The organism is Ekhidna sp. (genome assembly GCF_965212185.1).
Taxonomy (GTDB): Bacteria; Bacteroidota; Bacteroidia; order Cytophagales; family Cyclobacteriaceae; genus Ekhidna.
This window is the reverse complement of sequence record NZ_OZ243102.1, coordinates 2,676,003-2,733,673: the sequence shown is the minus strand read 5'-3', so window position 1 is coordinate 2,733,673 and position 57,671 is coordinate 2,676,003. Positions and strand designations below refer to the sequence as shown.

Sequence of the window (57,671 nt, the reverse complement as noted above, 5' to 3'; positions counted from 1 at the left end):
TTTGAATTTACGCATATGAAGCTGACAGGTAGTCATTCGCTTACCAGGACCATGTGCTTCTCCATTTATATACATGGAGCAGCTCCCGCAAATTCCTTCCCTACAGTCATGATCAAAAGCGATAGGTTCCTCACCATTTTCAATCAATTGTTCATTCAGAATATCCATCATTTCGAGGAAAGAGCTATCCTCAGAGATATTGGATACCTGATAGGTTTCCATTTTCCCTTTGTCTTTATTGCTCTTTTGTCTCCAGACTTTTAATGTAAGATTCAATTCTTTTGCTGCTGACATATCTTATATTATTTGTAAGAACGAGTCTTCAACTCGATGTTCTCATATTTCAAATCTTCTTTATGCAATTTGGCTTTTGATGGCTCGCCGGTATATTCCCATGCTGATACATAGGTATAGTTTTTGTCATCTCGAACCGCTTCACCTTCTTCCGTTTGATATTCTTCTCTAAAATGACCACCACAAGATTCGTTTCTTTCCAGCGCATCTCTTGCAAACAGCTCACCTAGTTCTAGGAAATCCGCCACTCTACCAGCTTTTTCAAGCTCTTGATTGATACCATCAGCAGAGCCAGGCACCCTCACTTCTTTCCAGAATTGGTCTCTTAGCTCCTGTATTTGCTTGATTGCATCCTTTAATCCTTCTTCATTTCTAGCCATACCCACTTGATTCCACATGATTTTACCTAATCGCTTGTGGAAATAATCAACCGAGTGTTTACCGCCATTGTTAACAAAAAAGTCAACTCTTTCTTTTACTGCTTTTTCCGCCTCATCAAACTCTTTTGTATCGGTTGGAATGGCTCCAGTGCGAATATCATCAGCCAGATAATCTCCTATAGTATATGGGATTACGAAATATCCATCTGCTAATCCCTGCATTAATGCGGATGCTCCAAGTCTGTTCGCACCATGATCAGAAAAATTAGCTTCTCCAAGAGCATAGCATCCAGGAATGGATGTCATTAGATTATAATCAACCCAAACTCCGCCCATTGTGTAATGAACGGCCGGATAAATTTTCATTGGTGTTTTGTAAGGATTATCGCCTGTGATGTTTTCATACATCTCAAACAAGTTACCGTACTTGGTCTCAACGATTTTCTCTCCTAACTCTCTGACTTTTTTGTCATCAGCATCATGAAAGCCTTTCACATTTGCTTCTTCTTTTCCATACCGCATAATAGCCGCATCAAAATCCAGATAAACAGCTTCCCCAGACTCATTGGTGCCAACGCCAAACCCGGCATCACATCGTTCTTTAGCTGCTCTAGATGCCACATCTCTAGGTACCAGGTTTCCAAACGATGGATACCTTCTTTCAAGATAGTAATCGCGATCTTCTTCTTTAAGATCTATTGGTTTTAATTTTCCAGCTCGAATTGCTTCAGCATCTTCCTTTTTTGCGGGCACCCAGATTCGCCCATCGTTTCTAAGTGACTCTGACATTAAAGTCAATTTAGATTGTTGCTCGCCATGCTGAGGAATACATGTTGGATGTATTTGGGTGAAGCAAGGATTAGCAAAATAAGCACCCTTTTTGTGAATTTTCCATCCCGCAGAAACATTAGAGCCCATAGCATTCGTAGAAAGGAAGAAAATGTTTCCATATCCACCAGAAGCAATCACCACTGCGTGAGCAGAATGTCTTTCAATTTCTCCGGTTACCAGATTTCTTGCAATGATTCCTCGTGCTTTGCCATCCACAATCACCAACTCCATCATTTCATGTCGATTGTACATCTTGATTTTTCCTTTGCCAATCTGTCGGGACATTGCAGAATAAGCACCTAAAAGCAGTTGCTGACCGGTTTGTCCTTTTGCATAAAAGGTCCGTGAAACCTGGACACCACCAAAAGAACGATTATCTAGTAGCCCTCCATAATCTCTTGCAAATGGTACCCCCTGAGCTACACATTGATCGATAATATTTGTTGACACTTCTGCCAGGCGATATACGTTAGCTTCTCTGGAGCGGTAATCCCCACCTTTTACCGTATCATAAAACAGTCGGTAAGTGGAGTCACCATCGCCTTGATAATTCTTTGCAGCGTTAATACCTCCCTGGGCAGCAATTGAGTGCGCTCTCCTTGGAGAATCCTGATAACAAAAAGCTTTAACATTATAGCCCAATTCAGCCAGTGTTGCTGCTGCTGAGCCTCCTGCCAGACCGGTTCCAACGACGATAACGTCAATCAGACGCTTATTAGCCGGGTTTACCAGTTTGATGTTGTTTTTGTGATTGGTCCACTTTTCTGCTATTGGACCTTCAGGTATTTTGGAATCTAAAGTTGACATACCTATTTATTTCTTTTTATAAAGAATTGATATAATGATAAACTGCGATAAATATGAATCCTGCTGGTATCAATATCGCATAAGCTTTCCCGATTTTTTGAATGGCCGGTGTGTATTTGCTGTGTCTTGCTCCTATTGACTGAAATGCAGATTGAAACCCATGCATTAAATGAAGTCCAAGGAAAACAAAAGAGAGAGAGTAAATGATAACTCTCGCTGGATTTTCAAACATGTGAATAACTTCCTCATAATACCTATTAGGATCTTCTGGTTTCACTTCTATATACTTATAATTCATTTCTGGAATCCAGAAATCATAAAAATGAAAACCAAGAAAAAAGAGGATAAATAGTCCACTCCAGATCATATTACGGGACATCCACGATGAATTTGCCGCTCCATTGTTTTTAGCATAACTAACTTCTCTTGAATTTCTGTTTTTAATCTCCAAAACAAATCCCATGATGAAATGGAAAGCCACTCCAAACATTAAGACTGGTTGTAGAACAAACTGCACCAGAGGGTTTGTACCCATGAAGTGCGAGAGTTCGTTAAAAGTTTCTTCACTGAAAACAGAAGTAAAATTGATTGAGAAATGCTGCAATAAAAATATGATCAGGAACAGTGCTGAAAGCGCCATGGCAAATTTTCTGCCGATACTGCCCGAAAAAAGTTGCTTGCTCATTTATTTTAGGATTATTGGATTTGTGCCAAAGGTAAATTCAGAATGCTAGCCGACCAATTCCAAATTTCTTTTTTGACTGATTCTAAATAATATTCATTCATTAAATAGGTTTTAATCTATTCTTAATTGTTTGAATTACAACCAAAGAAGCATGATTCTTGTTCGTTAATTATTACAAAGGCTGTGCAAAACAATATTAGATTTACAAACTATTTTTCAATTAGCTGATATGAGGTACTCAAGATACATATTCTTTTTCACCTTAATTGTAACTGCTTTGACATCCAAGGCAACACATATTCGTGCAGGAGAAGTTATTGTGAAGCATGTATCTGGATTAACATATGAAGTTACTTTTATTGGATATAGAGATGTTGAAGGTGTTCCTTTTGGCCAAGGTATTTTAGATTTTGGTGTTGGCCAGGAAGGGCTTTACGGAGACGATCCGGGTGAAGACATTCCTTGGGGTCAGATTGAGGATTTGGGTAATGGAGTTGAAAAATGGCAGTTTACATTACCATTTACATATCCCGGACCTGGGAATTATTTGGTAAGCTATAAAGAAGACTTTCGAAATGCGGATATCCAAAATATCTCTGGTTCAATCAGCACCACTTTTTATGTGGAAACACTGGTAATTATTGATCCACTTTTAATCAATAGTACACCTTTCTTCACCGTTCCACCAATTGATCAGGGAGTTGTAGGAGGAATTTTTGAACATAATCCAGGAGCTTTTGATCCGGATGGTGATAGTTTATCGTACTTTTTTACAGTTCCAAAGCAAGATCGTGACCTTGAGGTTAATGGCTATGTTTCTTTAATCGACCCTTCTTTCTACGAAAATTATGGAGAAGGTAATAGCACAAAAGATGACGTTCCCACATTAACTATAAATCCAGCCACTGGTACACTTATTTGGGATGCACCGGGAGGAGCTACCATACCTGATCAGGAAAACAGGGAGTTTAATGTTGCATTTGTTGTGGAAGAGTGGCGAAGAGTCAATGGGGAATTGATAAGGCTAGGGTTTGTAACCAGAGACATGCAGATCATAATCTGGGATTATGAAAATGAACCGCCTGAACTTGAAATTCCAGATGATACGTGTGTGGTTGCAGGGGAGACGATCACCAGCATAATAACCGGTACAGATCCTGACGGAGATCCGGTAAAAATTGAGGCATTTGGAGGCCCATTTGAAATATCACCTGCAGCCACTGTTTCTCCGGATCCGGGTGAATTCCAGGGGCCGCCTTCTAATCTCTCATTTGAGTGGACCACAAATTGTAATCAAGTTAGAATTGCGCCCTATGAGGTTCAGTTTAAAGCCACAGATCAACCAACAATTCCTGGTATTTTAAACCCTCCGGGACTGGTTAATTTTGAAACATGGAGAGTCACCGTCCTTGGTCCACCACCAACAGGTTTATCAGCACAAACAGCTACTGGAAGAAGAATTCAACTTACTTGGGATAATTATTCCTGTTCAAATGCTGATTCGATGCAGGTTTGGAGAAGAGTGGGTGAATTTGATATAGATCCAACTTGTAATCCAGGGATTCCTGAAAATTCTGGTTATGAATTAATCGAAACATTAGGTATTGATCAGACAGATTATACGGATAATAATGGCGGTGTAGGTCTATCTCCTGGATCTAAATATTGCTATAGGCTGGTAGCTTTATTCCCACTACCGTCGGGTGGTACAAGTATCGCCTCAGAAGAAGCATGCGATAGCTTGATCATCAATACTCCAGTGATTACAAAAGTTGATATTAGAGCAACTAGCGAAACGGATGGAGAGATTGATGTCGAATGGACTGAGCCGTTGCAGCGAAATCCAATTGATGGGCCATACCAATACGAAGTATTGCGAAAAGTAGGCGCAGGATTCGAAGGCAGTTTCACTTCTATAAATGGACCAACTTCAAATCTATCATTTACTGATACAGGTTTAAATACAGAAGATAATGCGTACTCATACAAAATTGTCCTTTATGATAATACCAATCAACCCGTAGACACCTCCCAGTTAGCCTCATCTGTCCGACTAGAGCCTACACCATTGGTAGGAGCTATCCGGCTGAATTGGGAAGCGAATGTCCCCTGGTCTAATAATTCTCAAAAATTCCCGTATCACTACATATGGAGAGACAATGTGAATGCTGGTGATTTATCGCAAATACAGTTGATTGACTCTGTAGATGTCACCGTCTCTGGATTATCTTATACTGATGATGGAAACTTCAATGGTATAACTCCTCTCAACGAAGAAGTAGAATATTGCTATTACATAACAACAAGTGGATCATATGACAATGACCTTTTACCCGAACCTTTGTTGAATAATTCACAAATAGTTTGCGCTCAACCAAACGATTCCATTCCTCCGTGCCCTCCAATCAATGTTGTATTCAATTCCTCACTCACATGTGAGCAACAACTTGCAGCAATTCCGTGCGGCATTAGCAATCAGTTTGTTAATGAGTTTTCATGGAACGAAGATGGCAATGCAAGCTGTGACGATGATATTCAATTCTTTAGAATATATTATTCAGAAAGTGGCCTTGAAGAGTCGTTTGAGTTATTGGCTCAGACTTCTGATACACGTTATGAACATAGCGGGCTTACATCTTTAGCCGGCTGCTATCAAATCACGGCTGTGGATAGATCTGGCAATGAGAGTAACATTTCCGAAGTAATATGTAATGATAATTGTCCAAGGTACATTTTACCCAATGTAATCACGCCAAATGGTGATGATCGAAACGATACATTCAGGCCTTTAAAAGAAGCAGAAAGTTGTACCCGATTTGTTGAGTCAGTCTTATTTAAAGTGTTTAATAGGGCAGGTGCAGAAATATTCGAATACGATTCTACTGATCCTGAAAAATCTATATTGATCAATTGGGATGGAACAAACAAACGTGGGCATGAGTTACCTGCAGGCATTTATTATTATTCAGCTGAAGTACGATCAAAAAGACTGAACCCTGAAGATGAAGTTCAGGTTATAAACGGGTGGGTACAGATCATTCGATAAAGAAACCAATTATTCTATTTGACGGGGTATGCAACTTATGTAACTCCTCTGTTCAATTTATTATTAAAAGAGACAAAGAAGAAAAATTCCTATTTGCCTCGTTACAGTCTGGATATTCTAAAGAGAACTTACCGCCCACTTTGAGTAATGAAAGCGATCTTCAAAGTATTGTTCTTAAAAAAGGAGATGTAATTAAAACGAAAAGCAGTGCTGCATTGCACATATCCAAAGAGCTATCTGGTTTATGGCCTGCTTTATATGCATTCATAATTATTCCAAAATTTATAAGAGATTGGGTGTACGATATTATAGCTAAAAACCGATATAGGTGGTTTGGAAAGAAAGATCAGTGCATGATTCCGTCTCCTGAGATACGAAACAGATTCCTTGATTGATCGGATTAGCTACTTTTGCATAGAATAAACTTTAATCTATGAGCAAAGCATACGTTTTTCCCGGACAGGGAGCCCAGTTTTCTGGAATGGGCAAAGAACTTTATGATAATCATTCTTCAGCAAAAACATTAATTGATAAGTCCAATGATATACTTGGCTTTGATATAAAAAGCATCATGTTTTCAGGTAGCGATGAGCAACTGAAACAGACCAAGGTTACTCAACCTGCTATTTTTATTCATAGTGTGGTAGCTGCCTTAACGTCTGAAGATTTCAATCCTGATATGGTTGCAGGTCATTCTCTAGGCGAGTTTTCCGCTTTAGTTGCTAATGGAGTTTTAAGTTTTGATGATGGGCTATCGTTAGTCTCAAAACGAGCCATGGCGATGCAGAAAGCATGCGAAATGCAAGAATCTACCATGGCAGCAGTACTTGGATTGGAAGATGAAGTAGTAGAAAAAGTATGTGAAGAAACAGATGGTGTAGTTGTAGCAGCAAACTATAATTGCCCGGGTCAATTGGTTATTAGTGGGGAAGTAGCAGCGGTCAATGAAGCTTGCGAAAAATTAAAGGATGCAGGAGCTAAGCGAGCCTTGGTTTTGCCTGTTGGAGGCGCATTTCACTCACCTTTGATGGAGCCAGCCCGAGAAGAACTTGCAGCAGCTATTGAGAGCACGCACTTTAATTCGCCGAACTGTCCGGTTTATCAAAATGTTGATGCAAAGGGCTATTCAGATGTGGATTCAATTAAAAAGAACCTTGTTTTGCAACTAACCTCTCCGGTAAGATGGACTCAATCAGTTCAGAACATGATAGCCGATGGAGCTTCTATGTTTGTGGAATGCGGACCTGGAAAGGTTTTACAAGGTCTTGTGAAAAAAGTAGATAGAGAAATGGAAGTTTCTGGTATTTCATGAAAATAAATCGATTCATAATCATGCTGTTTATGGGAGCAGTGCTTTTTGGAGCAGAGGGCTGTAGAAAAGGTCCATCATCTACCCATAAAACAAATAAGAAAAAGGTAAAGCGTGGCAAGCCAATTCCCTGTCCGATAAAAGACTGCTAATTGATGAAGATTGTAATTGCAATTGATGGCTACTCAGGAACTGGAAAGAGCTCCACTGCTAAACAAGTAGCTTCACGATTAGGTTATACTTACATTGACAGTGGAGCCATGTACCGTGCAATCACCTACTTCTTTTTAAAGAATGATATCGATTTTCAAAATCAGTCAGTGATGATCAAAAGTTTGCCTGATTGTACGATCACCTTTGATAATGGTTCAATATTCCTCAATGGTCAGAATGTGGATCATGAGATAAGAACGATGGAAGTAAATCAAAGTGTGAGTCAGGTAAGCGCCTTGTCAGAGGTAAGAACCAAGTTGGTAGAGCAGCAACGCAAAATGGGAGAGCAAAAAGGAGTGGTGATGGATGGCAGAGATATTGGAACAGTTGTATTTCCAAAGGCTGAACTTAAAGTTTTTATGACAGCAAACATGGACATAAGAGCTGAGCGGAGGAGAAAAGAGTTGGACAAAAAAGGAATTGATGAACCTCTCCATGTAATAAAAGAGAATTTAATTGAGAGAGATCGAATTGATAGCTCAAGAAAAGATAGCCCACTTAAGATGGCTGATGATGCAAAGGAGATTGATACTTCTCATTTAACTTTGAATCAACAGATCGATAAAATTGTTGAAATGGCAGAATCGATAATATATGCAAGTAGAGATTGACGAAAATTCAGGATACTGTTTTGGTGTAGAGTTCGCCATACAAATGGCTGAAGATGAAATGGCCGAAGGACAGGAGCTTTATTGCTTAGGGGATATTGTTCACAATTCGATGGAGGTTGAAAGGTTGTACAATAAAGGCCTTCGAACAATCACACGAGATGAATTGAAGAACCTAAGGGATTGCAAGGTGTTAATTCGTGCTCATGGGGAACCACCCGAAACCTATCAGATTGCCATTGAAAATAACATTGAATTGGTTGACGCCTCTTGCCCGGTAGTATTAAAACTTCAAAACAGGGTAAAGAACGCATATGATCTTACAAAACATAAAAATGGGCAATTGGTGATTTATGGTAAGCCCGGTCACGCTGAAGTTATTGGGCTAACCGGTCAAACTGCTAATGAAGCAATCATTGTCACGGGCATTGAAGATCTTGAAAAAATTGATTTTTCTCGACCGGTCACGCTATATTCCCAGACAACCAAGAGCACGAAAGGCTTTTATTCAATCAAGGAAGAGATTGAAAAAAGAATTGAGGCGCAAGGTCTTCTCTCTGTGGCAGATGATTTTAATGCCAATGATAGCATTTGCCGACAAGTTTCCAATAGAGAGCCGCACATGGTCAAATTTTCACAAAAGCACGATGTAATCATTTTTGTTGCAGGAAGGAAAAGTTCGAATGGCAAAGCATTATATAACGTTTGTCTCTCAAATAATCCTCGTAGTTACTTTGTAGAAAATGAAAAAGAAATTGATCTTTCGTGGATTGAGGCAGGTGATTCGGTAGGGATTTGTGGTGCTACTTCAACACCTACCTGGCTAATGGAACAAGTTGCAGAATACTTGAAGAAAAATGAACCAATTACCGCTTGATTATTAAAACTAAAAGCCAAAAATGTTGTTTGTTGATAAATAGCCAACTGAACAGCTTTTTTATTAAAATTTGAAGGGGGTTAAATCCGATATTGATTAAGTTTGCCTCGTTTTTTAGACGTTCTCCCAAGTAAGAAATATGTCTCAGACAATTAAGCTGAAAAAAGGGTTTGACATAAACCTAGCCGGAAAGGCAGAAAAAAAGACAATCGAAGTACCGCAACCGGACACCTACGCATTGAAACCAACTGATTTCAATGGGTTGAGTCGCCCTAAAGTTGTTGTCAAAGAAGGTGACAATGTAAAAGCAGGTTCCGCTCTATTTTTTGAAAGAAATGTAGAAGATATCCTTTACACTTCCCCGGTTAGTGGTGAAGTGGTTGAAATCAAAAGAGGGGAAAAGCGTAAAGTTTTAGAAGTGAAAATTCTAGCTGATAAGAAGATAGAATTTGAAAATTTCAAAAAATATACAGCTTCTGATATTAGTAACCTCTCTAAAGAAGATGCAATTGGGCAATTAAAGCAATCCGGAGGCTGGACGAATATCATTCAGAGACCATACGGATGTATAGCTAATCCTGCGGACACACCCAAGTCAATCTTTATTTCTGCATTTGATACGAGTCCTTTAGCTCCTGATTATGATTATGTACTCAGTGGACAGGAGCAATATTTCCAGGCAGGAATAGATATTTTAAAGAAATTCACTTCTGGCACCATTCACGTCAGCATTGATGGAAAAGCCGAAGTTTCTCAGTTGTTCTCTCAGACAAAGGATATACAACTAAATAAGATTTCTGGTCCCCATCCTGCAGGAAATGTAGGCGTGCAAATTCATCACATTGATCCAATTGCAAAAGGAGATATTGTGTGGACTGTTAACCCAGTAGGTGTTGCAATGATAGGAAAGCTTTTCTTGGAAGGAGTCTATGATACGTCAAGATTAGTGGCTGTAACAGGGTCTCGGGTAAAAGAAAGAGGATACGTTAAAATGTACGGTGGAGCATGCTTCAACAAGCTTGCTGAAAATGTAGAGGGTACAGATAATAGATATATATCTGGAAATGTGTTGACTGGTGAAGGCATTGGCTCAAACGGATATCTTGGTTTTTATCACAATCAAATTACTGTGATCCCAGAAGGGAAGTATGAGGAATTCTTCGGGTGGATACTACCATCTACAAATAAGCTTAGCTATCACAAAGCATTTGGCATGCTGACATTCCTCAATGGAAAAGAAAAAGAATTTGAGGTAGATACCAATACTCATGGAGAGGAAAGAAACTTCGTGGTTACTGGCACTTTCGAAGAAGTGATGCCGATGGATATTTTACCTACATACCTTTTCAAAGCTATTCTGGCAGAGGATTATGATGACATGGAAGCTTTAGGAATCTATGAAGTGATAGAGGAGGATGTGGCGTTGTGTGAATTTGTTGATGTTTCCAAGAATCCAATTCAGGAGATACTTAGAGAAGGAATTGATTTAATTAAAGAAGGATAAGCAGGAATGAAGTTTTTGCAGAAAAAATTTGATGATCTAAAGCCCCTTTTTGAAAAAGGTGGGAAGTACGAAAAGTTCTACCCCATCTATGAGGGACACAGAACAATCTTTTTTTCTCCTGATATTATTACAGGAAAAAAAGGAACCCAGATAAAAGATGCGACAGACTTGAAGAGAGTCATGATGACGGTGATCATTGCCATGATTCCATGCCTCATTTTTGGTATGTGGAACGTTGGTCACCAGCATTTCTTAGCTACAGGAGTTGATGCAAGCCTTTTAGATAAATTCTGGATCGGCATACTAAAAGTAGTTCCTATCATTGTAGTTTCATACGGTGTAGGACTTCTGACAGAATTCACCTTTTGTGTGATTTACCAACGACCTGTTGAAGAAGGCTTTCTTGTTACAGGAATGCTGATTCCTCTGATCATGCCTGCAACGATTCCTTTATGGCAAGTTGCTCTTGCAACTGTTTTTGCAGTTATCATAGGAAAAGAAGTATTTGGTGGAACAGGTATGAATATTCTCAATGTGGCGCTCACAGCAAGGGTATTCTTATATTTTGCTTATCCTACTGATATTTCCGGAGACGTTTGGACATACTTTGGTGATAAAACACCTGTGGACGGCTTCTCTGGTGCTACAATTTTGGCGTACGGTGCTGAGGCAGCCGCCAATGGAACGAATATGCTTGAGTTGGCTGGAAATCACTGGTATTCAGGGATGTTTGATTTCTGGAATATGTTCGTAGGTATAATCCCAGGAAGTATCGGAGAGACTTCAGCGCTGATGTGTTTGATAGGGGCGATTGTTCTGATTGCTACTGGTGTTGGTAGCTGGAAGATCATGTTGAGCGTAGTGCTTGGAACATTATTTATGGGTGGCATTTTCAACTTAACCGGAGGTAATAGCTTCATGGAGATGCCAGCTTACTATCATTTAGTAATAGGTGGACTTGCATTTGGAGCAGTTTTTATGGCAACAGATCCCGTGAGTGCGTCCCATACTGAAGTTGGAAAGTGGATATACGGTTTCCTTATTGGTGTGATCACAGTTTTGATACGTGTGATTAATCCTGCCTACCCGGAAGGAATAATGTTGGCGATCTTATTTATGAATGTATTTGCGCCACTTATCGATTTTTACGTAGTAGAAGCAAACAAAAAAAGAAGATTAAAACGTGCGACAGTCTAATTTATATGTGATTCTTTTTGCCATCGGACTTACCGTGGTATTTGGAGGTGCACTATCCCTTACCTCAGTAGGGCTGAAGCCATTGCAAGACAAACAAGTCGAGCTAGATACCAAGAAAAAAATTCTTGGTGCAGTTATGGATATTTCTACCATTGAAGACCCCAATGAAATCCTTAGTATCTACAATGAGAAGGTGAAATCAATGGTGGTTGACATCAATGGAAATGAAGTGACCACCGATGCTAAAGGCAACCCAGTAGTTGCTGAGAAGGTAAACATTCAAAAAAACTATAAATTCGATCCTCAGGAGCGGATGTATCCTGTTTTTATGTTTAGCGAAAGCGGCGAAGGAGTGGATGCATACATATTCCCGACCTTCGGTGCTGGGCTTTGGGACTGGATCTCCAGTTACGTTGCTTTTGGAAGTGATCTAAATACGGTAAAGGGGATAGCTTTTGACCACAAAGGTGAAACACCAGGTCTAGGTGCAAGAATCACGGATCCAAAAGTACAAAACAGATATATAGGCAAAGAAATATTCAACGATCAAGGTGAATTGGTATCTATCACCATGGTTAAAGGCGAAGGTAACGCTGGTCTGACTGAACATCAAGTTGATGGAATGTCAGGTGCAACCATTACAGGTAAAGGCGTGAACGCAATGCTAGAAGCTTATTTGGAATGCTATTCAGCATTCATTCAGAAAACGAAATCTCAAAAAACAGCGAGTCTATGAGTACAGATATTGCAGAAGTATCCGAAGAATCGGCTGTAGCTCTTAAAACGAAAGAGCCTGCTGAAGCTTTACTATCTAAAAGGCGGAGACGAATTGTTTCTGACCCACTAAATGAAGACAATCCAATTACCGTTCAGGTACTTGGTATTTGTTCTGCTTTAGCTGTTACTGTACAGTTCAAGCCGACACTGATCATGTCTATTGCAGTGATCTTCGTAATTGTATTCTCGAATCTGATTACCTCATTGATGCGTAAATTCATCCCCAATAGGATCAGAATCATTGTACAACTTGCAATCATTGCTACCCTGGTGACTTTGGTTAGTGAGGTTTTGAAAGCATACAGCTACGATATGTATAAAGTGTTAGGTGCTTATGTTGGCCTCATCATTACAAATTGTATTGTAATGGGTCGCTTAGAGGCTTTCGCAATGGCTAACAAACCTTATGACTCTATTCTAGATGGATTTGGATCAGGATTTGGATATGCTTGGATAATCCTCGTTGTTGCATTTTTTAGAGAGTTGCTGGGCGGAGGAACTGTATTTGTAGGCACCCCGCTAGAATTTGATGTGTATGGATCCATAGGTGGGTTGCTTAACACCACACTACAAACCAATGGATTGATGGTTGATTCCATAGGAGCTTTTATGATCTTAGGAATTATTATTTGGATTCAAAGAACTAAAAACGGTTACGTAGAGCACTAAACGAAAAAACATGGAAGCTATTAATATCGCCGTTAAGGCAATTTTTATCGACAATATGGTTTTCGCATACTTCTTAGGTATGTGTTCTTTCCTGGCCGTATCAAAGAAAGTTAAAACAGCATTTGGATTAGGTCTTGCGGTCATCTTTGTGTTATCAATTACGGTACCTATCAATTGGTTAATCCAGGAGCGGATTCTTAAAGAAGGTGCATTATCCTGGATAGGTGCAGACTTTGCTTCAATCGATCTAACATTTCTTCAGTTTATTATTTTCATTGCAGTAATTGCAGCAATGGTACAATTGGTCGAGATGGTTATTGAGAAATTTTCTCCATCACTGTACGGATCATTAGGTATTTTCCTACCTCTGATAGCTGTGAATTGCGCAATTCTGGGGTCATCTCTATTTATGGTACAGCGTGATTACACGATAGTGGAAGCCACTGCTTTCGGATTCGGATCGGGTACAGGTTTCTTTTTGGCGATCATCGCCTTAGCTGCCATTCGAGAGCGACTAAAATATTCGCATGTTCCGGATGGTCTTAAAGGATTGGGAATAACCATGCTGATTACCGGATTGATGGGGCTAGCCTTTAAGTCTTTCATTGGAGTAGCACTCTAAAAAAATAATATTACAAAAAAGGGTGACTGTTCACCCTTTTTTTGTGTCTATATTTAAATGTGACACTTATTTTTTAAACTAATACTAAAATCGAATAACATGAAAAAAACATTAATCACATTATCACTCGTGTTCATTAGTGCAGTTGCATTTGGTCAGGCAGCTGTTGGTATAGGACTAAAGGGAGGAGCAAACTTTGCTAATGCAGATGTTGCAGATGTTAATACGGATGGAGTTACATCTTATCACCTTGGTGCATACGGGCTTATCAAGTTAGCGAATATTGGAATTCAACCAGAACTTTTATTCTCAAAGCAGGGTACTAGTGCTAGTGGAGATGATTTAGATCTTAGTTATGTAAACATCCCTGTGATGTTGAAATTTTATCTACCTGCTGGGCTAAATCTTCAAGCTGGACCACAATTCGGTATGCTTACCTCGGCTAAAGATGGAGATGGAGATGACATCAAAGAATCATTTAAAAACAGTGATTTAAGTGCTGCATTAGGAGCTGGATGGGATGCTCCATTTGGCCTGCAATTCACAGCGAGATATGTAATTGGTTTATCAGATATTAACGATGAGGCATTAGGCGGAGAGTTCAAAAACAAAACTTTTCAGCTTTCTATCGGATATACGCTATTTAAGCTAGGAAACTAGACTACAAAATATTTTTAAGGAAAGCCGAGGTGTTTTGCTTCGGCTTTTTTTGTTGGTTTAAAATTGTATTCGAATCCCAACTCTCTGATTTCAAGTTGATGAGAATTAACATTGCGGCTAAAGCAATACCAATCAGGATAAATAATAGTTGCTTACGATTATTCACGGTTAGGTTTTAGAAATAAAAACCGAATCTGCTCATACCCTTATTTACTGGCCATTTAACGACCAATCATATTCCTGAAAAGTAATTTGATAATCCTTGGCCACTTTACTGTATCGATACTTATTGACGTAATTGATTAAAGAGCCGGCATTGTCTACGAATTGATCAGTGTACCAGTCGAAGATTTTATTAAGCAAGACCGTTTTCTTAGCTTCATCCACATAAACATAGTTCGGTCTGTCTATTATTAGTTGTGCTCTAAACTCCAACTGCTCTTGCAACTTTACAGGGTAGAAAGCATTTTCATATAGATAGGGACAACTACGTGCCCCGCACCCAAGTGCAAAATGAATACGTGGATCTTTAGTCTCGGCAAAAAGTTTGCTGAACTCAATTTGATCCAGTGTTAGAGTTTCGTTAGCCACAGTAAAGGTTTGAATTTTGAAGAATCCTTTGATATCCATAGGACTATCTACCGGATAATTATCAACAATCTGTTTAATCACAAGAATATTATATGTGTTGATGAAAAATGCTGTTCGATGATCCTGTGAAGCACTTCTTAAATCGTACGAAGCGATGTTATCAACTAAGTCATTTAATCGTTGGGGGTCTTGTTTGAGACCTTCGTAATCGACCAGACCAAAGACTACTTTTTCGAGCAAGAACTGATTAAACTCATCAAAAAGTGTAGCAGTATCAGCTTTCTGTCCAAATGAAGGAGATACTATTAGTAAACTGTAAATTAGAATTAGGCTTCTCATAATGATCAAGGTATCTAAGCAAGAACGACAATTCACAACTTAGTTTTCATTACGAATTAAAATATTAGTAATAATGTATTGGCACTGACAAAAAACAATAAGTGTTTCCTATTTAAGTAAAGGACCAAAGACTTCCATGAATGGATCTTGATCTACAACAGTGTAATAGAAAATGGCTCCTAACCATCCGTGAAATAATCCCAACACATAAACATTCCTTTTTCTAAGGAAAATGTAAGAGTAGAACATCGAAAGAAAAAAAGTTCCAATTACCAACCACCAGTATGGGTAATGAAGTAGTCCGAATAAGGTTGATGTAAGTAGGATTATGGTTGATTTACTAAGTTTATTCTGGTCTTGAAGATTGCCTGCGAACAAACTCATTAGCAGGAATTGTTGAAGTATTCCAAATAGTGGGTAGAGAAGAAAAATGGGAATGAAATGCCAATGGATAAAGATTGAATTTTGCGAAAAACCAATGACAAAGCATCCAATTATTGAAATCATACCAAATGGTAAAACCATTGATAGCACTTCTTTAAAGTTGTCGATTCTAAATCCCCAGTGCTTCAGGGTTTCCGGAGACTTTTTAATTTTTTGAATTAAATACAGGCTCCAAAAAAGGAACATGATCACAATAAAAATCAAGCGCTGATTTAATAGATCATAGAAAATAAATTTTCCAAGTGATGTAATTACAACTGCTAATATTTCAAATTTTACTTGACTGGCTGGCATAAAAAATCTAATTCAGAATAGATGGCTTAACATTTATAATAAAAATCCGTTAAGTATGTAGAAAATGAAAATTACCCTATTTATGGTATTTCAAATAGCGGAACAATAGATTAACTTTCATGCAAGAATCGTTGCTAATTAAAATACTCACTACTAAAATTTATTCCTTATGGATTCTCAGCAAGTTATCACTAAGCTTCTAGTCCACATTGCTCTACAGGAGCAATTTAAGAATCGCGATGAAACCAAAATTTTCATTCCATTTTCGTTTGCTCACAAATTAGAAAAGGATATGAAAATTAAGACTTATCGAGACATACAATTCGGGGGGTATCGACTTGTTAGTGGCCCATTCAGCAATATATTAGCTTACAACAAGGTCAAGGATGCACAACTTGTTATGACAACTCATGGAGATATTGTGGAATCACCCACCTACTAATCCTCAGAAAGTGCATTAAATTCCTCACGTTTGCTGTTAAACCAAGCCTGCATGTCTTCTGGAGTTTTCATAAGATCTTTCATTTTTCGCATGGCATTAAGGTGTGCTTCATCACCTTTTTGAAACATTTCCATGCCATGCTTCTTACTTTTTTCCTCCATTTCTTCAAAAGTATCTGCCTGTAACTCTAAGTCACATGCTCCACCTAATTGTCTGCAAGTCATTGTTTTCATAATTCATATCTATTAACTAATAGAAAATTAGTCAATATAATTCATACGATCTGACAAAGTCCTGGTACTAAAAAACCCCATCCGATACTCGAATGAGGTCTATTGAAAAAAGCTTATCAATTTCTTGCGTATGGCTGCCGCTCAGCGGCCTAACAGAATTCTTCGTAAACCTGAACCAAATGATCAGCAATCATTTCAGCAGATCTACCTTCAATATGATGTCTCTCTACCATATGCACCAATTCCCCATCTTTAAACATCGCAATGGATGGGGAAGAAGGAGGAAATGGAAGCGTGAATTCTCTCGCTTTTTGAGTTGCTTCCGTATCAAATCCAGCGAAAACGGTGGTTAGGTTGTCAGGCTTTTTATCAGATTTTTCTAATGATAAAAGTACTCCTGGGCGACAAGTACCCGCTGCACAACCACACACAGAGTTTATGACCATCAAAGACGTTCCTTTATGATCAGTTAAATGCTTTTCTACTTCGCCAGCTGAAGTGAATTCTTGGAATCCATTTGCTGTAAGTTGAGCTTTCATCGGAGCTACTAATTCCGGTGGATACATATTCTTATTATTTAATTAGTTATTCAATTCAAGTTATTCCTACATAAACCCAAGCTCCAGCTTCGCCTCTTCAGACATCATGTCTGTGGCGTAAGGAGGATCAAAGGTTAATTCAATATTTACGTCATTCACTCCTTCAACTGCACGAACACTTGCTTCGATTTCACTTGGAATACTTTCAGCTGCAGGACAAGAAGGAGAGGTCAGTGTCATCACAATTTCAACATTGTTCACAGGAAGAATATTGATTTCATAGATCAACCCTAATTCATACACGTCTACTGGAATTTCAGGATCATAGACCTTCTTTATTGCTCGAACAATTTCCTCTTTAAGAGCTAATGTGTCGTTATTTGTCTTTGCTTCACTCATGACTCCTGTTTTGCTGTAAGTGCAAGTGCATACATTTTCATTTGCTTGATCATCGCTGCAAACCCATTCGATCTTTGAGTCCCAATAAACCTGTCCATACCAATTTGTTTTGGAAAATAAATCTCCGCCTGCATAACATCCTGCGGTGCAGATTGATTCAAAACGCGAACCAATAAACTCACCAATCCTTTGGTAATTGCAGTATTGGAATCTGCCTTGAACTGTACACGATCATTATCTAAACCAGCAGTCATCCAAACTTTCGATTGACAGCCTTTTACTATGTTATCTTCAATTCTTTCATCTTCAGGAAAAGACCCCAACTCATCCCCAAGTTCCATGATATAATCAAGCGTCATTTCCATGTCACCATCCAGCATGGAGAATTCTTCAATGATCTCTTCCTGACGTTGTTTGATTAAATCCATTATGAAAACTTCTTTACGATGTTATCCAATGCCTCACAAAAAACATCAATTTCTTTTTCAGTGTTGTAAACCGCAAAAGATGCTCTAACAGTTCCATCAATCCCTAAAAAGTCCATTAATGGCTGTGTACAATGATGTCCTGTTCGCACAGCGATTCCTCGTGCGTCTAAAAGCTGTCCCAAGTCGTATGGGTGTACATTATCGATTAAGAATGAGATGACACTAGCCTTATTTTTAGCTGTTCCAACGGGATTAAACCCCGGAATCTTTTTTAGTTTGTCATTTGCATACAGCAACAACTTGTGTTCGTACTCCTGAATAGCTTCATGACCAATTTCATCAATAAAGTCCATTGCAAACTTAAATGCAATCACCTCACCAATATTAGGTGTGCCTGCTTCAAACTTGTAAGGAATGTCATTGTATGTGGTGCCAGAAAAAGAAACATCCTTGATCATTTCACCACCACCCTGGTAAGGTGGCATAGCTTCCAATAAATCTCTCTTTCCATAAAGTATACCTACCCCGGTAGGGCCATACATTTTATGACTCGAAAGCGCTAAAAAATCACAATCTAAATCTTGAACATCAATTTTGACATGAGGTGCTGCTTGTGCTGCATCTATAAGGACTGTTGCGCCTACATCATGAGCAGCAGTGATCATTTCCTTCACTGGATTAATCGTTCCAAGTGAATTTGAGACGTAGTTTACAGCTACTAATTTCGTCTTAGCGTTGAGTAGTTTGAGATACTCGTCTTGAAGAATTTCACCTGCTGCATTAATAGGGATTACCTTGATTACCGCTCCAGTCTTTTCAGCCGCTAATTGCCATGGTACAATGTTGGAATGGTGTTCTAACTGTGAAATGAGAATTTCATCTCCTTCTTTTAAAAATTTGGTTGCCCAAGATTGTGCTACCAAATTAATACTCTCAGTGGTTCCTTTTGTGAAGATGATTTCATCAGCTTCTCCTGCATTGATAAACTGCTGGGCTCGTTCACGAGTTTCCTCAAATGCCTTAGTCGATCGTTCTGCTAATGTGTGAATGCCACGATGAATATTTGCATGATCTCTTTCATAAAATTTGATGAGAGCATCAACCACCACTTTTGCTGTTTGAGAAGAAGCAGCATTATCGAAATAAATCAAGGGTTTACCGTTGACCTCCTGATTGAGTACAGGGAACTGCTTCCTGATTCTATTTACATCTAATGTGGTAGCGATGTGGTTCATCCTGAAAGTTTTTGATCAATCAAACCTTGAATCTCATCTTTAATGGAATCGACTTTCACTTCATTCATTGTTTCAGTGGCGAAGGCATTGAGTATCATCGCTTTTGCGTTCTTTTCATCAATGCCTCTGGCTCTCAAATAAAAGATCGCATCTTCGTCCAATTGTCCGCAAGTACATCCATGAGAGCATTTCACATCATCCGCCCAAATTTCCAACTGTGGCTTGGTATGAAGTGTGGCTTCCTCCGACAAAAGAATGTTGTTATTAGACTGGAAGGCATTGGTTTTCTGCGCATCCTGTCTAACATATATCTTCCCATTGAAAACTCCAGTTGATTTTTCATCCAAGATACCTTTATACAACTCGTTGCTGAACGAATTCGGTTTTAAGTGATCGACTGAAGTATTATTATCCACATGCGATTTATTGTCCAATAGGAAGAGTCCATACATGTGTCCTTCACAATTTTCATCTTCGAGGTTTATGGTTAGGTTGTTTCGAACCATCGCTCCAGCAAATGAAAATGTACTGTTGTAAAAATGAGCATCTCTGCTTACATGAGCAAAAACTGTCTCATGGCTATATGTGCTCTGATTGTAATTTTGAATTTTGGTGTGATACCCAAATGCATTTTTTCCTACTGTGAACTCGATGTAAGAATTTGTAAAGGTCTTGGTTCCCTCAGGAGTAATTAGTTTCTCTACAATGCGAAAAGTATGCCCATCTTTTACTTTTACCTTGATACGTGGATTAGAGAGTCCATTGGTATTAAAGTGATAAATGAATACCGGATCATCGTAACCTGATTCTATATGAATTTCTTCTTTAGCATATGCCGCATTTAAAAGGCTGAAAGGATCATGTTTCCCTTCTGAGACTGTTACCACCTTAACATGAAGTTTGGTATCAATTTTTGAGTGTTCCTTTGAAAGCACGCCATTGATAAATACCAGATGACTTCCTTGCTCTTTGTAAAGCTTAGAAGAATCAAATGAGTTAGATCCCTCTGCAGTAAAATCGATGTTTTTCTCAAGGGTTGTAGTTATTGGAGTAAACTTGTAAGCCTCAGATTTTCTATGAGGAAGTCCTACCTCATTGAGCATTTCAAGTGCTTTCTTTTGCACTCCATTGCCCTGAAATGTACCGGTTAAATTTTCTAATATGGCAGGTTCTTTCATGATCATACTGCAGCTACTTCTTCTTTGATCCAATCGTATCCTTTTTCCTCAAGCTCAAACGCCAGGCTCTTATCTCCGGATTTCACAATTCTGCCATTATACAATACATGCACAAAATCCGGAATAATATAATCCAGTAGCCTTTGATAGTGAGTCACTACTATTGTGGCGGTTTTATCACTTTTAAGCGTGTTGACCCCATCAGCAACTATTTTCAAAGCATCAATATCTAGCCCAGAATCGGTCTCGTCAAGTATTGATAATTTCGGCTCAAGCATGGCCATCTGAAATATCTCATTTCTCTTCTTTTCACCACCTGAGAAACCTTCATTCAGTGATCGACTTAGCAACGCCTGATCAATATCTACAAGCTTCATCTTTTCTTTCATCAGCTTGAGAAAGTGTACAGCGTCCAATGCCTTTTCTCCACGAGCTTCTCTCACTTGATTAATGGCAGTTTTTAGAAAATTAGTAGTGGATACCCCTGGAATTTCTATAGGATACTGAAATGCTAGGAAGATCCCCTTTTGTGCCCTTTCTTCAGGACTCAATTCCAAAAGGTCTTCATTTTCAAAAGTTACTGACCCCTTGGTGATGTCATAGTCTTCTCTTCCAGCCAATACAGACGCTAATGTACTTTTCCCAGACCCATTTGGTCCCATGATGGCATGTACTTCACCTGCCTTGACTTCCAGGTCAATACCTTTTAATATTTCCTTATCCTCTATCGAGGCATGCAAATTTTTAATTGAAATCATACGTTTTATTGAGTTGATTATCCCACACTTCCCTCTAGGGTCAATGCCAATAGTTTTTGAGCTTCTACCGCAAACTCCATTGGGAGCTTGTTCATAACTTCTTTTGCAAATCCGTTTACAATCAGTGCAACGGCAGTCTCTTCATCTATGCCTCTTTGCTGGCAATAGAAAATCTGATCCTCGCCAATCTTAGAGGTTGTTGCTTCATGTTCTACTTGTGCAGATTTGTTCTTAATGTCGATATATGGGAATGTATGTGCACCACATTTGTCTCCCATGAGCAAAGAGTCACATTGAGAGAAATTTCTAGCGTTTTCTGCACGCTTCATAATTTCTACCTGACCTCTATAGCTATTTTGCGATTTTCCAGCTGAAATACCTTTTGAAACGATTCTAGATCGAGTGTTCTTACCCAAATGAATCATTTTCGTTCCAGTATCTGCCTGCTGATAATTATTGGTGACGGCAACCGAATAGAATTCACCAACAGAGTTATCCCCTTTTAGTATGCAAGAAGGATATTTCCATGTGACTGCTGATCCCGTTTCTACCTGCGTCCAGGATATTTTTGCGTGATCCCCCGCACAGATTCCTCGCTTGGTTACAAAATTGTAAATACCTCCTTTGCCGTTTTTATCACCTGGATACCAGTTTTGAACAGTAGAGTATTTTACTTCAGCATTTTTCGCAGCATATATTTCAACAACTGCTGCATGGAGCTGATTCTCATCCCTTTGAGGAGCGGTACAGCCTTCTAGATAGCTAACATAGCTATCATCTTCTGCCACAATTAATGTTCTTTCAAACTGACCAGTATTAGCTGCATTGATTCGGAAGTACGTGGAGAGCTCCATTGGGCATCTCACGCCTTTAGGAATGTAGCAGAATGATCCATCAGTAAATACAGCTGAGTTTAGCGCCGAAAAATAGTTATCAGCTACTGGCACAACAGATCCTAAATATTTTTTTACTAACTCCGGATGTTCCTGAACTGCCTCACTGAATGAACAGAATATCACGCCAAGTTCTGATAGCTTGTCTTTGAATGTGGTAGCAACCGAAACAGAATCAATGACAGCATCCACAGCAACACCTGTTAATCTTTTTTGTTCCTGCAGAGAAATACCCAGTCGCTCAAATGTTTTTAGTAATTCAGGATCTACTTCATCAAGGCTTTGTGGCTTTTTGTCCTGCTTAGGAGCAGAGTAATATCGAATGGCCTGATAATCAACTTTCGGGTAGTTGACGTTAGCCCAATTAGGTTCGGTCATTTTTTTCCACTGACTGAATGCTTTCAATCTCCATTCAAGAAGCCATTCTGGCTCTTCTTTCTTAGCGGAAATGAATCGAATGATATCTTCATTAATCCCCAAAGGAGCTTCATCAGCCTCGAAATCAACGGACCAGCCATGCTCATATTCTTTGGAGGTAAATTCTTCTATTATTTGTTCGTCAGTGCTCATCTAATACGCCTTCAATTCAAAGTGCAAAGGTACACCTTATTTATAGTAATTCTAAATAAGAACAATGAACTTACTAGAAGGTTCAGACTGATTATAAGATTCGCTAATCATTCAATAAGATTCTCAAATACTAAGTGTTTATTGACACTTTCTTCCAAAGAAATAAATGTCTCGGTACTTTCAATACCGTCTACTTTTTGTATTTTATCATGCAAGACATCCTTAAGGTGTTGTGTGTCTTTACAGTATATCTTGCAAAAGATATTATAGTTGCCTGTTGTATAGCGAATGGTTGCTATTTCGGGAATTTCTTTAAGTTCGGAAACTACTCGATCATACAAGGAGCTTTTCTCAAGGTAGATTCCTAAAAAGCAAGTAATGTCATAGCCCAACCTGCTGTAATCTATCTTAAGTGTGGTCCCCTTAACAATACCCATTTCTTCCATTTTTTTCATTCGAACATGAACTGTTCCCCCTGAAACAAAGACTTTTTTAGCCACTTCAGTGTAAGGCATCTTGGCATCTTCTGATAACATGTTCAGTATTTTCAGATCCACATTATCAATATCATAATTTTTACTCATTTCCGATAGGTGATTTTTAGAATTTTTAATTTAAAACGATTTAAATTGAATGAAATGTATTTATTCAACTAATTTATTGAATTTATTTCAATAAAAGTATCAAACTACTAAATTTGAATCATCAAAACACACTGTAGAGTGGTGAAACTGGCAGACATGCCCTCCTCTCTCGGGGGTGGAGATAAGGGATAAATCCCGGTATGTTCTCTCACGATTTGATATCGGGAGAGAACGCTTCGGGACTAACCGCTCCGTGGAGGTTCGAATCCTCCCTCTACAGCTTTTTGGGTTAATGTTGTTTATTTTGAAGGTCTTGGTAGGGGTGCCAAGACCTTTTTTTACTTTCAAACCTTTCTCAATAATGGTCTTCCCTTATCTTTATCGCATTTAAAATCAACATAGCCTAAGATGAAGAAACAGCCCTGGCATGATAGCTATCCGGAAGGAGTACAAAAAGAAATAAATCCAGACAATTATAAATCTCTACCAGAGATGGTAGAAGAGCGGATCGCTGATTATAACGACTTGGTAGCATTTGAAAATATGGGAAAGGAAATGACCTTTTCTGAGCTAGGTCGGGCGATAGATCAATTTGCCTCTTACTTACAAAACCATACCAACTTAAAACAGGGTGATCGAGTGGCAGTTCAAATGCCTAACCTATTGCAATATCCTGTTGCTCTTTATGGAGCTTTAAAGGCGGGAATGGTAGTTGTCAATACAAACCCTTTATATACACCAAGTGAGATGTTGCATCAATTCAATGACTCGGGTGCTAAAGCAGTAGTTATTGTTGAAAATTTTGCTAGCAATCTTGAGGAGATTCTTAAGGAAACGCAGATTGAGACTGTAATAGTCACTAAAATTGGCGATTTGATTGGAGGTTTGAAGGGTAGTATTGTCAATTTCGTTGTGAAGAGCATAAAAAAAATGGTGCCTGCATATAGCTTACCGGAGGCAATCAAATTTAAAGACGCTTTGAAATTAGGAGCTGAAAAAGCCCCAACTAAAGTTGTTATTGAAAGTTCAGAATTAGCCTTCTTACAATACACCGGAGGAACAACAGGTGTATCAAAAGGAGCCATGCTCACACATAAGAATGTCATCGCAAACATTGAGCAAGTGTGCGAATGGATGCTCCACGGCGGTCTAGAAGAGCGTAAAGAGATATTCATTACTGCGCTTCCAATGTATCACATTTTCGCGCTTACCTGCAATGCGTTGATGACCGTTCGAATTGGAGCTCGGAATGTTTTGGTCACTAATCCACGGGATATGAAGACCTTTCTTAAAGATTTGGGAAGGCATCAATGGACCATTTTGACAGGTGTAAATACCCTTTTTAACGGTTTGCTGAATCAGCCAAAATTTAAAGAAATAGATTTTTCAAAGGTCAAATTTTCATTCGCAGGTGGAATGGCTCTTCAAAAGTATGTGGCTGATAAGTGGCTAGAAGTTACTGGAACTCCCGTTTCGGAAGGATATGGTCTTACAGAAACATCACCAGTTTTAACTGCTAATCCGTTGCAAAAAGATGCAGAAACTGGTTTTATCGGTATGCCTATTCCAAGCACTGAAATTGTGATACTTGATGATGACGGCCAAGAATTGGCGACAGGAGAAAGAGGGGAATTGTGTGCGAGAGGTCCTCAGGTCTTCCAGGGATATTGGAATAGACCCGAAGAAACCAAGAATTGTTTTCATAATGATTGGTTCAAGACTGGAGATATTGCAGTCATGAACGAACAAGGCTTCTTTAAAATAGTTGACCGTAAGAAGGAAATGATTTTAGTGTCGGGCTTTAATGTTTATCCTAACGAAATTGAAGATTGCATTGCTTTACATGATAAGGTATTGGAAGTGGGAGCGATCGGCGTGCCGGATGCAAAATCAACAGAGGCTGTTAAAGTATATATAGTAAAGGGAGATGATAGCCTAACGGAGGAAGAGGTTAAAGAACATTGTGCTGAGCACCTTACTGGATATAAAAGACCAAAATATGTAGCTTTTATTGATGAACTCCCTAAATCTAATGTTGGCAAAATCTTAAGAAGGATATTGAAAGAAAACGATTTAAAAACCAATTCATATAGTTAAATGAAATTTAATCTACTTGTTTTACTCGCACTTATTTCAACAGCTACTTTTTCTCAGAATACAACCCAGACTGATACTACGTATTGGCGAATGGGAGGATCAAATTCACTCACTTTCTCTCAGGTTTCATTAACCAATTGGGCAGCAGGAGGGCAAAATTCGATTTCTATAAATGGAAATTTCAGCGCATTTGCAAATCGAGTTAAAGGTAGAGGGAAGTGGGAAAACTCGGTTGATCTGGCATACGGATTGATTAAACAAGGTGAATTTGATTTTAGCAAATCTGACGACTTAATTAACCTGGCCACTAAGTATAGTTATAAGGTCAATAAGGATAATGGTAAATGGTTTTACACCGCGTTATTGGATTTCAGGACACAGTTTGATGAGGGGTTTGAAACACCTAAAGAAATCAAAAAAATATCGAACTTTATGGCACCAGGGTATCTTACCGTTGGTACGGGTATCGCCTATGATCCAAATGAGAATTTAAGTTTCGCACTTCAGCCACTTACAGGAAAATTTACTTTTGTCCTTGATCAGGAACTTGCTGATGCTGGAAGATATGGAGTAGACCCAATAGTCTATAATGCTGATAGCTCTCAAGTAATCTCTGAAGGTGAAAATGTGCTTGCTGAGTTCGGTGCATATTTTAGAGCAAAATACAAGAATGATGTGTTTGAAAGTAAATTGGAACTTTTTACTGGATATACACATAGTCAAGGGAATATTGATGTGAATTGGCAGAATGCATTGGTATTAAATGTGACTAAAGCACTTACGATGAATGCGTTTACCCAACTCATTTATGATAAGGATATTCTAATTGGAGTAGACGATGATGGAGATGGAGAAATTGATGAGGGTACTGAAAAGCCAAGAGTACAATTCAAAAGCGTTCTTGGGGTTGGTCTTACATATAAGTTTGGTAAACAGAAGAAGCAATAATCATTTAATCGAATAATACCTTTAGCACAATAATTTTTAGTTTAATCTTGTGAATTCTTAATTTTTTAACCAAAAACCTTTATTGAATATGCCTGAATTTAATGTCGGCGACAAAATGATTTACATTTTTCCAGTTCTACTACTTTTTATGGTGGTCGAATATTTTGTCGCTAAGCATGATTACGAGCTGAAAGATTCCTTAGCTGGGTTTGGGATAGCCCTTGGAGCAGCTTTCATTTCTTTTTTCTCCAAGGCTTTCACAGTAGCAGTAATATTCGCTGGGGTTTTCAATTTCTTTGAACCGCTCAGAGCTGAGTATCTAGGCTATACAACGATCGGTTGGGCGTGGTGGGCGTGGATTCTTGCAATCCTTGCGGACGATTTTAACTTTTATTGGCATCATAGATGGAGTCATACGGTGCGGTTGCTTTGGGCAGCTCATGTGCCTCACCACTCTTCCAAGAATTTCAACCTGGCTGTTAGTATCAGAAACGGTTGGTTCATCACATTCTACAAGCCAATATTTTGGTTATGGATGGCTGCCATTGGCTTTGAACCGATTATGATAGGTTCGGCTCTAATAGTTAATGCCACTTATCAATATTTTCTTCATACCAAACTAATTGGCTCTTTAGGTTTCTTTGGTAAGATTTTCAACAATCCTCATGTACATGCGGTACATCACTCGAGCAATATTGAATATTTAGATAAAAATCATGGAGGTATATTTTTGATTTGGGATCATTTGTTTGGCACATGGCAAAATACCATTAATGGAGTTGATCCGAAATATGGAATTTTGAATAGCCCTGATACGTATAATCCAATCAAGTTAAATACCCACATTTTCGTTGACATATTCAATGATGTAAAAAAAGCGAAAAGCTTTAAGGAGGCGTTCATGTACATTTTTGGCCCTCCGGGCTGGAGTCCCGATAATAGCTCGTTGACAGCAAAGCAAATTCAAGAGCTTTTCTATGCTGGAAAGATTGGGACTGATGCACAGTTTGAAGGGGTGAGTCTAACTGAAGATTCTGAAGAAAAAAGCGATACCAAAGCTGCTACTTCTTCAGCTGCGGCGTAGGTTCTACATTTGATTTGATATAAACATCACGTTGAGGGAATGGAATTTCTATTCCCTTTTCTTTGAACTTCTCAAAAATTGAAAAGTAAAGTTCTGTCTTTAGCCTTCTGGGTTTGTCAGTATGTGTTGAAGTCCAGACAGCCAACGTAAAGTTCAAAGAACTGTCACCGAACTCATCAAAGAACACGAAAGGTTCGGGATGCTTTAACACGTGAGTGTTTTCTTCTGCAACTTTTAAAAGGACCTTTTTTACCTCTGTAGGATCTTCCTTATAACTCACACCAACTGGAATGTCGAATCTGATATTACGATCATTATGGCTCCAATTGATAACTCGTGATGAAATAAACTCTGAGTTTGGAACAATGATTGAAACATTTTCATTGGTCAAAATAGTTGTTGCACGGACAGAAATATTTATTACATCTCCTTCAATATCACTCACGACAATTCGATCACCTACTTTAATTGGCTTCTCAAAAAGAATGATAATACCTGAAATAAAATTATCTGTAATGTTTTGAAGTCCAAACCCAATGCCTACACCTAATGCTCCAGCCAACAAGCTTAGGGAGCTCATATCAATTCCGGCACTTTGAATAATGAAAATCGCTCCAACAAAAATTAGCATGACCTTGGCCATCAAACCAATGGAATTTCGAGCACCTTGTTCCATGCCTGCTTTTGCAAGAATCTTGTCGACCAATAAATTTCTAAATCTCTTGGATAGCCAGATTAGAATAACAAAGCTCAATACGAAGTATAGGATTGTTCCCATACTTATCTCACTTTTTCCTAGGCTAAATAAAGTAGTGGTGAATATCTCACCAACATTGGTTAGAAAATCAAAAATGTTTTCCCAGATGGATTTTACAGACTCCATTATATTTTATTCGAATCAACTATGAATATAGAGAATTTTAATGGAAGCGATTTATTAAAATTTGACTCTGAGCATGGCCTTTAATTCCGATGAGGTGTTTCCTTCTGATTCTTCAAGACCGGACCCCACTGTATCTCTATCTCTGAATGAAAACTGTGCGTATCTAAGCCATAGTGAGATGTTCCTTATAGGATCATACCGAACCATAACATAGCTTCTAACACCGGAACCATTGTAAGCTGGAATAGAAAAAGCGTATAATACATCACTCTCATAGACATACTGTGCATTATCAAAATTGTCCGTATCGAATAGTGCCATTCGTGTATTGAATTTTAGCTTCCACCAAACAAAATTCACGTCTTGTATGATTGCGAATCCTTTAGTGAATTCTTCATCCTCATTTTGTGTACTGCTTTGCACCTTAGTCTTCAGCTTCAGCCATGGCTTCAATTCATAATCAACGTTGAATATGTAATTATACTTTACTTGATCTACCAGTTGATTTAGATTTTCATTGGAAATGGTGACTTGGCTGGTTTGCTGCCTTACCTGAGCATACAGTGTCACTTGCCTGGAAGGAAAATGTGAGTATCGTACCAGCCATTCATTACCTACAGAGGGTGCCTCTGTTTGATATTTGAGCCATGGAAATTTAAATCGGTCGTAGTACAGGTTAATTTTATGTCTTCGATTAGGTTTGATTGCCAACCCCCAATAAGTACCTCTTTCATTGATATTTCTTGAATTTTCTGAAAATGCATTACCATAAAATGAATGAAAATTTCGATCATAATTTCTAAATACCATGGCCATATCAATGGTGCGGGAAAGGCTGGCAACCCATCCACCCACAGCTCCTATTCCACCACTTTTTGATCTTGCCCCTTCTGAGAAAATGGTAAAGTTTTGCCAGGTGTAGTTAGCATAAAGAGAAGTGATATAATTATGATCACCTTTAAATTCAAACTGATTGTAGTTGTTGGGTTTCCGCTGAAGAGGTCTACTGTATTGGCTATTGAGTCCGGAAATACCTACTGTCAACTTCCGATGCGGACGATATTGAATTACTGCACCAATTGACTCCTCTTGAATACGATCTTTTGAAGCTAATTCAGATGGCGTGCGATGAAAACCTGTATTTTGAATAGAGTTTACAAACTCTTCAAAATCAGAAAAGGTGGTATCTGATTGTACATTTCCATCTTGATCCAGCTTGGAATAAAAGGCGGTGAACTCAACGTTACCTACAGATTTGGTGAGACCAATACCTCTAAAAAAACCGGACTCTAAAACTGAAGTATAGGGTCGTAATCCTAGGCTATTTCTTTTGGTAGTATTTACCGTTTCTGCACCTTTTCCAGCATTAAACCCAGCACCAAACACAATGCCCTGACCTACTTGCGCTTGAAAATCTCCCAACATGATCTTATTAAAACCATATTTATTTTCAAGAAGAAGGTGGTATGAGTGAAAATCAAATCCGTTTTGTTTTTCATTGAAACTAAATGCCTCACCATTATCTTTTTCGAATGTGAACCCCAGACTGAAGTCATTTCTATGGCTTGTTCTAAAGCGTCCATAAATTTTATTGGGAGAGCCCGCATACCGTGAAGGGGGTGATGTCAATGTATCGACAATGTTATCATTCTCATCACGTACGAAAGTCGTATCAATTGGTAAGGCAGGCGTATAACCTTTTTGCTCCTCCAGTCTTCGTGAATTCCTTAGTAAGAAATAGTTGTTTTCTTCGTTGAGTATTCTTTTTAACAGTGGCCTGTTGTCATTGAGTGATTCCTCAACAGTGACAAATGGAAGCATCAACCGAATGGTTTCTAAATCCATTGCTGGAATAGCCTGGAGTTCATTGATTGAGAGAAAATCGCCCAACTGATCTCGATAAATAAAAAAATTGGAAAGCTGGGCAGGATTTAGAATGTATAGTGAGGCAAGTTCACTCGGCTCAACTGTATTTAGGTTGAGCTTATTGCTGTAATAGAGCAGTAAAGATTCATAAATGTCTTCATACGTAATATCTTCATCTTGTATCTGAAATAATCGTTCAGCAAATGCTTCAAGATCAATTTCCTCATTTTGAGCAAACCCATGCAGACTAAAAGAAATGAGTGCTATGGAAAGCCATTTTCTCATTTCTTGAAGTTGTAGGAGACTGATAGTTCATGGATACTGCCCAGCCTGGAGTCATTGGAGAATCCATAATCGAACTTCAGGGACTTAGGATGGAAACCTAATCCAAAGGCACCCATAAATGGTTTTGTGCTTATTCCGGTCCGTAGAAAAACCTTGTCAACTATCTGATATTCTATTCCCGCCCTAAAAACCTCATCAAACTCCAAATCTTTTTCCACTTCTACATTAAAAATCAGTTCATCTGATGGTAGGTATGACATACCTGCTTTCATTACTGTAGGAGCCTTTTCGCCGGTTTCATTGCTTATTTCTGCCTGATTGAGATTAAAAATGTGTGCTCCAAAACGAAGCTGGGAAGTGATTTCTGCAATACCGCCAAATTGGATTGCCAATGCGCGATTAGTGCCTACAGTAGAAATGTTGTATTGAAGGAGATCAATACCGATACCCAAGCTGACCATTTGAATTTTGTTACCAAATGCAAGGTGGAGACGCTGCTCACTATACAAATCATCTCCAAATTTGTAGAAGCCAATACCCGCATTTCCGATTCCACTTGCATAAACAGCACCAGCTCCTACCACCTGAAATTCGGTTACTCCATATCGATTCTGGTAAGCAGCAAAAGCAGCATGATTTTCAAATCTACCAAGTCCTCCAATATTGTTAAAAAGGCTGTATTCATCTCCCAAAGTAAGAGATGCTCCTGCCATTCCTGCGCTTCGACCACCAAGATTGAAGGAGTTAGTCTGCCCAAACGAAATTGTCCATATGGAAATTAATAGTAATGAGGCTAGGAGCTTCATGTATGCAAAGTATCAATTTGGATCGTTTAAATCAATAATTGTAAATTAAGTAGCAATGAAGATGTTAATCTCAATAATGTTCTTTTCATTATTTCTGATTGCGGAAGCACAGGACACTGTTTTTTATAATGATGGCGAAATTAAAGCCATTGGAATGCTGGATGGAGAGAGCAAGAGTGGAATTTGGGAATATTACTATCCCAACCAAAAATTAAACGCATTGCTCATGTATCAGAATGATCAACTGAATGGGATTCAGAAATACTATTCATTTGATGGAAAACTTATTGCTAGAGAAAACTATCAAAATGGTTTGTTAGAAGATTCTGCTGCTTATTTCTATCCATCCGGTCAGCTTGAAAAACTAGGAAAATATGAAAATGGACTCTATGAAGGAAAATGGATTTTTTTCTATGAAAATGGAAATCTTAAACGGATTGGAATCTATGCTGATGGAAAACCAGACGGTCAATGGGAATTTTACTTTGAAAATGGTCAACTAAATCAGAAAGGAATGTTGAAAGATGGTCTCGAGCATGCTTTATGGGTTTACTACGATGAGGAGGGCAACCTTCTTTATGAAGGCAGCTGGAAATTGGGAGAAAAAACTGGCCAATGGTATTTCTTCAAGAACGGTAAAAAGAAAAAGTGGAAGAATTTTAATTGACTATTCCTCCAGGGCCCTAACTCGTTCTTTCAAAGGAGGATGTGAATAGTGAACAAAAACATACGCCGGATGCGGAGTAAGGTTAGATAAGTGATCAGCTGACATTTTCTTTAAACCAGTAATTAGAGGCGTGCCATCATAGGTTTCCTTAGCATATGCATCAGCTTCAAATTCATTTTTACGTGAGATTATATTACCAACGATTCCTAAAATGGTTGAAATAGGGGAGTAGAGAATAAAGAATGCTAATAGATTTAAATGCAAGGCTGAGGTTTGGCCGCCCATGGCCCAGCTTACTTCTCCACTATAGGCCATTCTTGAAAACAGAAAAAGCATGAATCCCATAAGAGCTATGCTGAAGATCGTACTTAAAAGAATATGTTTTTTCTTAAAATGTCCAACCTCATGTGCAAAAACAGCTGTTAGCTCTTGTGTGGAGTGTTTTTCGACAAGCGTATCAAAAAGCACTACTTTTTTCTTTTTACCTAGCCCGCTAAAAAAAGCATTCCCTTTACTCGAACGCTTAGAGCCGTCCATGATAAAGATATTTTTAAGAGGGAATTTAACCTTTTCACAATATGCTTCTATCGAAGACTTTAATTCACCATCAGACATGGGAGTAAGCTTATTGAAAAGTGGAAGGATAAGAGAGGTATAAAACAGGTTAGCAAATAATACAAAAGCTGTCATCACTGCCCAGAAATAGTACCAAAAATCGCTTCCTATAGCGTTTACAAAATAAATGAGTAGTGCAAGCAAAAGCCCACCAATGATAATGGTAAGGATATATCCTTTGATTTTATCTAAAATAAATGTCTTTGCAGTCATCTTATTAAATCCATATTTCTCTTCGATTACAAAGTTACGATAGATCGAAAAAGGCATACTGATAACATCAGAAATGATGAATAGAATACCGAAGAAAATAAGTGGTGAAAGTAAGCTTAATGGAGAAAATGTTCGGATCCATTGATCCAGCATGCCAAACCATCCATTATAAATTGCAAGAACCAAAAGAACGAAGCTAAAGGTCGCTGAGAAAGTACTGAATTGAGAAACTTCGCGATTGTAAGCCTGAGACTTAGCGTACTTTTCCTGATCATAAATACCCTCTAACTCTTTTGGAATAGGTTTTTGAGCACTTTTTCTATTTAAGAAGCTAAGTATTCGCTCTAATGAAAAGTCGAAAGTAATAATTATAAGTAGTATCGTAAAGATGGTTTGTTCGGTCATGTAGGCAAATTTAGTGTGACTGTGTCACCTAAAAAATGAATGGAATTGGGCATTTAAGTCTCCTTACATCTGCCGCTGGCTTTAGTGGATCACCTAAGCTAAAAGAGTAAGCAATGCTGATCTCATGAGCACCACCAGTGCCAATACCCAGATCTGAGATTGTATAGTCGAAGCTATATCCAAAAGTTGCTCGGTTTGATTGCATGCCGATCATGAAAATAATCGCTTCATTGTTTACTACTCCATCGGTGTTTTTAATAGGTATTCCTCGATACCATAGCCCCACTAAAATAGGATCTAAGGTGAAATATGCGCCGAGATCTAATTGATCAAAATCTCCTTGTGTTCGGTAGTTGAAACTTGGTGTGATGGATCGTTCACCCAAGTCTGTTCTTGTAGTAAGTGGATTTAGTGGGATTCGGTAACCGCCGTGTATTGAAAATCTTTTTGGCAAAGGCGCATTCCCGCCTGCAATACTTTGATTGGGCTCTAACACGTGATGAAGTGCACCTCCTAACCATAATGATGGGTTGTAAAGAACACCTCCAAATGATAGATCGAAAAATTGGGCATTCAAACCAGTATTAAAAACTTCTCCGGTTGTTGGTCTTACCTGTCCCGTATTATCAAACTGATCACCAAAAGTCAGTTTATCAAAATTCAGGTCTCGGATATAATATGCGGCCTGAACTCCAGGCCGAAATGTCCACTTATAATTTAGCTGTAGCTGATAGGCATATTGAAGACCAATAGAGGTCGAATTAAGACCTGCAATTCCTTCTTGATCTCTTGTGAATATGATTCCGGCACTGCTATAATAGTCCTCGAAATGATAGTCAAAATATGCAGAGAAGGTTTCAAAGTTTGCATCCAGATTGGGCCATTGTGAACGGTAGTTTATTCCCATTCGGCCTTTTTGATTGATCCCAACTAAGCCTGGATTTAGATATAAAGGTGCAGCATAATATTGCGAAAACTGAGGGTCTTGAGCCTGCAAAGTGTTTTCTTGAAAGAGAGCAAAAACGAATGTTACTAGTAAAATAACCTTCCTGACCATTGAAAAACGTTGATTATAAATCGAAGAGCAAATTATACAATAAATACAAATAGACTTAAGTTTTGTTGAGTTTACTACGTAATGTAACGGTTGCCATGACGTTGGTATTTTGGAGTACTTGGATATTACATGATTTAATTCTTTTACATAATGTTCAAGAGTCTCCACATTGTTGTTGAATATATCCTGATTTAATTTGGGTTAAACGTATTTTTACAAAGTGTTGTGTATGAACAAGGACATCTTTATGATTCAATTCCCCTACAGGTCTTCTATAAGCAGATTCACCTTCTTTGTTCTCTTATTTTCTATTTCATCAGTGCTTGTCGCACAAAATGCTACTGAAACAAGATGGTATTTTGGTAACTCATCAGAAAATCTTGTTTTTGATCAAAATGGGAGGGATGTTTTTCTTCAAACCGATCAATCTACACCTTTTGGTAATGCGGGCGCGGTTACAATTACTGATCAATTTACCGGTAACTTACTTTTCTACTCTGATGGAGTAAATGTTTATGATGCATCACATACTATTGTCCCAAGCGGAGCTGGGCTTTCAGGTGCTTCAAACATAAACGTTCCTGCTGTATCATGCCCAGTTACAAACAGTCCAGGACAATATTACATTTTCACAAATTCTGGTTCTGGTGGCGTTAATGAAATTCGATACAGCATTGTTGATGCTACGGTTCAAGGGAATGGATCTGCACAATTTCCATATGGTGATGTCATTTCATCGGATATAGCAACTGGCCTTGTCAATCCATCAGAGGGCATGTTAATAGTACCAGCTGGAGATGGCGAACTTTTCTGGCTGATTTCTCAAAACCGAACCACATTTGAAATTCAAGTAACCCAGATTGATGCAAGTGGTGTTGGAGCTACTCTGAATTATGATTTCACTAATGGAACCACTCCTGGATTTGAAGCAGCACACTTTGCTTTCAATAGCGATTCTTTGCAATTAGTTATGGCACCAAAAAGTGCGAACAGGAACATATGGCTAATGGACTTTGATCCTGCTACGGGGGTAGTCAGCTTTGATCGAACATTAACTGGCACAGGATTCAACGACGATGTAGGTCAATCTATATACGATATCGAATGGTCCCCTGATGGTTCTAAAATTTATTTCTCAAGATATGGAAGTAGCGGTACTACCGGGCAGTTATATCAATTAGATTTTAATGACACCACTGCTTCTGTTAACCCGGTTTTACCCGCTCCAATATTTAGAAGTCTTGGACTAAAGCTTGCTCCTGACAACCGGATTTATCATTTATATCAATCAACCAATGGTGCACCCTTTAATTTGGGAAGAATTAATCGTCCGGATAGTGTGGCGGATTCTGTTCAATACCAAACCATGGTATTTCCTGATGATTTTAATGCACAGCAATTCTCAGAACATACACCGGCCTATAATTTCGTTTTTGATACGCTCAACTTCTATTGGATTGATAGCTGCGAAACAAACATTACCAAATTTTTTCCTATTGTAGAGCCGGTACCGCATAGTTTGACTTGGGAGCTTGAACCTGGAGTGGTTTCCAATAATTGGATCGCTTTTCATGAATATGCCGCTGCTGGTCCATATAATGTTAGACTAACGGCAGAAATTAATGGGATTACTCAATCGCTGGTCCAACCGGTTGAGATTTTGGCAAACGACCTAATGGTTGATCTTGGCGCTGACACTACTATATGCGTAGATGAAGTACTCCAGCTTGATGCAGGAGCTGGGCTGTCCTTTGTTTGGAATACGGGAGAAGTATCACAAACCATAGAAGTCGATACTGCTGGTACTTTTTGGGTGGAGGTAACAAGCGCCACTGGTTGTACGGGATTCGATGATATTGAAGTAACAGAATATGGGGTCGCAAATCAAACCTCCAATCAATGGTATTTTGGAGAGCAAGCTGGCATTGAATTCACCAATGGACCAATCGCCATTTTGGATGGAAATCAACAAGATGCGCTGGAAGGATGTGCTACTATATCGGATGTAAATGGTGACTTGCTTTTTTATACCAATGGGTCTACCGTCTGGAACTGGGAGCATGATGTCATGTTAAATGGAGATTCGATTGGAGGAGACAGAGCTTCAGCTCAAAACTCCATCATCATGCCATTTGCTGATGACGAAACCATGTTTTACATCTTTACCACAGAACGTGTTTATGGAGATAATGAATATGCATTGAAGTATTCCATTGTGGATATGAAGGAAGCAGCAGCCAGAGGCAAGGTGATTGTAAAGAATGTAAAACTGATGGATAATAGCACTGAGCGAATTACAGGATCTGGTTTCACGGGAGATGACTTAATTGTTGCTCACGAATTTGGGAATAATATCTTCAGATCATTTCAGACAAGTGCTACTGGATTAAGTGGAGCCATTTTTTCTCCGGTAGGGGAAGTCCATGACTTTATGCAGGAATTGAGTGCTACAGGTTATATGAAGATTTCACCTTCTTTGAATCAGATAGCTATAAATATCCCAGGTACTAATCAAGTTGAAATATTGGATATCGATCAAGGCGAAATCTCTAACCCTCGATTGATTGATACGGGTGAAAGTGACCTATATGGTATGGAGTTTTCACCTGGTGGATTAAGGCTGTTTTTAACCACATCATCTGCAACGTCTAAATTGATTCAATATGATCTGGATAGCTTGAATTCTGCGGATCCGGCTACTGACATTTCAAATACAAAGTTTGATGGATACACTCAAGGTGTTGATTATGGAGCACTACAATTGGGCCCTGATGGAGTTATCTATATGGCAGTGGATAATTCATCAACTATCGGTACCATAAGTTCACCGGAAAATAATGACGCCTCAGCTTCCTTCGATAATGCAGGTTTTGATTTAGCTGGTAGAATAAGCAGGTTAGGGCTTCCAAACTTTGCTCAGACAAATACACCTCCGATACAGGAACCAAGTATGATGGTAACTGCTGGATGTGCAGGTCAGCAATCAAATTTTACAGCAGTTGGGAGGGATCCGAATAATTCGATAGAGAGTTATTTATGGATATTTGGTGATGGAACGAGTGCTGTTGTACAAGATACAACGCATACTTATAGTACTCCGGGAACTTATACGGTACAGCTTGTTTTGAGTAATAGGTGTGATACCGACACCACTCTAACGCAAACAATTACCGTTAATAATTTGCCGGAAAGACCAACTGTTCCGACTGATACGGCCATTTGTGATCAATCAATTGTTTTAACTGCCTGGCCCGTTGATAACCCCGATTTCTCTTATTATTGGAGTACTGGAGAAAGCACACGAGAAATTACGGTCTCAGATCCTGCAGTCATTGATGTGGCCATAATTAATACCCTGACCGGGTGTACCTCCGACACTTTGCAAGTATTTCTTGCTGATGCGAGACCTACTGTTGATCTTGGAGGGGATCGCTTGATTTGTCAAAATGATCCAACGATTACCTTGGATTCACAGGTTGCTCGTGGCACGTACTCATGGGCAATTGATGGTGTTGTATTGGGCAATAACCGGACATTTGATGTTGATACAACTACGGCCGGAGTTTTTGAATATACAGTGGCGGTAACTAATTCTTTTGGGTGTACTGGACGAGATACCATTCAAGTGACTGTTCAGGAAGCTCCGGACATTACCACTACACCTGGAACAACGACAGGGTGTGGTAACAATGATGGAACTCTTGATATCACCTTCAATGCTGCCGGTAGCTATTCATACCAATTAAGCGGACCATCAACTTTTGGTCCTGCAAATTTCGACGGACCTGGTAATGCCCCAACGATTACATCATTAACTCCGGGAAATCATAGTCTTACCGTTACTAATCTGGTAACGGGATGTAATTATTTAGAGATTCTTCAAATAGAAGATCCGGGTAGTTTCAATATGACGGTTACCAATAATGGTAATTGTGATGGATCGGTGGAGCTGACAATTTCAGGAACAACTCCAACATTGCCAGCTAGCTATAATTATGAAGTTCAAGATGAAGCTGGCACCATCGTTTCTAGTGGGTCCGATAGTGTTGACCCATTGGTAATTCCAGGCTTAAATACGGGTACGCTATCTGTACAGATAACTGATAACAACGCTCCTGGCTGTATCGAAACAGAGCAAATAACAATAAACCCTGGACCTGAACCTGCATTTACATTTGATGCTATTCAAGAAATTTGTGCCGCATCGGGTCAAGTTGGTGTGTCAGATGGAGGAACTGCGGGAGTGACTTACGCTTGGTCAACAACTGATGGGAATATTACAAGTACCATGAACGATTCAATTACCGTTGATCAATCAGGGACTTATACAGTTGTAGCATCAGCACCTGGATTTTGTGACAGAAGTGAGGACATTCAAGTAAATGTTAATACCCCACCAAGTGTAAGCGTTACAGTAGATGGTGATCCCTGTGAAGGACAATTGAATCTTATAGCGAATGTGACAGGGGGTAGCGGCACGTATATCTTCAATTGGAATGATGGCAGCCAGGCGATGCAAAATACGGTAACAAACTCCGGTACTTATAATGTCACCGTATTCGATCAGCTTACCGGATGTGAGGTTACGTCTGGTGATACTGACGTGACTATCGAACCAGAGTTTACACTTACACTAACTACGGACTGTGATAATAATGGAAATGTACTGTTGATTGCTACTACCAACTACTATAATCCTACAATTACATATGAATGGCAAGATCAGAATGGGACCCCTTTAGCCGATTCTGATTCTATTGTAACAATTAGTCAGTCTGGAAGGTACACAGTTATTGCTACCAATGAGACTGGGACATGCATGGCAAGTGAATCCCTTGATATAGCAGTCGTGCCAATCAATCCTGAAGATTTGCTTCTTCCGGAAAGAGCCTCTTTTTGTCCAGGCAATCCGGACAATTTAACTGCAGATTTAGATCCTGGAATTTTCAATACATATGAGTGGAGATTATTCCCAGATCCGACTATCATCTCGACAGATCCCGTTTTATCGGTTACTACCGTTGGCACTTACGAGGTAACTCTTTATAATGGATTTACTTGCATTACCGATCGGGTAGAGGTAGTCCAGGACTGCCGTCCGGTGATATTTGCTCCAAATGCATTTTCTCCTAATGGAAATGGAGTGAATGATGAGTTTTTTGTCTTTCCCAATGATTATGTAGAGGAATTTGAAATTCTGATTTATTCCCGATGGGGAGAATTAGTATTTACATCTAATAATCAGGATTTCAGGTGGAATGGGATCTACAGAGGTGCTTTATTGCCGCCTGGAACATATGCTTATGTAATTAATTTCTCTAGTTCATTAGCACCGGATTTAGGAACTATCGAACAATATGGATCCGTTACGCTTATTAGATAGATGGGTTATTTTGAAGAAATATATACACGTCTTTTTAGCAAAACTGAGGATTCTCAGAAAACTGTCCATGAAAATGAGCTGATTAAAAGGAGTCAATCATTTATTGATCAATTCGAAACTTGGAAAAGCTCTAAATACACTTCTGACTTGCTGGACGAACTTTGGCAATCCTATTACTGGGGCAAACAGGGAGTTGATAAAGATCCACAAATGGTCATATTGGAATCCACCTATAGTAATGGAATTTCGATTGATTATGAGTCGAAATTTAACAAAAATGATTTTCAATATCTTTTCGATTTCCTGGCAGAGCAGGTTAAGAAATTAGATTATCGGCTAGTAGTAAGCAGGCGGACACTAACAGAAAGTGATGATAGATTTAAATCCATCGAGATGCATTATCTTAAGCCTAAGACAGGATTTGTTGAACCAGTCGATCAGAAGTTCGGCAATGTACAAATAGAGTACATTGAAGAAAATAATGAACCAATACGAATCAAACTGATTGCAAATTCGTATCCTGACAGAAAGTACAAAAGAGCTGATAGTTTTGAGAAACTAGCTCAGCACATTTTTTCAAATAAATAATTAGAACATGAAAATAATTACTCTATTCACAATATTGTTAGCTGGATCTTTTCAATCCGCTGATGCTCAATTGTTACCGACAAAACTTCGTATTACGGTCATTGATGGTTTAGGAAATTTTGTAGAGGGTGCAAGTGTTTCTATTTACGACAATGAGGCTGATTATCTCGCAAGCGAAAACCCTATTGCCACATTAAAAACTGATAAAAAAGGAAGAGTGACTTTTAAAGATGTAAAACCGATCTCATATTTTATAGAAGCTAAGTTTGAGGATAAAAACAACAATGGTGAGGGTGTAAAGACAGCTGAGTTGGCGGAAGGTCGTCTAAATAAAGTCAACACTGTAATAGAATAAATTGAAACGTCTGCTCTGGGTACTGTTTTTAGCCTCGATCGGAGGCGAAAGAGTAAAATCTACATTTGAATATTCCATCCATATTATTGAATCTCCTTCTGAAATAGTCGGAAAGGAAGATTTGATGGGCAGGGTTGAGTATTTACAATTGCTTGCCAGAGATCCAGAAACTGGCACTATTCCGAATAATATCCATCAGACGGAGTTAATTTTTGAACGACAGCTAGCAGCTAACACCTCGAATCTTAGAACACAACAATTATCAATACAGTCATTAGGTCCAAATAATGTAGGAGGGAGGACACGAGCAGTTGCTTTTGATAGTAGAGATGAAAATATCATCATTGCTGGAGGTGTTAGTGGAGGGATATGGAAGAGTATAGATGGTGGATTAAGTTGGGTTAAAAAATCAAATCCGGAGAATCGTAATAGCGTAACCTGCCTTGTCCAGGATACACGTCCTGGAAGAGAGGATACCTGGTATCATGGAACAGGTGAAATTGTTGGAAACTCTGCAGGTGGAGGAGCGGCACCATTCAGAGGGAATGGAATTTATAAATCCATTGACAATGGAGAGTCATGGGAGCCATTGGTTTCTACACAAAATACTACTCCTAATTTCTTCTTTAGCCCGTTTCAATACATTTGGAATATTGAAATTAATCCTACCAATCTGGATGAGGATGAAATTATTGTAGCCGCTTTCGGAGGGATACTTAGGTCTACGGATGGTGGTGATAATTGGGAAGTGATGCTGGGCAGGGACTTGTTATCTGGTGATACAATTGATCTTAATCGAGCCAATGCATCTTATTATACTTCATTGGAACGCTCAGAAAATAATGTATTCTATGCAGGGCTGTCAACGGAAACACCAATCGGAGATACATTAGAAATACCACCACCGGATGCTGGTATATTTTACTCTTTAAGCGGTCAGGATTGGACAGAAATAACACCAGCAACTTCTGAATCAAGATACCGAAGGATTGCTATTGGGTCTAGTCCATCTGATCCTGACATTACCTATTTCATGATTGATTCCAGTCCCATACTTATTCTGGAGCACAAACTTTCATTGATGGATGATCCACAGCGCATATTTGGATTTGATCCATCTCCGCGAGTAATACCAGACGTTGATGAAAATCTTGGTGTTTTGAATACTCAAGGGTCATATAACATGATGATTAGCGTTCATCCAGAAGATCCAAACATTGTCTTTGTAGGAGGAACAAACTTATTTCGATCTACCGACGCTTTTCGAACCAAAGAAAGCATTGATTGGGTCGGAGGATATCATCCGGAAGGAGGGTCAGGTGAATATCCTAATCATCATCCGGATCAACACGATCTACTTTTTTTGCCGAGTGATCCCAATGTTGCAATTTCTGCAAATGATGGGGGATTACGAATTACAGATGATATAGTATCAGATTCTGTTTTATGGGAAAGTAGGAACAATGGATTTGTTACCTCTCAGTTTTTTACTATCGCTCAATCTAAAAACAGAGGAGAATCCACTGTTATTGGTGGAATGCAAGACAATGGAACAGACATAAGTTCTGGTGGATTAAGCTGGAATGGTGTTATTGGTGGTGATGGGAGCTATGTAGCTACCACGAACGACAATCTATTGTGGTTCACCTCATTTCAAAGAGGTCAAACGTTAAGACTTACTTTTAATGATTCAAATGGAATCACCTCCTTTGCACGTGTTGATCCGGGAAGCCTGGTTGCTCAAGAGGGATCCTTGTATTTATTTATCAACCCATATGTTTTAGATCCGCTTAATCAGAACAGGATGTTTTTTGCAGGGGGTAATCATTTGTATTACCATCCCAATGTTTCTCAGATCCCTGGAGGGTCACAAACGCCTACTAGTCTTGGATGGAAAAAGGTTCATAATCTTTCCTTATCAAATGGATTAGTCAGTGCTGTAGAAATTTCTAATGATGGAGATAAAGTGTATTTTGGTTCGAGTGATGGGAAATTATTTCGCTTGAACAATGCGCAAACTGAGATTGAGTTTCAAGTTACCTCTATCACCTCCAGCATTTTTCCAGAGGCTGGTTATGTATCATCCATTGCTGTAGATCCGGATGACAATGAACACGTAGTGGTTGTATTTTCTAATTACAATGTGCCATCTATTTTTGAAAGTCATGATGGGGGAGCTTCCTTTGATGATATCAGTGGCAATCTGGAAGAAAACCCTGATGGTACAGGAAGTGGGCCGAGTATTCGTTGGATCGAGATTATTCCTAAATCTAACAGTGACTTATTTTTAGCGGGTACCAGCGTGGGATTATATTCTACTGAAAGTACTTCTGGAAATGGAACACTCTGGGTGAAGGAATCTCCAGATGAAATTGGAAGCGCTATAATTACCATGATGGATTACCGACCAGTTGATGGCCGATTAGTGATAGCAACTCATGGAAATGGCGTATTTGAAACTCAGATACCAGATTTTAAGCCATTGACTTTTGAAAGTCAAGGACAATCATTTGAAGTTCTCTCATCATATCCAAATCCATTCGCAAGGGACACTCAGATTGAGTATTCAATACCTGAAGCAGGAAACGTTCGAATTGATATCCTAACAGCTGGTGGAGAACTGATCAACACCATTCTTTGGGGACCTCAGTTTGCAGGTAAAAATTCAGTAGTATGGGATGGTACAACTCCGTCAGGCATTTCACTTGCCAACGGAATATACCTGTATCGAATTAGTTACAATGGACAGCAAAAGTCAGGTAGGGTAATCCTAAGACGTTAGCGTATACTCAGAACCAATAAGAAGTAGGCGATCACCATGACCCAAAAGTGATAAGCACTTACAATTATCACTGGGATGACTTCCAAGCGCATAAGTACAATAAGTATTGTTAATACAATAGATGAAATTCGAAGGATGTTTCTAGTTCTCTTTGTCATGTCATAGGTTTTAGACTAAAATAAGTATTTCATATGCACATGGCAAATTGATTGCGTTCAATCATCTTTGCATTTCAAAAATTGAATGTGGCAACAATCGGATCAAATATTGAAGAAGCTAAAAGACTCCTAAGTTCTGGAGAAATAGTCGGTATTCCTACTGAGACGGTTTATGGACTTGCTGGTAATGCATTAGATGAGGATGCCATTCTCAAAATTTACTCTGCAAAAAATCGCCCCAAATTTGATCCACTGATTGCTCACACGGATTCAATTGAAAAAATAACGAATCTGGTTAAGGAAATACCCGAGAAGGCAAAACTACTAGCCGATCGATTTTGGCCAGGACCATTGACAATTTTACTTGAAAAAGAGTCATCAGTTCCGGATCTGCTCACTTCCGGACTTTCCAGAATCGCAATAAGAATTCCAAACCATCCCACTACTGTTCAACTTTTGGCAGAACTGGATTTTCCGCTTGCAGCTCCAAGTGCCAATCCTTTTGGATATGTCTCGCCTACATCTGCGCAACATGTCCAGGATCAATTAGGGGATAAGATTTCATATATTTTAGATGGTGGTCCTTGCAAAGTAGGTCTCGAGTCTTCCATTGTAGGATTTGAGGGTGACGATGTGGTGATTTATCGGTTAGGGGGAACTAAAGTAGAATCCATTGAAGAAGTAGTAGGGTCAGTTAAAATTCAAGTAAATGAAAGTTCCAATCCTGCCGCCCCAGGAATGTTAAAGTCGCATTATTCTCCCGGAAGAAAAATGATAATAGGAGATATTGAAGAAAATCTCCAATCGCTCCCCAAAGAGCGCACCGGGATTCTTTCTTTTTCAAGGGTGTATGATGTACCTGAACAAAATCAAGTGATCTTATCTTCATCGGAAGATCTAGATGAGGCTGCACGAAATATATTTTCTGCACTTCGAAAAATGGATCAACCCCATATTGAGGTCATCTTAGCTGAATATCTGCCTAGTGAAGGTTTGGGAAAAGCAATAAATGATCGATTAAGAAGAGCGGCAGTTTAATCAGTGACCGAAATCGCCTTTGAATACCTTTTCGAAAGGTGTCAGTTCTCCCGAACTGTTTATGAAAAGTGTATAATCAAAATCTTTACTTGATTTTAAAGCAGCATCATCATCTGAGTGCTTGATCAAAGTAGCTGGATTTACTTTTAGCTGCTTGGGATAATTGTAATTCAATTGCTTCAGATCACTTGATGAGATGACTTTATTCAAGAGTGCAGAAATCTTTATGATGCAAACCTTACCATAAAGCGGTGAGTTTTCTTCATTATCGAGCTTGTAGATGGAAGAGTTTTTGGTTGCATGTCGCATTCCAATGACACACAGTATGCCAGTATTCGGATAGTCCTCTATCAATGAATGGAATTTTTGAAGGATCAGCCTATCACGGAATTTGTATTTATTGTTTGGGTTGGTGTAATCAAACGTGAGACCATCGTCCATTTCCAAAATTATGGTAGCAAATTGGATGAAATCGTCCTGAAAAAACTCAGTGTACAATTCACTTTTTTGCTCCATTTCGTCAATCGTAAGTAGTACCAGGTTTTCAACTATTTTACGGTCATAGTAGTGCATGACTGACAGTCCTTGAAAGCTCTCACGATGTTTTCTGGTACCTTCAAATAGCTTCTTAAATTCACCAATAGTGCTTTCTAGTGATTCAGGAATGCTTTTATCTCCGATCAAGTCATTGATTACAAATATGGCTGACGCCATTTTATACTCGATATCAATACTTTTTACAAAAATCTGCTCTTCAGCAGGAAGTGCATCATTAAAGGCTTTTAATTCTTCAAAGAATTCCCAATTTTCTTTTCCCCAAAAAAGTGTATTTCTAGCAATCTGACGAAGTTTTATTGTGTCACCAGTAGCGAGGTATGAATTGATCATATGTGCTGCGCTGGCTCCCTGTTCAATGGCAAGTATTCGTACATTGGCATGTTGATGAAGAAACCTCAGCACCTTCATCGTAGCTTTTGGTACGGACCGGATATTGTGCCAATGCTCCGCTAATACAAAAAGTTGATTGCTATCAATATCAATTAAGTCATAGCCGACAAAATTATCATCATTCTCAACGCTAACTGATTGAATATTTGGTGAGGACTGAGCCATTAGTTGAACCAGAACTAGTGCTGCACCTAAAGAAAGAATGAACCTACTCATATCACTCAACGACTATCCGTCCATCTGTTAAAAATTCTAACTCAGTACTTAGCAGGTTTATTGCCTGGAAGAGTCTTCTGAATAAACTCTCTCAAATGGTCATTGCTACTGATAAGATCTTCATTACGCAAGTACATCATATGTCCACTTCTGTACCCTTTGAATGAAAGCCTATCCTTCATTTTACCACTCGGGTCAATTTGCCACATCGTATACTTGGCATCAAAGTATTTGGTGGCACCATCGTAATAGCCGCTTTGAATCATGGTATGCAGGTATGGGTTTTGTGCCATAGCCTGTCTTAGATTTTCACCGGTGTTATTACCCTCTCGGTTCCATGGGTGTACCGGCCCAAACATGTTGTATTTGATGTCAGTATCGTATTTAAGTACATTCTTGTAGTAGTAGTTGATAGCAGGAGTAAAAGCATGCAGCCAACTGGTTAGTTCGGAATTAAAATCAGGTCTGACTCCACCATCCGTTCGATCAATGCCCTTATATCTTGAATCTAGTCGACCGACCGTAAATCCTTCCTCCCTTAGAAGCTCTTTCCAGAAAAATGCAGTAGGTACATCCAGATTGTATTGAAGGATAACCTTCTCGGAGATTCCGGAATACCTGGCCATTGTTTGTGCAGCTTGTTTCTTTTCATCATCACTCACAAAACCGCCTTTAGCCAAAGTTGGCATAAGTTCTTGAATGGTATACGTTTCCACTTCATCCAGCACTTCAAGTAAGTCCTTGCTTTGTAAATCTGAGGGCAATTTTTTGTGATACCAGGCTGCAGCTGCGAAGTAGGGAACTCTGAGCGCTGCTCCTAAAGGACCAGCTCTTCTTCCCTGACCACTATGGATACCTAGTTCTGTGGGTGAAACTAGTATCACACCATTTAAATACATCCATTGACGATTTTGTAATTCAAGCGCCAGCCCTGATACTCTGGTAGTTCCGTAGCTCTCTCCAATGAGATATTTTGGAGATTCCCAGCGATTCATTCGGGAGACAAATGTATTGATCCAGTCCGCCAGGTATGAGATATCTTCCTGTACTCCAAAAAAGAATTCACGACTGGTATTTTCTTTATCTAAAATGCGTGAGTAACCGGTGTTGACCGGATTCACAAAGACTATATCAGCCATATCCAATACTGAATTTGGATTGTCCTTCACACCATAAGGCTGAATTGGGAATCCTTCATCATCCACTTTCAGGATTTTAGGTCCTGTATATGCCAGGTGCATCCAAACAGAAGCAGATCCAGGGCCACCATTAAACGAAATCAGTAAGGGTCGATTTGCTTTGTTTCTTATATCCGTTCGCTCATAATAGGTAAAATGAACTGCTGCGATGGCTTCACCTTCATCATTCCAAACCGGTTGAGTGCCGGTTGTTGCTTTAAATGGTACTGCTTTCCCTTTAATGGTTACCTGATGGTTGGTAACAATGGTCTCATCGGCAGGAATCATTCTGTCCTGAGCTAATGAATAGGAAAAAATAAGAATCGTGAATATGGTGAGTACACGTCTCATAATCTGATTTTTAGAATTAGTTTACTTGAAAAGTACCAAATAATCTTTAAATCAATAAATAAAAAGATGTACTCGGTAGTCAGACATGTCTTACGGTAGGATCACCTAAAACAAGGATAATAAGTTGATGAAGAAATGGGTTTCGTCTTCTGCATTACGAGACAACTCAAACCTGAAAGTGAGATCATTAACCACAATCAGATCAAGACCTGTTCCTAAGCTATATAAGTATTTATCTGTTAATGGAGCACTACCTTCATAGTTAGGATAACCTATAGCATACCCTTGATCAAAATAGATTTTTCCATAGATAGTAATTGGAAAAGTTTGAAATTGCCTGATTGGCATGGCTTTACTGACGTTATATTTCCTACCAAAAAGCTGATGCTTAAATTCATTTCGTTGTAGAACATAGGAACTTGCTTCAATCAGTTTGAGATCATAACCTCGCAACACCTCTTTTCGAAATCCAATCGCGTGATAATTGAAATAGCTGCGAGGATCTGCCGGAAATGTACTCATTATGGATACATTGTTGACCAGGAAAAAATTGTCTTTGAACTCCGAGTATTTAGTCATCCGAAGACGAGCAACCCAATAGTCAACACCATTATCATACAATCCTAATCCAACTTTCGAAATACCGGCACGAAACCATTCACCCTGGGTAGGATAATTGACATTGTTTCGCTTGTCCCAGGAATAGCTATACCCAAGTGTAAAATACTGTTGTTCAGTTCTGCTTTCACCAAGATAGTTAGGGTTGATTAAAGCGATGGTATCCGCAATATTCACATTTACATGTCCGATGCTGGTCCGATGAAATGAGTAAAAAGAGCTTCGATATGAGTGGGAGAGGGAATTGGAGTATGCCCTTCTTAAAACTTCCTCACGTGATGAAGCAAAGCGCCTCACATTGTCTACGGTTGTCGCTGGGACGTTTTTAGCTTCAAAGTAGCTGGAGCTGATAAGTAAACCATGCTTTTGCTGTCTATCGATGTAGGGTATTTGATAAAAGAGATTCAATACAGTTTCAAAACCGGTTTGTAGCCATAAACGGAGAATCTCATTTCTACCTCTGAAATTGAACTGTGTAAGTTTGAGGCCATAGTTGACACGGCTCAAATCATGATCTCTGTTTACCCACCAGTCGTTAAAATTTCTATCGGTTAGCCTAAAGATGGGAAATGGATATAAGTACCAACGTTCATCAACCGTGATTTTCACATCGACTTGTCCCTGATTTTCGTTTACCATTTCAATAATCACCTCATTGAATAAGTTAGTGTTGTAGATGCGATTACGCGCCCACTCAAACATGCTATCCAACTTGTATCTCTGGTAGCTTTCTTCTTTCTCAATGGAAAGCTCACGAGTAATGATTTGCTCTTTGGTTTTGAAGTTTCCTTCTATGAATATGTTGTTGATTTTAAGAATCTCGGTGGAATCATTTTGAGCGAAACAACAAAAAATTTGGAGTGAGAAAAACCCTATAGTGATAAAGTTTTTGATATGCTTTGGTGCTATGATTACTCCTAAGTTCATGTTTGATCAGAACCAACAAACAGAATGATTTTTTAGTGGGTGTGCAAGTTTTGGGTGATACTTTTGTTGATGTGAATCGCATCCTCAAGAAGATCTTAATTTTTCCGGTATTGATTTATCAATATTCGATTTCACCACTATTCCCCAATAGCTGTAGATATTCCCCAACATGTTCACAATACACGAAAGAAGCGATTCAGAAATATGGACTAAAAGGGCTTTGGATGGGACTTAAACGAATTAGTAGATGCCATCCATGGGGCGGGAGTGGTTATGATCCAGTACCATAACCAATGAGTTTGGTACAATAATTGGATTTGAGTGTAAAAATCACTCACGCTGATCCAGCGAATCACCTACACGTTATTGCTCTGCATTCTTATTATTCCCAATGGTTTTTCTCAGGTTAGAGAAGTCAAATCCAGAGCACAATCATTCAAAAATAGCAACAGCTCCTCATATTCATCAGACTACAATAGTTCTGATGACAATGACGGCAGCCTGTTTCTGTTTGATATATTTTTTGAAATGATGCGACCAATGGTCAATGGTATCAGTCTAGCTCAGCAGCATCAACTGTCTAATTCCAATGAAGAAAAGTGGCGAACAGGTATGGAGTTAAAATTGGATGGAGGAATTAATTTCTCAGAAGCTGAATTCTTCGATAGCCAAATGATCAGAGGTAACTATGGTTTGTTCTCCACGCAGCTACGGAGAATTAATGTGAATGATGTCTCTGGTGCTTTTACAACAATCGATTGGCAGATTCTTCAGCTTAACCTCATCAACAAAGAAAATATTCGATGGATCATAGGCGGAGGAGTTTCTCATGAATATCAGGTTGATCAATCCCATTTTGAGTGGACCACAGAGTTCTACGCATCATTCTATGAAAATAAGTTTATGCCTTTTGTCGCCTATCGTAAATCCGATAGCGGATATCCTAGGGAAGAGTTTTCCACTCGATTGGAATATCGCCCCTTTAGAGCAAATAGATCAGAATTTGCATTTGGAGCAGGATATGTTCACCAGAAGCTCTATGATGTTCGTTTTGATTTTGTGACCGTAGGAGTGAGTTTTTATTTGAAGTGAGATTAGGAGCTTGATCTATTGTTTTAAGTGTATGGGTGCTGTGATGAAGAACTTAGTCCCTTTACCCAAAGTACTTTCTGCTCTGATTTGGCCATTGATTTGCGCTAGTGCATCAGCAGCTAACATCATTCCAAGCCCAGAGCCTTTTTCGCCATTTGTTCCTGTTTCACTTCCAACGATACCACCGAAAAGTGAAGATGCCTTTTCCGGGGACATGCCACTACCGGTATCCTCAAATAAGAGGACCACTATGTTTTTTGTTTTTTTTCTAATTTTTAAAGAGATGAGGTCACCCGGATTAGAAAACTTAATGGCATTAGATAGTAGATTCCTTAAGACTAATTGAATGACATTCTTATCAGTTGTAATCATCATTTCCTGGGGAAGATCGTTTACGACTGATAACTGCTTTTTATAGATACGATCTTTAAATAATTCAATAGTGCCATTAAAAACATCATGAAGATTGAAAACTTCGGCCACTACGTTTGCCCCTTTGATTTGACTGCTTGTCCAATCCATGAGGTTGTCCAGCATATTCCTTGTTGTTTTTAATCTGTCTGTAATTATCGGAATCATATTTTTTAAATCCGCATCGTTTTCGGTATTCCCTAAAAGCTGTAAGAAATTATCGATAGAACCTAAAGGGGATTTAACGTCATGAGAGACAATTGAAAACAGCTTATTTTTAAATGAATTCACTTTTTGGAGGTTGTTGACGGCACCTTCAAGTGATTCTTCCAAAAGCTTGTGTTTAGTCATGTCGTGCACATTGGCAACAACTACCCAGTTACAACAATCTGTTTGCATTGGTGTGTATGAACCACTGTAATACTTCGTTCCATTAGGTAAATCAAACCACTCCTCAAAGTGTACAGTTTGATTTACTTCAAGACATCTGTCAATTTTATCTTTAAGCACCATATCAAAACGTTCCCGTCCTAAAAGCTCATGAATTTTCATTCCGACAATTTCTTCCGGAGCTTTTCCGAACCCGTTAGAATAGGCTTTATTGACTGCTAAATAAGTATAATCTGCATCTATGACAGACAAAAAATCGGATGTAGAATTTGCGATTATCTGATATAAACTTCTTTCACTGACCATATTATTCTTGACATAACTCACATTTATGCGTATTTGAAGCAGAAAAGTTTGATTTTGAGAGTTTATTGTCGTCTGGGTGATATTTTGAATTGAGCTCTTTAGACTAACTCACTTAATTCAAGGATAAATTCATTCACTTCTTAACAAAGTAGCTGGATTCACCATTGCACAATTGGCAATCGCAAGACTTTAAGCATCAGCAATGAGCTGCTACTAACAAATATGCGATTTATTCAAATTCACCCAAGTAGAGATTCATAGTTATTTACCCATTTGTAAAAGGAAATCAAACGATGGAACGAGATTACTATTTAGTCTCTATTATGATGATTTCAATCCACATTCTATTTTTCGATTGATAGCAATTGCTCATAATAGGTTTCAATTCTTGCATGCGCAGTGCCGTCAATCAATAAGATAACGATCATCATAGCCATGGTTGTAATACCAATGGCTCGCCAAGTGGGCGTGTTGAGGAATATGACAAGCAGAGCTGCCACAACGATAATCATTGGGACTACTTTAAAAACCACGGTGTATTCCTTCAAGGTGCTTTCGGCACGGGCGATTTCGGAAGTTGCAAAAGCTGATGCATCCTGATTATAGGCCTTTTCGAATTGGATGATTCTTGCCTTATTGGTAAAAAATAATCCCAACCCGATGGTCATCAATAATATTCCAGCCACAAGCAATGGGATGATATACGCTTTGGCTAGTTCTGTTTTTCCGAGTTGCCAGAATCCTGCGCTTGCTGCTAAAAACAGAATCGCAAAAATGATGAAGAATCGTGTGGAGAAAACCTCCGCTCTGGCCCAATCCTGGGCGACTTTTAAAATGTCCATGTCTTATTATTTAAAATCCTGTTGAAGGTTGATTGATTGTTACGTTACTGGGGCTATACCCAAATGCTTTTTTAAAGGCAAACGAAAAATGCGAGAGGTTCTCAAAACCTGCTGAAAGATAGACCTCAGTGGCTTTTTGTTTTTTAGCCGTAAGCTTGTAATGTGCCAAATCCAATCTTTTCTCTGTGAGCCATTTTCCGGGTGTGGTCTTAAAAATCTTTTTAAAATCCGATTTGAATTTGGTCAGGCTTCTACCGGTTAGAAAGGCAAATTTTTCCAAGGGCAGATTATACATGAAATGCTCCTCCATATACTTCTCCAGGTCTATTTTCCCAATTTCGCTAAATGTACCTAGGATCGAGCTTACTCTTTTGTCCACTTCATCAATAATAGTCAAGGCCTCTTTTATTTTGACGGATGCAAGTTTATCCGGAAGTTCATCTTGCATTTCGAAGTAAGAAAATAAGGACTGAAAAAAGCTCTTCAGTAAAGGGTGGGTATTAACGGGTCTTTGCTTGGCAACATTTTCATCTAAATTTTCCAATACCGTGCGATCCTGATAAAAGTCAAGGAGCTCTTCTTCTCGTAGAAGCATAGAAACGGCTTTAAATGGCTGCCCATCTATCGGCTTTTTGAAGACACGAATTAATTGATTTTTGGGAACCAGAATCGTGTCACCGCCAACAAAAGTCAGTGTACTTTTCCCGTAGGACAAGGTCATTTCACCAGAATAAAGAAACACGATGATGTGCTGGGGCGAAATGTGCTCCCAGGTATAATCTTTCTCTACCGTCCCCGATAGAAAAACCCTGCCCTTTGTTACTGTTGGTTCCATTTTATAATTCAAATTTTTGACCTACTGCTTCTTCAGAAACCTCCCAAAGCTTCTCGGCTACAGCCTTGTCTTTTGCATGGGGTTCTAATTTGTGAGCACCAACCGGACCTGTCCAATTGCTGCGACCTGTAGGTCCATAAAATGCTTTTTGATCCAAATTCGATTCGGTTGCGCACATCAATTGCGGATACGACCCTCTTTCAGCCGATTGTACCAATGGAGACCATTTTATGATTTGCCAAATGAAGCGTGTCATTAAACTTCCACTCGTTTTGATCAGTGAAGTTCTGGAAGCACCCGGATGGCAAGCATACGCTTTAACGCCCGTTTTGCCTGCTTTTTCCAATCTGTCCTGAAGTTCATAGACGGTCATGATCTGCGCTAACTTACTCTGGCTATAAGCATCATTTCCTGTGTAGTCTTTATCCCAATTCAAGTCGTCAAACTTGATGGTCTTAAGGCCCATATTATATCCCATACTGCCTACGGTTACTATTCTTCCTTTGGATTTTTCTATCAGCGGAAAAAGCAAAGCCTGTAATAGGAAATTGCTGTAGTGGTTTGTACCCATCTGGCTCTCAAAGCCATCTTCCGTGATCACTTGCTTGGGCACTTGCGCGATAGCTGCATTTAGTAACAGCGCATCAATTCGTGACACTGTTTTAATCACCTCTTCAGCCGCCTTTCTTACAGAAGCCAGTTTTCCCAAGTCCATAGTAATGTGAGCTACATCTATAGCATTGCCCAACTCATTTTTATAGGTTGATATGACACCCTCTGATTTTTTAGGGTTACGGTTTAGCATCACCACTTTAGCACCTTTTGATAGCAGTATTCTCGCTGCTTCAAATCCTGTGCCGCTTGTCGTACCTGTTATCACGAATGTTTTACCTTTCAGGTCATCGATGCGTTCAGGAGCCCATCCTTGTTTTCCAAATTGATTATTGTATTTCATCTCTGTCTTGTTTCAATTTATGTGATACAAAGATCAGAAGAAACAAAACGCATGACTTTGTTTAAAAGTCGTTTATACTTTGTTTAAAAGTTGGAGAGTTTTTTAAGTGAAGGCCTTGGGATTGGTGGTGTACTCCGTTTTATTCTTCGTAGATGTCAAACTTGGCAGAAAAAGACTTCATCAATTCCGCATTAGAAAAATCGTCTTCGGTCATTGTTGAAAGCTGTTCTAAGAAAACGTCAAACTGACCATTTTTGAAAATGGTAAGCATCTTACCACCCCTTTCACATTTTGCTTCATGCCAAACATTAGGAGCTACAGTAATCGTGTCTCCTGGTTTTAACAAGATAGTTTCATCATCAAAAACCAATTCCATTTCACCTTCAAGCATATAAAACACTTCTGTCATGATTTTATGATGGTGTCTTTTTAGATGGAATCCGGGTTTAATGGTATCCTCAATGAGACATAATTCTCCATTCGTATCTATGGATGAAACTTTGATAAAGCAGTGGTCCTGCGAATAGTTGAAGTTTTCTCCTTGACCGTTTGGTACGTAATGCTTTGATTCCATTTTGTAAATTAATAGAGTACATCGACTAGCCAGCGTGCGGATATCCCAAACTTAGCAGAAACTAATTTAGCGCAGCTACCCAACACCTACAATGGCATCTACGAAGAACTGCGTTTAATCCAGACATCTGCCAGAACTGCAGAAAGATCTCAAACAGAAAGTCATATAAGGGAAAGGGAGCAGTGAGTTCTTGGGATAGTTGTTAGTTGCAGTCTGATGTCAAAGGCTAGTGGCTATTGAAGCACTACATCAAGCCAGGTTAATTAAACTGTAGGTAATACAGTAATAAACTCTCCATTGCTCCGGCAAAAACGCTTATCAGAATTTCATTTAAAGACAGTTTTTTTAAATTAAATGAATTCGTATGAGAAATCCAGAGGGCCACAATGGCACAACATATAAACATAAGAGTTGGATATGTGCCTAAATTATTGGAAACAATTCCCATCCAATCTAATGTAGTTATTTCTAAAATAGTATACCCGAAGATCGCCATCGCGAAATTCGATTTCGGATTCTCCCTAATTATATACACTCCACTATATAAGAGCATAATACTAATAATGTACGGAGAAAACTGCATGTAATATTTGAAGCTTAACCAAGCTTGGAGTTGAAAGCTGAATTCAGTTCTGGTAATAAAAAAACCGAGAGTAATAATCGCTACCGCGGAGAATACTGTTCCAATGATTTTTCTTACTTGCATCTTATATTTTTAAGTGAATAATATACAAAATTTGAATGCAGTTAAATTGTAATTGAGAGTATTCGAAAAATGAAAGTGATCAGAACGAACACTATTTCTGTATTGCTTCTAATGCCCATGTATGAGGCGTGTGCTCACACTTGGCTAGTAGCGTTAAGGTAGTGAAGTCTGCCGGTACATCCAAAATTTGCAGAAAGCATTGCGCTATGAAAGTCAAAAAATCCTGCGGCCACAAGATGGCAGAAAGCACTGCCATTCTAAGCTGCAGATATCACGGTTGAGTTGCAGTGAAATCAGCCAGAAGGCACGTTGACATATGCATTTTAGCGATTGTTAGTAGCCTTCAGTTCCACAAAATGTCATTCTCATGAAACTGACCTGTTACTCTCAGGTTTCGGGGCTCAACAATCGAAATATTTTCATGGTTAAGGTTCTGGGTTTCTTTACTTCTGATTTGATCGTAGTATGTCTTACCCACCTCAAACTCTAGGACTTTGACTAGGTTGAAGTCTCTACGAAAAACCTCTGGCTTTATAGCCAAATTACTTGTTATAAACCGGTTTCCGACACTTGGATAAACCAACAAATCCGCTCCCTTTTTCTTTGGATTTTTCTCAAGGTTGAGGATGTCTTCTGCAAGGATGGAACTGATAACATACTCGTTCTCATTTTTGACCTCCTTTGAAAATTCCCGACATACTAATTCGAAGTAGTTAGCTAAAAATGCTGAAACGAAATCGGGATTATTCAAGACTAATTCAGAATAAGCAGTTCGGGCTCCTTTGGAAATGTCGTTAAACTTCAAGTCCGCATGATGGTTGAATACAACGTGTGCTTTTAATTCATGAGGTGGTCCTTCCCAATACCCTACAGAAACAAGTTCACCAGTACTCGGTTTGAGTTCATTTAGTGCTGTGTCTATGGTTTCACTTCCATAAAACACAGTGAAATTTGACGAATTTGCTCTATTAAGCCTTCCGATTTTCTGGACTATATGTTCAGGAGGGTAGGAAAGGTGTCTCTTTTTGGTAAGGCTTTGTTCATCTCCAATGATACTTTTGTTCCTGACCATTCGATAGGTTCTATTCACGGTTATCCCTGAATTCAACCCTATCACGTAGTAAAACACATAACGGATATAATCTCCGAGTTTTATCAGATCATTTGCATCAAGCTCCTCAAAAGACAGTTCAATTAATGACCTATTTAATTCCATATAAAATTGTCGATTCAGCTCTACAATCTCCAGATCTTGAGTGGTCGGTGTTACGTGCTTAAATAATTTGCTCATCACCTTTTGTTCAAGAGTTCGTGGTGAGGAGTTTCCAATTATCTTGATTTTTGGAATCTTTGGAAATGTTCTAAACGATGGTGGCGAACTCATTTGATGGCTACTAACGATCAGATATGGCGAGTGGCCATATCCTTTCTAAGGAGTACTAAGGTAGTAGAACTGCCCAACCCCCACAACAGTAACTACGAAGCACTGCGCTGCGCAAGTCTAAATCCAGAAAGAAAGAAGGTGGGGTGGGAGGTGAAGTTTCAGAATGGGCAGAGTAGCGGGCGAGTCCCGATACACTTTCAAATAGCACTATGACACATGGCGGATGAGCGACTGTTAGAGATTGTTATTTTCGTCCTATTTCCTTCTTTGAGTTGTTATGTAGATGAACCCTACGTTGATGTCCTCAAGAAGCCGTTCGATTTCCTGCATGAAGGGCTTATCTCTAAGTTTCTCGTTCCCGACAACAGCGACAATTAAATTGTCTTGGTATTGCCGTTCGTAGTAGTAAATTGCCTGTCCAAAAAGTCGTTGTACGTTTGCAACTGAGTTGTCAAGTGAGCCTGCAAGTTTTAGTTCAATGCCAACTTTTCCATCTCCAATGTCAATGTCAACCTTCATTCCAAAGTACCCTGGAATGCTATATTGTTGGTGAACATTGTTTGCTCCAAACTCGTTCGCAAGTTCCCTTGTTATGAGGTTCTCAACAGACTTCTCAGATTTTAGTTGGTTCGGAGAGATTTCAAGTTCCTCTAGGACTCCTAAAACAGAATTAGTGTCAATTCCGTCCCCAAATATTGAATTCAGTATTCCCATTTTGTAGATTCTACGGTTCTGCGAATAATCTCTAACGACTAGCTATGATGAGTGGGGATTAGAAAGCACTAACCTCTCGTCTCGCACATAGCCACGCCTTGATTTAAATTTATAACTTGTGGCGGACTTCCCAATCCCCACGAAAATATCCTGACCGATAAAACCCCATTCATTCATAGCATTTGTTACCTTCCGTTTATTTAAAGATTTTGGTGATTGAATCACTTGGCATTGTTGGTGCTGAATCATCTTTCAGAAGTCCTGTATCGGCTCTACTGAACAGAGACTGTATAATCAGTTGCTTATCTTTTTCATCAACTTTTGAATCCTTAAGAAGCGAGAGATAAAAATAAGTTAGCGTGTATCGTTCCTCTGAGTCACGAGCAAGGTGAAATGAACTGAACATTACTTTGGTTATAGCTTTAACTGCAAATGCAACAAATGAAATGAAAGTCACATAAATTATAGACCAGCGTATGGCGGCACTTTTATCTCCCTCAAAGAAGCTCTCATAGATTTGTTCGGGTACTTTCCAAAGTAGATCCTGTAATGTGAATGATACTCCACCAACAAGAATAAGTAATCCGA

General features: G+C 39.0%; 53 protein-coding genes (2 of these 53 cut by a window edge). 23 read left to right on the top strand and 30 right to left on the bottom strand.

Features of this window, described 5'->3' with window-relative positions; genetic code table 11:
* The 3 genes in view from ACOMC3_RS11660 to ACOMC3_RS11650 are tightly spaced (at most 26 nt apart) and all read right to left on the bottom strand, a layout consistent with a single transcriptional unit that may run on beyond the window.
* Positions 1–276: the 5' portion of a succinate dehydrogenase/fumarate reductase iron-sulfur subunit gene (locus tag ACOMC3_RS11660; protein ID WP_420319315.1), read on the bottom strand. 468 nt of this gene lie to the left of the window's left edge; only the first 276 of its 744 coding nucleotides appear in the window; the start codon lies at positions 274–276; its stop codon lies beyond the left edge, outside the window.
* 26 nt (positions 277–302) lie between these two features.
* A complete protein-coding gene (locus ACOMC3_RS11655) occupies positions 303–2,312 on the bottom strand; it encodes a fumarate reductase/succinate dehydrogenase flavoprotein subunit (RefSeq protein ID WP_420316064.1) in 2,010 nt (669 codons plus the stop codon).
* A 16-nt stretch (positions 2,313–2,328) separates the two neighbouring features.
* Positions 2,329–2,997, bottom strand: a complete 669-nt coding sequence (locus ACOMC3_RS11650; protein WP_420316063.1) for a succinate dehydrogenase cytochrome b subunit — start codon at positions 2,995–2,997, stop codon at positions 2,329–2,331.
* Positions 2,998–3,226: 229 nt separating this feature from the next.
* Between ACOMC3_RS11650 and ACOMC3_RS11645 the strand changes: the two genes are divergently transcribed.
* From ACOMC3_RS11645 to ACOMC3_RS11595, 11 genes are all read left to right on the top strand, one after another.
* On the top strand, positions 3,227–6,043 hold the full coding sequence (locus tag ACOMC3_RS11645; protein WP_420316062.1) for a gliding motility-associated C-terminal domain-containing protein: 2,817 nt from the start codon (positions 3,227–3,229) through the stop codon (positions 6,041–6,043).
* Positions 6,022–6,438, top strand: coding sequence for a thiol-disulfide oxidoreductase DCC family protein (locus tag ACOMC3_RS11640; protein ID WP_420316061.1), 417 nt, complete (start codon positions 6,022–6,024; stop codon positions 6,436–6,438). The genes ACOMC3_RS11645 and ACOMC3_RS11640 overlap by 22 nt, the downstream gene beginning before the upstream one ends.
* Before the next feature lie 38 nt (positions 6,439–6,476).
* Positions 6,477–7,355: an ACP S-malonyltransferase gene (gene fabD, locus ACOMC3_RS11635; protein WP_420316060.1), complete on the top strand. Its 879-nt coding sequence runs from the start codon at positions 6,477–6,479 to the stop codon at positions 7,353–7,355.
* A gap of 152 nt (positions 7,356–7,507) precedes the next feature.
* A complete protein-coding gene (gene cmk / locus ACOMC3_RS11630; protein ID WP_420316059.1) occupies positions 7,508–8,176 on the top strand; it encodes a (d)CMP kinase in 669 nt (222 codons plus the stop codon).
* Entirely contained in the window at positions 8,160–9,050 is an 891-nt protein-coding gene (locus ACOMC3_RS11625; RefSeq protein WP_420316058.1) for a 4-hydroxy-3-methylbut-2-enyl diphosphate reductase, read from the top strand. Before cmk ends, ACOMC3_RS11625 begins: the two co-directional genes overlap by 17 nt.
* 139 nt (positions 9,051–9,189) lie before the next feature.
* Complete coding sequence (locus ACOMC3_RS11620) at positions 9,190–10,554, top strand: Na(+)-translocating NADH-quinone reductase subunit A (protein WP_420316057.1); 1,365 nt, start codon at positions 9,190–9,192, stop codon at positions 10,552–10,554.
* Positions 10,555–10,560: 6 nt separating this feature from the next.
* Positions 10,561–11,751, top strand: coding sequence for an NADH:ubiquinone reductase (Na(+)-transporting) subunit B (locus ACOMC3_RS11615; protein WP_420316056.1), 1,191 nt, complete (start codon positions 10,561–10,563; stop codon positions 11,749–11,751).
* Positions 11,738–12,487: an NADH:ubiquinone reductase (Na(+)-transporting) subunit C gene (gene nqrC / locus ACOMC3_RS11610; protein ID WP_420316055.1), complete on the top strand. Its 750-nt coding sequence runs from the start codon at positions 11,738–11,740 to the stop codon at positions 12,485–12,487. The genes ACOMC3_RS11615 and nqrC overlap by 14 nt, the downstream gene beginning before the upstream one ends.
* Entirely contained in the window at positions 12,484–13,197 is a 714-nt protein-coding gene (locus ACOMC3_RS11605; protein ID WP_420316054.1) for an NADH:ubiquinone reductase (Na(+)-transporting) subunit D, read from the top strand. The genes nqrC and ACOMC3_RS11605 overlap by 4 nt, the downstream gene beginning before the upstream one ends.
* A 10-nt stretch (positions 13,198–13,207) precedes the next feature.
* Positions 13,208–13,819: an NADH:ubiquinone reductase (Na(+)-transporting) subunit E gene (gene nqrE / locus ACOMC3_RS11600; protein WP_420316053.1), complete on the top strand. Its 612-nt coding sequence runs from the start codon at positions 13,208–13,210 to the stop codon at positions 13,817–13,819.
* 99 nt (positions 13,820–13,918) lie between these two features.
* Positions 13,919–14,479, top strand: a complete 561-nt coding sequence (locus tag ACOMC3_RS11595; protein WP_420316052.1) for a porin family protein — start codon at positions 13,919–13,921, stop codon at positions 14,477–14,479.
* Positions 14,480–14,689: 210 nt separating this feature from the next.
* Here the strand turns inward: ACOMC3_RS11595 and ACOMC3_RS11590 are convergent, their stop codons facing one another.
* Positions 14,690–15,409, bottom strand: a complete 720-nt coding sequence (locus ACOMC3_RS11590; protein WP_420316051.1) for a DUF547 domain-containing protein — start codon at positions 15,407–15,409, stop codon at positions 14,690–14,692.
* Positions 15,410–15,517: 108 nt separating this feature from the next.
* Positions 15,518–16,147 (bottom strand): type II CAAX prenyl endopeptidase Rce1 family protein, encoded by a 630-nt coding sequence (locus tag ACOMC3_RS11585; RefSeq protein WP_420316050.1) that lies wholly within the window; start codon positions 16,145–16,147, stop codon positions 15,518–15,520.
* A gap of 169 nt (positions 16,148–16,316) precedes the next feature.
* Between ACOMC3_RS11585 and ACOMC3_RS11580 the strand changes: the two genes are divergently transcribed.
* Positions 16,317–16,589, top strand: coding sequence for a hypothetical protein (locus tag ACOMC3_RS11580; RefSeq protein ID WP_420316049.1), 273 nt, complete (start codon positions 16,317–16,319; stop codon positions 16,587–16,589).
* Here the strand turns inward: ACOMC3_RS11580 and ACOMC3_RS11575 are convergent.
* From ACOMC3_RS11575 to ACOMC3_RS11535, 9 genes are all read right to left on the bottom strand, one after another.
* Positions 16,586–16,822 (bottom strand): DUF1059 domain-containing protein, encoded by a 237-nt coding sequence (locus ACOMC3_RS11575; protein WP_420316048.1) that lies wholly within the window; start codon positions 16,820–16,822, stop codon positions 16,586–16,588. The genes ACOMC3_RS11580 and ACOMC3_RS11575 overlap by 4 nt on opposite strands.
* Positions 16,823–16,971: 149 nt before the next feature.
* Positions 16,972–17,388, bottom strand: a complete 417-nt coding sequence (locus ACOMC3_RS11570; RefSeq protein WP_420316047.1) for a BrxA/BrxB family bacilliredoxin — start codon at positions 17,386–17,388, stop codon at positions 16,972–16,974.
* Positions 17,389–17,427: 39 nt separating this feature from the next.
* The gene (locus ACOMC3_RS11565) at positions 17,428–17,760 is read right to left on the bottom strand and encodes an iron-sulfur cluster assembly protein (RefSeq protein WP_420316046.1); all 333 of its coding nucleotides are present in this window, start codon (positions 17,758–17,760) and stop codon (positions 17,428–17,430) included.
* Positions 17,757–18,188, bottom strand: coding sequence for a SufE family protein (locus tag ACOMC3_RS11560; RefSeq protein ID WP_420316045.1), 432 nt, complete (start codon positions 18,186–18,188; stop codon positions 17,757–17,759). The genes ACOMC3_RS11565 and ACOMC3_RS11560 overlap by 4 nt, the downstream gene beginning before the upstream one ends.
* Positions 18,188–19,423 carry an aminotransferase class V-fold PLP-dependent enzyme gene (locus tag ACOMC3_RS11555; RefSeq protein WP_420316044.1) on the bottom strand — a complete coding sequence of 412 codons (1,236 nt, stop codon included), beginning with the start codon at positions 19,421–19,423 and terminating at the stop codon, positions 18,188–18,190. Before ACOMC3_RS11555 ends, ACOMC3_RS11560 begins: the two co-directional genes overlap by 1 nt.
* A complete protein-coding gene (gene sufD, locus ACOMC3_RS11550) occupies positions 19,420–20,601 on the bottom strand; it encodes a Fe-S cluster assembly protein SufD (protein WP_420316043.1) in 1,182 nt (393 codons plus the stop codon). Before sufD ends, ACOMC3_RS11555 begins: the two co-directional genes overlap by 4 nt.
* A 2-nt stretch (positions 20,602–20,603) precedes the next feature.
* Complete coding sequence (gene sufC, locus ACOMC3_RS11545) at positions 20,604–21,359, bottom strand: Fe-S cluster assembly ATPase SufC (RefSeq protein WP_420316042.1); 756 nt, start codon at positions 21,357–21,359, stop codon at positions 20,604–20,606.
* 17 nt (positions 21,360–21,376) lie between these two features.
* Positions 21,377–22,822 carry a Fe-S cluster assembly protein SufB gene (gene sufB / locus ACOMC3_RS11540; protein ID WP_420316041.1) on the bottom strand — a complete coding sequence of 482 codons (1,446 nt, stop codon included), beginning with the start codon at positions 22,820–22,822 and terminating at the stop codon, positions 21,377–21,379.
* Positions 22,823–22,929: 107 nt separating this feature from the next.
* Positions 22,930–23,406, bottom strand: a complete 477-nt coding sequence (locus ACOMC3_RS11535; RefSeq protein ID WP_420316040.1) for an Lrp/AsnC ligand binding domain-containing protein — start codon at positions 23,404–23,406, stop codon at positions 22,930–22,932.
* 408 nt (positions 23,407–23,814) lie between these two features.
* Between ACOMC3_RS11535 and ACOMC3_RS11530 the strand changes: the two genes are divergently transcribed.
* From ACOMC3_RS11530 to ACOMC3_RS11520, 3 genes are all read left to right on the top strand, one after another.
* Positions 23,815–25,503, top strand: coding sequence for an AMP-binding protein (locus tag ACOMC3_RS11530; protein ID WP_420316039.1), 1,689 nt, complete (start codon positions 23,815–23,817; stop codon positions 25,501–25,503).
* Positions 25,504–26,451 carry a DUF3078 domain-containing protein gene (locus tag ACOMC3_RS11525; protein ID WP_420316038.1) on the top strand — a complete coding sequence of 316 codons (948 nt, stop codon included), beginning with the start codon at positions 25,504–25,506 and terminating at the stop codon, positions 26,449–26,451.
* 88 nt (positions 26,452–26,539) lie between these two features.
* Entirely contained in the window at positions 26,540–27,535 is a 996-nt protein-coding gene (locus ACOMC3_RS11520) for a sterol desaturase family protein (RefSeq protein ID WP_420316037.1), read from the top strand.
* Here the strand turns inward: ACOMC3_RS11520 and ACOMC3_RS11515 are convergent.
* The 3 genes from ACOMC3_RS11515 to ACOMC3_RS11505 are packed head-to-tail and all read right to left on the bottom strand — an operon-like array spanning position 27,513 to position 31,375.
* Positions 27,513–28,418 carry a mechanosensitive ion channel family protein gene (locus ACOMC3_RS11515; protein ID WP_420316036.1) on the bottom strand — a complete coding sequence of 302 codons (906 nt, stop codon included), beginning with the start codon at positions 28,416–28,418 and terminating at the stop codon, positions 27,513–27,515. The genes ACOMC3_RS11520 and ACOMC3_RS11515 overlap by 23 nt on opposite strands.
* Before the next feature lie 54 nt (positions 28,419–28,472).
* The gene (locus ACOMC3_RS11510; protein WP_420316035.1) at positions 28,473–30,569 is read right to left on the bottom strand and encodes a ComEA family DNA-binding protein; all 2,097 of its coding nucleotides are present in this window, start codon (positions 30,567–30,569) and stop codon (positions 28,473–28,475) included.
* Complete coding sequence (locus ACOMC3_RS11505) at positions 30,566–31,375, bottom strand: hypothetical protein (protein WP_420316034.1); 810 nt, start codon at positions 31,373–31,375, stop codon at positions 30,566–30,568. Before ACOMC3_RS11505 ends, ACOMC3_RS11510 begins: the two co-directional genes overlap by 4 nt.
* Positions 31,376–31,430: 55 nt before the next feature.
* Between ACOMC3_RS11505 and ACOMC3_RS11500 the strand changes: the two genes are divergently transcribed.
* Positions 31,431–32,042 carry a toxin-antitoxin system YwqK family antitoxin gene (locus ACOMC3_RS11500; RefSeq protein ID WP_420316033.1) on the top strand — a complete coding sequence of 204 codons (612 nt, stop codon included), beginning with the start codon at positions 31,431–31,433 and terminating at the stop codon, positions 32,040–32,042.
* On the opposite strand, the gene ACOMC3_RS11495 is transcribed toward ACOMC3_RS11500, so the two are convergent.
* A complete protein-coding gene (locus ACOMC3_RS11495) occupies positions 32,043–33,275 on the bottom strand; it encodes a M48 family metallopeptidase (protein ID WP_420316032.1) in 1,233 nt (410 codons plus the stop codon). It abuts the gene before it with no gap.
* A 28-nt stretch (positions 33,276–33,303) separates the two neighbouring features.
* Positions 33,304–34,332, bottom strand: a complete 1,029-nt coding sequence (locus ACOMC3_RS11490; RefSeq protein WP_420316031.1) for a type IX secretion system membrane protein PorP/SprF — start codon at positions 34,330–34,332, stop codon at positions 33,304–33,306.
* Positions 34,333–34,561: 229 nt separating this feature from the next.
* Here ACOMC3_RS11490 and ACOMC3_RS11485 point away from each other — a divergent pair, with 229 nt between their 5' ends.
* The 5 genes from ACOMC3_RS11485 (at position 34,562) to ACOMC3_RS11465 (ending at position 44,636) form a co-directional block, all read left to right on the top strand.
* Positions 34,562–39,715: a PKD domain-containing protein gene (locus ACOMC3_RS11485; protein ID WP_420316030.1), complete on the top strand. Its 5,154-nt coding sequence runs from the start codon at positions 34,562–34,564 to the stop codon at positions 39,713–39,715.
* Complete coding sequence (locus ACOMC3_RS11480) at positions 39,716–40,303, top strand: hypothetical protein (protein ID WP_420316029.1); 588 nt, start codon at positions 39,716–39,718, stop codon at positions 40,301–40,303.
* Between the two features lie 7 nt (positions 40,304–40,310).
* Positions 40,311–40,658: a carboxypeptidase regulatory-like domain-containing protein gene (locus ACOMC3_RS11475; RefSeq protein WP_420316028.1), complete on the top strand. Its 348-nt coding sequence runs from the start codon at positions 40,311–40,313 to the stop codon at positions 40,656–40,658.
* Between the two features lies 1 nt (position 40,659).
* The gene (locus ACOMC3_RS11470) at positions 40,660–43,440 is read left to right on the top strand and encodes a FlgD immunoglobulin-like domain containing protein (RefSeq protein ID WP_420316027.1); all 2,781 of its coding nucleotides are present in this window, start codon (positions 40,660–40,662) and stop codon (positions 43,438–43,440) included.
* Between the two features lie 209 nt (positions 43,441–43,649).
* Positions 43,650–44,636 (top strand): L-threonylcarbamoyladenylate synthase, encoded by a 987-nt coding sequence (locus ACOMC3_RS11465; RefSeq protein ID WP_420316026.1) that lies wholly within the window; start codon positions 43,650–43,652, stop codon positions 44,634–44,636.
* Here ACOMC3_RS11465 and ACOMC3_RS11460 read toward each other — a convergent pair whose 3' ends face one another.
* The 3 genes from ACOMC3_RS11460 to ACOMC3_RS11450 all read right to left on the bottom strand — a co-directional run bounded on the left by ACOMC3_RS11460 (position 44,637) and on the right by ACOMC3_RS11450 (position 48,874).
* A complete protein-coding gene (locus ACOMC3_RS11460) occupies positions 44,637–45,800 on the bottom strand; it encodes a hypothetical protein (RefSeq protein WP_420316025.1) in 1,164 nt (387 codons plus the stop codon).
* Positions 45,801–45,841: 41 nt separating this feature from the next.
* The gene (locus ACOMC3_RS11455; RefSeq protein ID WP_420316024.1) at positions 45,842–47,329 is read right to left on the bottom strand and encodes a S10 family peptidase; all 1,488 of its coding nucleotides are present in this window, start codon (positions 47,327–47,329) and stop codon (positions 45,842–45,844) included.
* Between the two features lie 105 nt (positions 47,330–47,434).
* Positions 47,435–48,874, bottom strand: coding sequence for a POTRA domain-containing protein (locus tag ACOMC3_RS11450; protein WP_420316023.1), 1,440 nt, complete (start codon positions 48,872–48,874; stop codon positions 47,435–47,437).
* A gap of 71 nt (positions 48,875–48,945) precedes the next feature.
* Here ACOMC3_RS11450 and yidD point away from each other — a divergent pair, with 71 nt between their 5' ends.
* Both yidD and ACOMC3_RS11440 read left to right on the top strand, forming a co-directional pair.
* Positions 48,946–49,164, top strand: a complete 219-nt coding sequence (yidD, locus tag ACOMC3_RS11445; RefSeq protein WP_420319314.1) for a membrane protein insertion efficiency factor YidD — start codon at positions 48,946–48,948, stop codon at positions 49,162–49,164.
* 76 nt (positions 49,165–49,240) lie between these two features.
* A complete protein-coding gene (locus tag ACOMC3_RS11440) occupies positions 49,241–49,966 on the top strand; it encodes a hypothetical protein (protein WP_420316022.1) in 726 nt (241 codons plus the stop codon).
* Positions 49,967–49,981: 15 nt separating this feature from the next.
* Here the strand turns inward: ACOMC3_RS11440 and ACOMC3_RS11435 are convergent, their stop codons facing one another.
* From ACOMC3_RS11435 to ACOMC3_RS11400, 8 genes are all read right to left on the bottom strand, one after another.
* Positions 49,982–51,094, bottom strand: coding sequence for an ATP-binding protein (locus ACOMC3_RS11435; RefSeq protein WP_420316021.1), 1,113 nt, complete (start codon positions 51,092–51,094; stop codon positions 49,982–49,984).
* Positions 51,095–51,417: 323 nt separating this feature from the next.
* Positions 51,418–51,915 (bottom strand): hypothetical protein, encoded by a 498-nt coding sequence (locus ACOMC3_RS11430; protein WP_420316020.1) that lies wholly within the window; start codon positions 51,913–51,915, stop codon positions 51,418–51,420.
* 10 nt (positions 51,916–51,925) lie between these two features.
* Positions 51,926–52,750 carry a helix-turn-helix domain-containing protein gene (locus ACOMC3_RS11425; RefSeq protein WP_420316019.1) on the bottom strand — a complete coding sequence of 275 codons (825 nt, stop codon included), beginning with the start codon at positions 52,748–52,750 and terminating at the stop codon, positions 51,926–51,928.
* A gap of 1 nt (position 52,751) precedes the next feature.
* Positions 52,752–53,705, bottom strand: coding sequence for an SDR family oxidoreductase (locus ACOMC3_RS11420; RefSeq protein WP_420316018.1), 954 nt, complete (start codon positions 53,703–53,705; stop codon positions 52,752–52,754).
* 139 nt (positions 53,706–53,844) lie between these two features.
* Positions 53,845–54,279, bottom strand: a complete 435-nt coding sequence (locus tag ACOMC3_RS11415; RefSeq protein ID WP_420316017.1) for a cupin domain-containing protein — start codon at positions 54,277–54,279, stop codon at positions 53,845–53,847.
* A 1,049-nt stretch (positions 54,280–55,328) separates the two neighbouring features.
* On the bottom strand, positions 55,329–56,276 hold the full coding sequence (locus ACOMC3_RS11410; protein ID WP_420316016.1) for a hypothetical protein: 948 nt from the start codon (positions 56,274–56,276) through the stop codon (positions 55,329–55,331).
* 348 nt (positions 56,277–56,624) lie between these two features.
* The gene (locus tag ACOMC3_RS11405) at positions 56,625–57,083 is read right to left on the bottom strand and encodes a hypothetical protein (RefSeq protein ID WP_420316015.1); all 459 of its coding nucleotides are present in this window, start codon (positions 57,081–57,083) and stop codon (positions 56,625–56,627) included.
* Positions 57,084–57,279: 196 nt separating this feature from the next.
* A protein-coding gene (locus ACOMC3_RS11400) for a DUF6161 domain-containing protein (RefSeq protein ID WP_420316014.1) crosses the window boundary here: on the bottom strand, positions 57,280–57,671 show its end. 871 nt of this gene lie beyond the right edge of the window; only the last 392 of its 1,263 coding nucleotides appear in the window; its start codon lies off the right edge, out of view; the stop codon is at positions 57,280–57,282.

Bases quoted from the DNA above. Each gene is read 5' to 3' on its own strand.
- ACOMC3_RS11655 (WP_420316064.1), bottom strand. From the start codon at position 2,312: ATGTCAACTTTAGATTCCAAAATACCTGAAGGTCCAATAGCAGAAAAG.
- ACOMC3_RS11650 (WP_420316063.1), bottom strand. From the start codon at position 2,997: ATGAGCAAGCAACTTTTTTCGGGCAGTATCGGCAGAAAATTTGCCATG.
- ACOMC3_RS11645 (WP_420316062.1), top strand. From the start codon at position 3,227: ATGAGGTACTCAAGATACATATTCTTTTTCACCTTAATTGTAACTGCT.
- fabD (WP_420316060.1), top strand. From the start codon at position 6,477: ATGAGCAAAGCATACGTTTTTCCCGGACAGGGAGCCCAGTTTTCTGGA.
- cmk (WP_420316059.1), top strand. From the start codon at position 7,508: ATGAAGATTGTAATTGCAATTGATGGCTACTCAGGAACTGGAAAGAGC.
- ACOMC3_RS11625 (WP_420316058.1), top strand. From the start codon at position 8,160: ATGCAAGTAGAGATTGACGAAAATTCAGGATACTGTTTTGGTGTAGAG.
- ACOMC3_RS11620 (WP_420316057.1), top strand. From the start codon at position 9,190: ATGTCTCAGACAATTAAGCTGAAAAAAGGGTTTGACATAAACCTAGCC.
- ACOMC3_RS11615 (WP_420316056.1), top strand. From the start codon at position 10,561: ATGAAGTTTTTGCAGAAAAAATTTGATGATCTAAAGCCCCTTTTTGAA.
- ACOMC3_RS11605 (WP_420316054.1), top strand. From the start codon at position 12,484: ATGAGTACAGATATTGCAGAAGTATCCGAAGAATCGGCTGTAGCTCTT.
- nqrE (WP_420316053.1), top strand. From the start codon at position 13,208: ATGGAAGCTATTAATATCGCCGTTAAGGCAATTTTTATCGACAATATG.
- ACOMC3_RS11595 (WP_420316052.1), top strand. From the start codon at position 13,919: ATGAAAAAAACATTAATCACATTATCACTCGTGTTCATTAGTGCAGTT.
- ACOMC3_RS11590 (WP_420316051.1), bottom strand. From the start codon at position 15,409: ATGAGAAGCCTAATTCTAATTTACAGTTTACTAATAGTATCTCCTTCA.
- ACOMC3_RS11585 (WP_420316050.1), bottom strand. From the start codon at position 16,147: ATGCCAGCCAGTCAAGTAAAATTTGAAATATTAGCAGTTGTAATTACA.
- ACOMC3_RS11580 (WP_420316049.1), top strand. From the start codon at position 16,317: ATGGATTCTCAGCAAGTTATCACTAAGCTTCTAGTCCACATTGCTCTA.
- ACOMC3_RS11575 (WP_420316048.1), bottom strand. From the start codon at position 16,822: ATGAAAACAATGACTTGCAGACAATTAGGTGGAGCATGTGACTTAGAG.
- ACOMC3_RS11570 (WP_420316047.1), bottom strand. From the start codon at position 17,388: ATGTATCCACCGGAATTAGTAGCTCCGATGAAAGCTCAACTTACAGCA.
- ACOMC3_RS11565 (WP_420316046.1), bottom strand. From the start codon at position 17,760: ATGAGTGAAGCAAAGACAAATAACGACACATTAGCTCTTAAAGAGGAA.
- ACOMC3_RS11560 (WP_420316045.1), bottom strand. From the start codon at position 18,188: ATGGATTTAATCAAACAACGTCAGGAAGAGATCATTGAAGAATTCTCC.
- ACOMC3_RS11555 (WP_420316044.1), bottom strand. From the start codon at position 19,423: ATGAACCACATCGCTACCACATTAGATGTAAATAGAATCAGGAAGCAG.
- sufD (WP_420316043.1), bottom strand. From the start codon at position 20,601: ATGAAAGAACCTGCCATATTAGAAAATTTAACCGGTACATTTCAGGGC.
- sufC (WP_420316042.1), bottom strand. From the start codon at position 21,359: ATGATTTCAATTAAAAATTTGCATGCCTCGATAGAGGATAAGGAAATA.
- sufB (WP_420316041.1), bottom strand. From the start codon at position 22,822: ATGAGCACTGACGAACAAATAATAGAAGAATTTACCTCCAAAGAATAT.
- ACOMC3_RS11535 (WP_420316040.1), bottom strand. From the start codon at position 23,406: ATGAGTAAAAATTATGATATTGATAATGTGGATCTGAAAATACTGAAC.
- ACOMC3_RS11530 (WP_420316039.1), top strand. From the start codon at position 23,815: ATGAAGAAACAGCCCTGGCATGATAGCTATCCGGAAGGAGTACAAAAA.
- ACOMC3_RS11525 (WP_420316038.1), top strand. From the start codon at position 25,504: ATGAAATTTAATCTACTTGTTTTACTCGCACTTATTTCAACAGCTACT.
- ACOMC3_RS11520 (WP_420316037.1), top strand. From the start codon at position 26,540: ATGCCTGAATTTAATGTCGGCGACAAAATGATTTACATTTTTCCAGTT.
- ACOMC3_RS11515 (WP_420316036.1), bottom strand. From the start codon at position 28,418: ATGGAGTCTGTAAAATCCATCTGGGAAAACATTTTTGATTTTCTAACC.
- ACOMC3_RS11510 (WP_420316035.1), bottom strand. From the start codon at position 30,569: ATGAGAAAATGGCTTTCCATAGCACTCATTTCTTTTAGTCTGCATGGG.
- ACOMC3_RS11505 (WP_420316034.1), bottom strand. From the start codon at position 31,375: ATGAAGCTCCTAGCCTCATTACTATTAATTTCCATATGGACAATTTCG.
- ACOMC3_RS11500 (WP_420316033.1), top strand. From the start codon at position 31,431: ATGAAGATGTTAATCTCAATAATGTTCTTTTCATTATTTCTGATTGCG.
- ACOMC3_RS11495 (WP_420316032.1), bottom strand. From the start codon at position 33,275: ATGACCGAACAAACCATCTTTACGATACTACTTATAATTATTACTTTC.
- ACOMC3_RS11490 (WP_420316031.1), bottom strand. From the start codon at position 34,332: ATGGTCAGGAAGGTTATTTTACTAGTAACATTCGTTTTTGCTCTCTTT.
- ACOMC3_RS11485 (WP_420316030.1), top strand. From the start codon at position 34,562: ATGAACAAGGACATCTTTATGATTCAATTCCCCTACAGGTCTTCTATA.
- ACOMC3_RS11480 (WP_420316029.1), top strand. From the start codon at position 39,716: ATGGGTTATTTTGAAGAAATATATACACGTCTTTTTAGCAAAACTGAG.
- ACOMC3_RS11475 (WP_420316028.1), top strand. From the start codon at position 40,311: ATGAAAATAATTACTCTATTCACAATATTGTTAGCTGGATCTTTTCAA.
- ACOMC3_RS11460 (WP_420316025.1), bottom strand. From the start codon at position 45,800: ATGAGTAGGTTCATTCTTTCTTTAGGTGCAGCACTAGTTCTGGTTCAA.
- ACOMC3_RS11455 (WP_420316024.1), bottom strand. From the start codon at position 47,329: ATGAGACGTGTACTCACCATATTCACGATTCTTATTTTTTCCTATTCA.
- ACOMC3_RS11450 (WP_420316023.1), bottom strand. From the start codon at position 48,874: ATGAACTTAGGAGTAATCATAGCACCAAAGCATATCAAAAACTTTATC.
- ACOMC3_RS11430 (WP_420316020.1), bottom strand. From the start codon at position 51,915: ATGGACATTTTAAAAGTCGCCCAGGATTGGGCCAGAGCGGAGGTTTTC.
- ACOMC3_RS11425 (WP_420316019.1), bottom strand. From the start codon at position 52,750: ATGGAACCAACAGTAACAAAGGGCAGGGTTTTTCTATCGGGGACGGTA.
- ACOMC3_RS11420 (WP_420316018.1), bottom strand. From the start codon at position 53,705: ATGAAATACAATAATCAATTTGGAAAACAAGGATGGGCTCCTGAACGC.
- ACOMC3_RS11415 (WP_420316017.1), bottom strand. From the start codon at position 54,279: ATGGAATCAAAGCATTACGTACCAAACGGTCAAGGAGAAAACTTCAAC.
- ACOMC3_RS11410 (WP_420316016.1), bottom strand. From the start codon at position 56,276: ATGAGCAAATTATTTAAGCACGTAACACCGACCACTCAAGATCTGGAG.
- ACOMC3_RS11405 (WP_420316015.1), bottom strand. From the start codon at position 57,083: ATGGGAATACTGAATTCAATATTTGGGGACGGAATTGACACTAATTCT.